This window comes from Streptomyces sp. NPDC048018 (assembly GCF_043202995.1).
GTDB lineage: Bacteria > Actinomycetota > Actinomycetes > Streptomycetales > Streptomycetaceae > Streptomyces.
This window is the reverse complement of record NZ_JBIDBK010000005.1, coordinates 1-55,532: the sequence shown is the minus strand read 5'-3', so window position 1 is coordinate 55,532 and position 55,532 is coordinate 1. Positions and strand designations below refer to the sequence as shown.

Genomic DNA, 55,532 nt, shown 5'->3' with positions numbered 1-55,532 from the left:
GTGGCGCTGTTCGCCTCGGTCGGTCTGGCGGCGAACAACTCGTTCCTCTTCTACGGCTCCTGGGCCGACCTGTTCGGCCAGGAGCAGGACATGGGCGTGGTGGTGGACCACTCGGCCGGCTCCGAGGACGTCAGGGTGGTGGGGACGCAGGCGGTCGACGTCCCGGGCGGCGGACGTCCTTCGATCGGCGGGCAGATACAGAAGGTCGTCATAGAGGGCGACCGGTCCGGGATCGACTCGCCCGCGTACGTGTACCTGCCGCCGGAGTACTTCCAGGGCCGGTACGCGAAGTCGACGTTTCCGGTCTCCGTGGTGCTGACCGGCTACCCGGGCACGGCGGAGAACCTGCTGAAGGGGCTGAAGTACCCGAAGACGGCCTACGAGCAGGCCAAGGACAAGAAGATGCAGCCGATGATCCTCGTGATGCTGCGTCCGACCGTGGCGCCGCCCCGGGACACCGAGTGCGTGGACGTCCCGGGCGGCCCGCAGACCGAGACCTTCTTCGCCGAGGACCTGCCGAAGGCCATCGCGCAGACCTACCGGGTGGGGACGAAGGCCCGGAACTGGGGCCTCATGGGGAACTCGACCGGCGGCTACTGCGCCCTGAAGATCGCGCTGCACCACCCCGACCGCTTCGCCGCGGCCGCGGGTTTCTCGGCGTACTACAAGGCGGCCGACGACGTGACCACCGGCGACCTGTTCCAGGGCGACAAGGCGGCGAAGAAGCGGGCCGACCTGCTGTGGAGCCTGGACCACCTGCCGCAGGGGCACTCGTCCTTCCTGGTCACGACGTCGAAGCACGGCGAGGGCAACCTCAGGGCGACGCAGGCCTTCGTCAGGAAGGTGAAGGCCCCGGCCACGGTCTCCTCGATCACGCTGGAGAGCGGCGGCCACAACTTCAACACCTGGAACCGGGAGATCCCGCCGGGCCTGGTGTGGATGAGCGGGAAGCTCAGCGCGAGCTGACGGCCTCGCCCGCGGAACTCCTCCCGTCGGCCGGGCCCCCTCCCTCCGTCCGGCCCGCCCCGTCGGACGCGGGCGTTCCCTGCGCCGGGGCCGCCCCGTCCCCGGGGCTCGTACGGCGCAGGGCGCGGTGGACGCCCGCCGTGGTGAGCGAGCCGAGCACGCGGTCCGGGTGGTCGGGCGCGTGCACGGCGACCCGGCCGGCGTCGTGCTGGAGCAGGGCGGCGAGGGCGTCCTTGAGGGAGGCGCCGAGGGGGACCGCGGGGACCGTGGTCCCGGCGGGTTCCTCCAGGTCGGCCTCGGTGACGGGGGTGACGGCGAGCCGCTTGAGGCCGCGGTCCGCCCCGACGAAGCCGGCGACGTACGGGGTGGCGGGGGCGCCGAGCACGGTGGCGGGGGTGTCGAACTGTTCGATGCGGCCCTGTCCGTAGACGGCGATCCGGTCGCCGAGCCGCACCGCCTCCTCCAGGTCGTGCGTGACGAGCAGCACCGTCTTGCGCACGGTGGCCTGCAGGTTCAGGAACTCCGTCTGGAGGCGCTCGCGCACGACGGGGTCGACCGCGCCGAAGGGCTCGTCCATGAGCAGCACCGGCGGGTCGGCGGCGAGCGCACGGGCCACGCCGACGCGCTGGCGCTGACCGCCGGAGAGCTGCTCGGGGTAGCGGTGGCCGTACCGGCCGGGGTCGAGGCCGACCAGGTCGAGGAGTTCCGCGGCGCGCTCCCGGGCCTTGGCCTTCTTCCAGCCGAGCAGGGACGGCACGGTGGCCGTGTTGTCGAGGACGGTGCGGTGCGGGAAGAGCCCGACCTGCTGGATCACGTAGCCGATGGTGCGGCGCAGCCGGACCGGGTCGACCGAGGCGACGTCCTCGCCGCCGAGCAGGATGCGGCCCTCGGTGGGTTCGACGAGCCGGTTCACCATCTTCATCGTGGTCGTCTTGCCGCAGCCGGACGGGCCGACGAGCGTGACCAGCTCCCCCTCGGCGACCTCGAAGGAGAGGTCGTCGACGGCGGTCGTGCCGTCCTCGTAGCGCTTGGTCACGTGCTCGAACCGGATCATGGTTCCCCATTCTGGCCCTTGGCGCCCCGACTTGTGTGAAGGAAGTATTGCCAGAGCGTGGCGGTCCCCCGCGATTGTCCGTGGCGGGCGTTAGGGTCACCAGACGGATGTTCGGAGACGCGTGGTGAAGGGGGTGCGCATGGCCGCGGCGAACTGCCTGGTGACGAACGACTGGATCTGCGGGGAGTATCTGCGCACCCGCACCCAGGAGTTGACCGACGCCACCCTCCAGCATGTGGGAATCACCGTGGTGTCGGTGCTCCTCGGCCTGGTCGTCGCCTTTCCGCTCGCCCTGCTCGTGCGGGCCAGGCCGCGCTTCGCCGGCCCGGTCCTCGGACTCACCACCCTGCTCTACACGGTCCCCTCGCTCGCGATGTTCTCGCTGCTGCTGCCCTTCCTGGGACTCTCCTCGGCGCTCGTCGTGACCGGCCTGGTGCTGTACTCGCTGACCATCCTCGTCCGCGGCGTCCTGGCCGGACTCGCCGCCGTGCCCGAGGACACCAAGGAGGCGGCGCGCGGCATGGGCTACGGCTCGGGCCGGATGCTCTGGGAGGTCGAACTCCCGCTCGCGATGCCCGCGCTGATGGCCGGCCTGCGGATGGCGACGGTCTCCACGATCGCGCTCACCACCGTCGGCTCCATCGTCGGCCGCGGCGGCCTCGGCAATCTGATCGAGGACGCGCTGCCCACCTTCTTCAAGGCCCAGGTGCTCGCCGCCGCCGTGCTGTGCGTGCTCCTCGCGGTCGTCGCCGACCTGCTGCTCCTCGGCCTCCAGCGGCTCCTGACGCCCTGGACCCGGACAGGCGCCGGACGGACGGGAGGAGCCTGACGTGAACGTCCTCACGGACGCCTGGTCCTGGCTGGCCACCGGCGCCAACTGGTCGGGCGAGAGCGGCGTCTGGCACCGGCTGGCCGAGCACCTGTACGTGAGCGGGGCCGCCCTGCTCCTCGCCTGCGCCCTCGCCCTGCCGCTCGGCCTGTGGCTCGGGCACCTGGGCAGGGGCGGCGCGCTCGCCGTCAACATCTCCAACGCGGGCCGGGCGATCCCCGTCTTCGCGGTCCTCGCCCTGTTCATGGTCTCGCCGCTGCGCAACGCCGGCTACGTGCCGACGGTGATCGCGCTCGTCCTCTTCGCGGTTCCGCCGCTGCTCACCCACGCGTACGTGGGCGTGCGGGAGGTGGACCGCGCGGTCGTCGAGGCGGCGCGCGGCATGGGGATGTCGGGCGGGCAGCTCTTCCGCGGGGTCGAACTGCCCCTCGCCCGGCCGATGCTGATGACGGGGCTGCGCTCGGCGGCCGTGCAGGTGGTCGCCACCGCGACGATCGCCGCCATGGTGGGCCAGGGCGGTCTCGGCCGGATCATCACCGCCGGGTTCAACACGTACAACACACCGCAGGTGGTCGCGGGCGCCGTGCTCGTGGCCCTGCTCGCCCTCCTCGTGGAGGCGCTCCTCGTGGCCGCGGACCGGCTCCTCGGCCGCGGGGTCCCGCGGTGACGGACGACGACTGAGATGGGTGATCTTGTGAGCAGGACCTCGCGCATCGCGAGTGCGGTAGTGGCCGTGGCGGCGCTGACGGTCTCGCTGGCCGCGTGCGGCGGCGACAGCCTGGAGAAGTCGAAGGACGGCGGCGCCGAGGGCGGCGCGGGAGGGAAGAAGGGCTCGGTCGTCGTCGGCGCCGCCGCGTTCACCGAGTCGAAGATCCTCGCCGAGCTCTACGCCCAGGTGCTGGACGACGCCGGATACGCGGCGAGCGTCACCACGGTGAAGAATCGCGAGCTGTACGAACCGTCCCTGGAGAAGGGCGAGATCGACGTCGTGCCGGAATACGCGGCGACGCTCGCGGAATTCCTCAACGCGAAGGTGAACGGGCCGAAGGCGCCCGAACAGAAGCCGGTCGCCTCCGGAGACCCGGCCGCCACCACGGAGGCGCTCAGGAAGCTCGCCGAGCCGCGCGGACTGAAGGTGCTCGCGGTCGGCTCGGCGGTGGACCAGAACGCGTTCGCGGTGAGCCGGGAATTCGCGGAGAAGAACAAGCTGACGACCCTTTCCGATCTCGGCCGGGCCAAGCTCAAGGTGAAGATCGCCGCCGGTGACGAATGCGAGATCAGGCCCTTCTGCGCGCCGGGTCTGAAGAAGGCCTACGGGATCGACGTGACGGGCGTCGACCCCAAGGGCGTCGGCACCCCGCAGGCCAAGCAGGCCGTCAAGGACGGGGTGGACCAGCTCGTCCTCACCACCACGACGGACGCCACCGTCGAGTCGTACGGACTGGTCTTCCTGGAGGACGACAAGAAGCTGCAGAACGCGGACAACGTGCTGCCCGTCGTCAATGCGGCCGACGCCGGATCGCCCGCGATAGCGGCCGCGCTCGACAGGATCACCAAGGTCCTGACGACGGCGGATCTCGCCGAACTCAACCGGAAGGTGGACGCCGAGCGGGCGAAGCCGGAGGACGTGGCGAAGGCCTATCTGCAGTCGAAGGGGCTGCTCAAGAAGTAGGCACCGGCCAAGGGCGGTCGGCCGGGCCCGCCCGCGGAATGGAGGCGGCCCGGTCGCCTACGGCGAGAACTCGCCAAGAGATTGCCGGGCCGACCCCCCATACGGCGCCTACGCACGGTAAATTTCAGGCCATGCCACGTGGACGCCACCGCCATTCCCCGCCTCTGCACAAGCTCCTGCCGCCCTCGGCGGTCGCCGGGGCGTCGGTCGTGTGCGCCGCGGCCGCCTGGCTGCTCGGTGATCCCCTGGCGCTGCGGCTGCTCGTCGCCGCCGCGGCGGCCTCGGCCGTCACCGGCGCCGTCCTCATGCGCAGTTGGGACCGGGGTGCCGGCCGGCAGGTGGCCGAGCTGACCCGGGCCCGCGCCGCCGACCAGTGGAAGACCGAGGAGCGGATCGCCGAGCTGGAGTCCGACCTCGAGGAGTCGCGCGAGCTGCGCGCCCGCCTCGACGCCAAGCTGCGCGCCAAGCGCGTCGAGCTGGCCGGCCTCCGCACCGAGCACGCCGACCTCCTGCGCCGCTACGCCACGGCGGAGACCGAGCGGGCGAGCGCCCTGGAGGGACGCCGGATGCTCGCCCTGGAGTCGGGCGCGACGCCCGAGGCCAAGGCGCTGCCGGCCGCCGGCTCCACGCCGACCCCGGAGGCCTACCGGCGGGCGGCGGAGGCGCTGCGGAACCTGGCGGCGGGGCCCGGGGAGAAGACGGAGCCGGAGGCCGGGGCGACGGCCGGCATCGAGCTCAGGCCCAGGGCCGAGGTCGAGTCCAGGACCACGACGGAGACCGAGCCCCCGACCGGGGCGGAGACCGCCGCGGGGCCCGGGAGCGCCGAGTCCGCCGGCGCGCAGGACGACACCGAGCACACCAAGGCCGCCGCCATGCGGCACGTGCCGGCCGCGGCCGCGATCGTCCCGTACGCCGCACGCCGGCCGGTCCCGCGCCCGTCGGGCGGCTTCGACTATTTCGGCACCCACGGCGCGCAGAGCGCGAAGAAGGCCGCCGCGATCGAGGCCGTGCAGGACGCGGACCTCGCCGACGTCGTCGGCGAGGAGGTCCTCGCGGACGTCGCCCGGCGTCCCGCCGAGCAGCGCGCGGTCGGTCAGGTCATCGACCTGACGGCGCACGACGAGACGGAGCAGCTCGACGTGGCGGAGCTCCGGGGCGCCGTCAACTCCTAGCGGGCCCCCGGGGGCCGGGAGCGCTAGGACGCGGCATCACCCGAGCGCGGCGTCACGAGGCGAGAAGCGACCGGCGCGGGGCACGGAGCACGAAGAGACCAGCACGAGGCGGCGAGCACGAAGCTCGGGGCACGAAGCGCGAGAAGCCGGAAGCCGGTGGACACGGTCCACCGGCTTCCGGCATTCCGGCGGCCGCCCGCCGGCCGACCACGCGCGCCGCTACTTGTCGATGTCGCCGACCACGAAGAACAGCGAGCCCAGGATCGCCACCATGTCGGCGACGAGCGTGCCCGGCAGCAGCTCGGTCAGGGCCTGGATGTTGTTGTACGACGCCGAGCGCAGCTTGAGCCGGTACGGCGTCTTCTCGCCCTTGGAGACCAGGTAGTAGCCGTTGATGCCCAGCGGGTTCTCGGTCCACGCGTACGTGTGGCCCTCCGGCGCCTTGAGGACCTTCGGCAGCCGCTGGTTGATCGGCCCCTGCGGCAGCGCGTCCAGCCGGTCCAGGCAGGCGTCCGCGAGGTCGAGGGAGTTGTGGGTCTGGTCGAGCAGGCACTCGAAGCGGGCCAGGCAGTCGCCCTCGGTCCGGGTGACCACGCGCAGGACGTCCTGGAGCTCCCCGTACGCGAGGTACGGCTCGTCGCGGCGCAGATCGAAGTCGACGCCCGAGCCGCGGGCGATCGGCCCCGACACGCCGTACGCGTGCACGGTCTCCGGGCGCAGCACCCCGACCCCGCGGGTCCGTCCCCGGAAGATCTCGTTGCCGAGCACCAGCCGGTCGTACACGTCCATGCGCGAGCGCACGTCCGCGACGGCCGCCCGCGCGCGCCCCAGCCAACCCGCGGGCAGGTCCTCCTTGAGGCCGCCCACCCGGTTGAACATGTAGTGCATCCGGCCGCCGGAGACCTCCTCCATCACGGCCTGGAGCTCCTCGCGCTCGCGGAAGGCGTGGAAGACCGGGGTGATCCCGCCCAGTTCGAGGGGGTACGAGCCGAGGAACATCAGGTGGTTGAGCACCCGGTTCAGCTCCGCGAGCAGCGTCCGCGTCCACACGGCCCGCTCCGGGACCTCCATGCCCAGCATCCGCTCGACGCCCATGACGACCCCGAGCTCGTTGGAGAAGGCGGAGAGCCAGTCGTGCCGGTTGGCCAGCATGATGATCTGCCGGTAGTCCCGGGCCTCGAAGAGCTTCTCGGCCCCCCGGTGCATGTACCCGATCACCGGCTCGGCCTCGCGCACCACCTCGCCGTCGAGCACGAGCCGCAGCCGGAGCACGCCGTGCGTGGAGGGATGCTGCGGCCCGATGTTCAGCACCATGTCGGTGCTCTCCGCCGCGCCGCCGATGCCGACCGTGGTCTCCGTCATGCCGGACAGTATCCCTCGGCCCCAGGCAGACCTCACGACCAGATGACCGCACGACCACCCGACCTCGGGCGGGGCGGCGGAGCGGGTCGTGCGGAGCCGGTCGTCCGGAGCCGATGGGCGGCCGGGGGCGGCCGGGAGACTGCCGCGGGGCGGCCGGGCGACGGCCGGGGTGGAGCGGCCGGCCGAAGCCCCACCCGGAGCAGGCCCTGACGGCACCGCACCTGCTCCGACCGTCAGGGCGTGGGCATGCCCACGCGCTGCGTCAGCCACAGGAAGTCGCCGAGCCCGCCCCGCGCCGTGAGCTCCGCGGCTTCGCCCGCCGCCGTGAGGGCACGGACGTAGCCCGCGGGGTCGGTGGAGGCGAGGGCGAGCGGCGGCCGGGTCCCGCTGACGCCGAGGCCGTGCAGGGCCTCCCGCTGCGTCACGATCCGGCCCCCGGCCGCCCCGAGCCCCGCCGTGAACCCGGCCGCCCCGGCCCCGGCCCCGGCCCCGGCTTCGGCTCCGGCCGTGCCTCCCGAGCCGGGCGAGAGGCCCGGCCGCACCCCGCCTGCCCCGCTCCCTCCCGTCCCGCCCCTCCCCGCCCCGGCCGCCGCGCACGCGTCCAGCGCCACGTGCGCCGTCAGGTCGCAGGAGCCGTCGGGGACGGGGGTGATCTCGCGGCCGTTCCGGTAGCCGGTGAGGGTGCCGAAGAGGGGGCGGGCGGGGTGGAGGTGGGCGTAGTCCACGGCCACCGCCGTGCCCGCCGCGAGGGACCCGACGGCCGCGGCCCAGGCCTCGTCGCGGGGGCGCCCGATCTCCGCGCGTGCGCCCGGCTCGCGCAGCGGCCACCAGCGGTCCAGCCACTCCGCGTCCGGGCCGGACACCTCGGCGCCCAGCCGTTCCGTGCCGTCGGCCCGTACCTCCACGAGACGGACCGTCCCCGACTCGTCGACCTGCGCGATGTCCACGGGCACGTTGTCGAGCCACTCGTTGGCGAACAGCAGGCCCCGCTCGCCCTCCGGCACGCGTCCGGTCCAGGTGACGCGCGGGTCCAGGTCGGCCGGCCGTGCCGCGCGCTCCACCGCGTACGGGCGGACCCGCAGGCCCTCGGGGGCCGCCGCGAGCACTCCGGTGAGGAGCTCGCCGCGCCCCGCGCCCACGTCCACGAGCGCGACCTCGTCGGTGCCGAGCTCCTCCGCGACCCGCACCAGGAGCCTGGTAGCCGCGCCCGCGAAGAGCGGGGAGGCGTGCACCGAGGTGCGGAAGTGGCCGGCCGGACCCTCGGGGCGCAGGAAGAAGCCCCCGGGGCCGTACAGGGCCCGCTCCATGGCCGCCCGCCACCCGAGCCACCCGTCCCACTGACACGTCTCATCCGTCACGCGCCCCAGTCTCCACCTTGGGGAGTACGGGCCTCACGGCAAGGATCGCTCCCACGGCTGACCCCGGCACCTGTCCGCCTTCCCTACGCTGGGTGACGTGCAGCGCCTCTACGACTTCATCCGCAGACACCCGACAGGCGTCGACTCCTTCTGGGCGGTCGTCCTGTTCGGGTTCTCCCTGCTGTGGGTGGGTTCGACCTACCCGGCGATCGACACACCCGTCGCGTACGGGGTCGTCGCCGCGCTGTTCTCCCTGGTCGTGGCCCTGCGCCGGCGCATGCCGGAGAGGATGCTGGTGCTCGCGGTCGGGCTCGGCCTGGCACAGCTCGCCTTCGGCCTCGTCCCCTTCATGGCCGACTTCGCGATGCTCGTGATCATCTACACGGTCGCCGCGCACGACGGCCCGCGCTGGGCCTCCCGGCTCGCGCTGGCCGGCGGGGTGAGCGCGGCGACGCTGTCCCAGCTCCGCTGGCCGCTGTCCGAGACGGAGTCCCCCGCCGCACGCGTCTTCTTCACGGTCATCATGACCGTGCCCTTCGTGCTCGCCTGGGTCCTCGGCGACTCCCTGCGCACCCGCCGGGCCTACTTCGCGCAGCTGGAGGAACGTGCCTCGCGCCTGGAGAAGGAGCGCGAGGCGCAGGCCAAGGTGGCCGTCGCGGCCGAGCGCGCCCGGATCGCCCGCGAGCTGCACGACGTCGTCGCGCACAACGTGTCCGTGATGGTGGTGCAGGCCGACGGCGCCGCCTACGTCATGGACTCCTCGCCCGAGACCGCCAAGCAGGCCCTGGAGACCATCGCCGGCACCGGCCGCCAGGCCCTCGCCGAGATGCGCCGGCTGCTCGGCATCCTGCGCACCGGCGAGCACGAGGAGGCGGGGGAGTACGTGCCCCAGCCCGACGTGCAGCAGATCGAGGACCTGGTGGAGCAGGTGCGCGGCGCCGGGCTCGCGGTCGACTTCAAGATCGAGGGCACCCCCCGTCCGCTGCCCAGCGGCGTCGAGCTCACCGCGTACCGGATCGTCCAGGAAGCCCTCACCAACAGCCGCAAGCACGGCGGCCCCGACGTCGGTGCCAGCGTGCGCCTGGTCTACTTCGACGACGGCCTGGGGCTGCTCGTCGAGGACGACGGCCGGGGCGCGCCGCAGGAGATGTACGAGGACGGGGGCGCCGACGGCCGCGGCCACGGCCTGATCGGCATGCGCGAGCGCGTCGGCATGGTCGGCGGCACCCTGGACGCCGGCCCCCGCGCGGGCGGCGGCTTCCGCATCAGTGCACTGCTCCCGCTCAAGCCCGCTCACTAGCTCCTCCGCTCCCTAGCTCCCTGGAAGGGGACCCCCTGACATGTCCATCCGTGTGATGCTCGTCGACGACCAGGTGCTGCTCCGAACCGGCTTCCGCATGGTGCTCGCCGCCCAGCCGGACATGGAGGTCGTGGCCGAGGCGGGCGACGGGGTGGAGGCCCTGGAGGTGCTGAGGGGGACGTCGGTGGACGTCGTGCTGATGGACGTGCGCATGCCCAAGCTGGACGGGGTGGAGACGACCCGTCGGATCTGCTCGCAGCCGGAGGCGCCGAAGGTGCTGATCCTGACCACGTTCGACCTCGACGAGTACGCGTTCTCCGGGCTCAAGGCGGGTGCCAGCGGCTTCATGCTGAAGGACGTGCCGCCGGCCGAACTGCTCGGCGCGATCCGCTCCGTGCACAGCGGCGACGCGGTCGTCGCCCCGTCCACCACCCGGCGTCTGCTGGACCGCTTCTCGCCGATGCTGCCGTCGTCGGGGCGGGAGCCGGAGCACAAGGAGCTGGACCGGCTCACCGAGCGGGAGCGCGAGGTGATGATGCTGGTCGCGCAGGGCCTGTCGAACGGGGAGATCGCCGCCCGTCTGGTGCTGTCCGAGGCGACCGTCAAGACGCACGTGGGCCGCATCCTCACCAAGCTGGGCCTGCGCGACCGGGTGCAGGTCGTCGTCCTCGCGTACGAGACGGGTCTGGTCCGCGCGGGCGGTCGCTGACGTGCTGCTCTGGATCAACGGCCCGTTCGGCGGCGGCAAGACCCAGACGGCGTACGAGCTGCGCCGGCGGCTGCCCGGCAGCGTCGTCTGCGATCCGGAGCACGTGGGCTTCGGGCTGCACCGCACCCTGCCGCCCGGGCTGCGGGAGGACTTCCAGGACCTCGCCGCCTGGCGGCAGGGCGTGTACGAGGTGCTCGACCTGGCGCTGCGGAGGCACGACGGGCCGGTGCTGGTGCCGATGACCCTCGTGCAGCCGGCCTACTTCGAGGAGATCGTCGGGCGGCTGCGGGCCGCCCACGGCGAGGAACGGGTCCGGCACTTCGCGCTGCTCGCCGACCGCGAGACGGTGCTCGGACGGCTCGCCGAGCGGGGGCTGGGGCGCGGGCTGCGACGCGAGAGTTTCGCCGTGCGCCGGCTGGACGACTGCCTGGAGGCCCTCGCCGGTCCGCGGTTCGCCCACCACGTCCGTACGGACGAACTCACCGTCCCGCAGGTCGCCGACCGCGTCGCGGAACTCGCGGGGCTGCGGATCACGCCGAACACCGACGGGGCTCTGCGGCACCGGCTGCGGCGGATCCGGGTGGGGCTCGCGCACATCCGCTTCGACTAGGCCGTCTCTCCCGGCTCTGCCCCCTGCCCTGGCCCTGGTCCCGCTCCCCCCCCGCTCCGTCAGCGGAGCACCGACTCCAGGAAGTCGCTGCCCAGGCGGGCCACGACGGAGGGGTTCAGCTGGTGGAGCACGTACCGGCCCCGGCGCTGGGTGATCAGGAGGCCCGCCTTCTTCAGGACGGAGAGGTGGCGGGAGACCTCCGGGGCGGTGATGCCGTACGCGTCGGCCAGCTCGCTCGTCGAGAACGGGCCGCGCGCCAGGCTGCGGCACAGCCGCATCCGCATCGGGTGGGCGATGGCCTCCAGGCGCAGCTTGACCGTCTCGACCGGCTCGGCGCCGCCGACCTCGCCGTTGTCGGCCGGGTACTGGATCACGGGCTGCCAGCCGGGCGCCGACAGGGCGAAGAGGTGCGGCCGGCCGAAGGCGGTCGGCACGAGCGTCACGGCTCCGCCGTGCGCCTCGGTCCGGCCGTGCACCAGCTTGTCCACCACGATCCGGGAACCGCGCTCGTCCTCCTCCAGGGAGAGTGCCGGTGAGGCGGCCGTCAGGGCGTCGGCCAGGCCCTTGCGGCGCAGCAGTTCGGTCTTGTGCCGGGCGTCGGCGGCGAGCTGGACGCGGACCCGTCGCCAGGTGTCGGCGAAGAACGCCTGGTCGCAGTCCTCCAGGAGGCGGCGGATCCAGGCTCGGGTGGCGGTCGGCTCGGCCAGCATCCGCTCCACGAACGCGGACTGGCGCGGGCCGCGGGCCGCGGCCAGGTCGAGGGCGCGGCGCCGGGCCCGCGCGTCGACGAGCGGGGAGGGGACGTCGGTGGCGAGGGTGCTGCACGAGATCTCCAGGGCCGCGCCGACGAACTTCTCGTCGTCCATGCGGTCGACATCGTCCAGTTCCTCGGCGAGGGTCTCCCGGGGTTGTGCCGGCAGCAGGAAGTCGGACCGGGTGGACCGCCACATGAAGTCGGCCTCGTGGAGCCGGTCGGCCAGCTCGGGCTTGAGCACGGCCGCCGTCGTGGTCGTCCAGGCGTGCAGCCGGGCGTGATGGCCCGGCTCGGCGAGGGCGTGCAGGGCGTTGCCGAGCTCGGCCAGCGGCGAGGGGCAGAAGGTGATCCGCTCGTGCGGCAGTCCGGTGATGTCGATGGTCACGCTCACGGACCCATGGTGAGGGGTGCGGTGGGGTGGCTGTCCCGCCGTTTGACGAGCCCCGTCAATCCGCGGGCCGTACGGCGCGGCCCGGGCGCACGGTGGGCCCGTGAACGCACTCCACCAGTACATGTTCGACACCTACCGGGCAGCCCGGCACGACGAGCCCCCGCCGCCCGTGCCCGGCGCCCTCGACGTCGCGACGCTGAAGGCGGTCCGCGACCACCGCCGCTTCGAGGCGGTCCTGACGGCCCGCCCGGCCAGGGGCCGCCTGCGCGCGGCGCTCATGCGCCGACTCCACGCGGGCCGTTGCCGGCACACGCCCTGACGACCGGCACCAGCGCCTGCCGTGGCGACCGGCGCCGGCGCGTGCTGTGGCGACCGGCACCAGGGCACGCCGTGGCGACCGGCACCAGGGCACGCCGTGGCAACCGGCACCAGCGCCTGCCGTGGCGACCGGCACCAGGGCACGCCGCAGCGGTCCGGGCCAGGACCCGCGGTGGCGAACCGCGAACCGGAACCGAACCCGCCGTTGCCACCCGGGCGACGCGGACGCCGTGGGCCGCCGGGACCAGGCCGCGCCCGCCCTCGCCACCCCGACCCGCGCACACCGCGGCCGTGGCCGCGGTGTGCGCCGGGCTGCGGGCCAGCCGCGCTCGGCCCCGCCCCGCCCGACGCCGGGGCCGGGACCGCCTACAGCCGCCCCAGGAAGTCCTTCGCCGCCTCCTTCACGTCCTGTGCCGTCCACTCCAGGCCCGGCGCGCCGATGGTCACCTCGGTCGCCCCCACGCCCGGCGGGGCGCCCGCGGGGCCGGGGAACCAGCGGCGGAACAGGACGGTGCCGGTGTCCTCCGTCAGGGACAGCGCGGCCGCGGTCAGCGCGTCGGGCTCGTGGGGCAGCCAGACCTGGAACTGGTGGGTGTACGGGACCTCCGGGTGCACCCGGTACCAGCCGAGCCCCGCCTCCGCGAAGGCTTCCCGCAGCGCGGCCGCGACCACGCGCGCGTGCACCACGTACGCGGGCAGCCGGGGCAGCTCGGTGTCCAGGCCGCGCAGCGCGGAGAGGGCCGCCGGGTACTGCTGGAAGACCTGGCCGCCGTAGCGGTGCCGCCACAGCCGCGCCTCCTCCACCAGCTCCTCGGGGCCCGCCAGCGCGGCGCCCGACATGCCGCCGAGGGACTTGTAGAACGACACGTAGACGCTGTCCGCGAGCCCCGCGATCTCCGGCAGCGGGCGGCCGAAGTGCGTCGGACAGTCCCACAGCCGCGCCCCGTCGAAGTGGACCACCGCGTCCCGCTCCCGGGCCGCCTCCACGACGTCGACGAGCTCGTCCCAGGTGGGCAGGACGAAGCCGGCGTCCCGGAGGGGCAGCTCCAGCATCAGCGCGCCGAAGGGCTCGGGGTGCTCGCGCACCTCCTCGGCCGTCGGCAGCCGGGGCTCGGTGGTCGGATGGGTGGTGCGCAGTCCGCTGACCCGTTCGAACGAGCGGTTCTCGTGCACCTCCGGATGGGCGAGGGGGTGCAGCGCGACCACCGGGTTCCCGGTCCGCCCGGCCCAGCAGCGCAGCGCGATCTGCTGGGCCATGGTGCCGGTCGGGAAGAACGCGGCCGCCGGAAGGCCCAGCTCCCGGGCGACCCGGCGCTCCAGCTCCTCGACGACCGTGTCGCCGTACGCGTCGACCGGGGTGTCCGCGTACGGCGAGCCGGCGGTCCACTCGGCCAGCTCGCGCAGCCGCGCCCCGACGCCGCCGTCCATCGGGGCGTCCCACAGTTTGCGCGGGGCGCCGCCCCACACCTTGGCCCGGTGTGCCCGGCCCGACTCCTCGGGTTCCTGTCCGGCCTCGGCCGTTCGCTGCTCTTCCGCGAGCTGATCGGATTCCATGACCCGATCATGGGCCATGGGGTCCTCGTTCCCGACGGTCTTCTCCACAGGGTGTGGGCGCCGGTCATACCGCCGCCCACACCCTGTGGACAGCCGTGAGGGGGGCGCGAAACGCTGGCGTAGCATGACCAGAAATCGTCCGGTACCCCCCGAGGACTGGAACGGAAGGCCGACCCGAACAGTGAACGCACCACCAGAACCCCGGCACCCGCAGGCGGACCGCGCCGAGGACCGCCCCGCCCGGCTCACCGTCGGCGTCGTGGGCGCGGGCCGCGTGGGCCCCGCCCTCGCCGCGGCCCTCCAGCTCGCGGGCCACCGCCCGGTCGCCGTCTCGGCGGTCTCCGAGGCCTCCCGGCGCCGCGCCGCGGCCCTGCTGCCCGACGTGCCGGTCGTGGAGCCCGCGCGCGTGCTCGCCCTCGCCGACCTGGTCCTGCTCACCGTCCCCGACGACGCCCTGCCGGGCCTGGTCGAGGGCCTCGCCGACACCGGTGCCGTACGGCCCGGCCAGCTCGTCGTGCACACCTCCGGGCGGTACGGGGTCCAGGTCCTCGACCCGGCCCGCCGGGCCGGCGCCCTGCCGCTGGCCCTGCACCCCGCCATGACGTTCACCGGCACCTCCGTGGACGTCCAGCGGCTCGCCGGCTGCTCCTTCGGGGTCACCGCCCCCGGGGAGCTGCGGCTCGCGGCCGAGGCGCTCGTCATCGAGATGGGCGGCGAGCCCGAGTGGATCGCCGAGGAGAACCGCCCGCTCTATCACGCGGCCCTCGCCCTGGGCGCGAACCACCTGGTCACCCTGGTCGCCCAGGCCATGGAGCTGCTCCGCACGGCGGGCGTCGCCGCCCCCGACCGGATGCTCGGTCCGCTGCTGGGCGCCGCCCTGGACAACGCGCTGCGGTCCGGCGACTCCGCGCTCACCGGGCCCGTCGCGCGCGGCGACGCCGGCACGGTCGCCGCCCACGTGGCCGAGCTGCACAAGCATGCGCCCGGCACCGTCGCCGGCTATCTCGCGATGGCCCGCGCGACGGCCGACCGGGCCCTCGCACACGGCCTGCTCAAGCCCGAGCTGGCCGAGGATCTGCTGGGCGTGCTCGCCGAGGGGGACGAACACCGATGACTCTCACGCCGGTCCGTACGGCCGCCGAGCTCCGCGCCCTGCCGGGCGCCGCGCGCCGCGCCGTCGTCATGACGATGGGCGCCCTCCACGAGGGCCACGCCACCCTGGTGCGGGCCGCCCGCGACCGGGTCGGCCCCGACGGCACCGTCGTCGTCACCGTCTTCGTCAACCCGCTGCAGTTCGGCGCCGGCGAGGACCTCGACCGCTACCCTCGCACGCTCGACGCCGACCTGCGGATCGCCGAGGCGGCCGGCGCCGACGCGGTGTTCGCCCCGGCCGTCGACGAGGTCTATCCCGGCGGCGAGCCGCAGGTGCGGATCACCGCCGGGCCCATCGGGGAGCGCCTGGAGGGCGCCTCCCGGCCCGGCCACTTCGACGGGATGCTCACCGTCGTCGCCAAGCTCCTCCACCTCACCGCGCCCGACCTGGCCTTCTTCGGCCAGAAGGACGCCCAGCAGCTGGCCCTGATCCGCCGCATGGTCCGGGACCTGAACTTCCCGGTCGAGATCGTCGGCGTGCCGACCGTACGCGAGGACGACGGCCTGGCCCTGTCCAGCCGCAACCGCTACCTGTCGGCCGAGGAGCGGGCCACCGCCCTCGCGCTGTCCCGCGCGCTGTTCGCCGCCCGCGACCGGCTCGCCGCCCAGGAGGCGCTGCGCGCCCGGGCCGCGGCCCTGCCGGGCGCCCAGGGGCGGGCCGAGGACCGCGCCGAGGCGCTGTCCCGGCTGGGCGAGGCCCGCGCGGCCGCGGACGCCCACGCGGTCGCCCAGGTGGTCGAGGGCGGGGGCGCCGAGGCCGTGCGGGCCGCCGCCCGCGTCGTCCTCGACGACGCGGCGAAGGCGCGGACGCCGCTCACCCTGGACTATCTGGCCCTGGTCGACCCGGACGACTTCACCGAGGTCGAGGACGACCACGACGGAGAGGCGATCCTCGCCGTCGCCGCGCGGGTGGGGAGCACGCGGCTCATCGACAACCTCCCCCTGACCTTCGGAGCCACGAAGTGACCGCAATACGGCTGCACGCGCCCGCCCCCGGCTGGTCCATCGACGCCGACGTCGTCGTGGTCGGCTCCGGTGTCGCGGGCCTGACCGCGGCGCTGCGCTGCACCGCCGAGGGGCTGCGCACCGTCGTCGTCACCAAGGCGCTCCTCGACGCCGGTTCCACCCGTTGGGCCCAGGGCGGCATCGCCGCGGCGCTCGGCGAGGGCGACACCCCCGAGCAGCACCTCGACGACACCCTCGTCGCCGGCGCGGGCCTGTGCGACGAGCGGGCCGTGCGCGCGCTCGTCACCGAGGGCCCGGACGCGGTGCGCCGGCTCATCGAGACGGGCGCCTCCTTCGACCTCACCGAAGAGGGCGCGATCGCGCTGACCCGCGAGGGCGGCCACCACCGTCGCCGGATCGCGCACGCCGGCGGCGACGCGACCGGCGCCGAGATCTCCCGGGCGCTCGTCGAGGCGATCCGCGCGCGGGGCGTGCGCACCATCGAGCACGCGCTCGTCCTCGACCTGCTCAAGGACGCCGAGGGCCGCACGGCGGGCGTGACCCTGCACGTGATGGGCGAGGGGCAGCACGACGGCGTCGGCGCCGTCCACGCCCCCGCCGTGGTCCTGGCCACCGGCGGCATGGGCCAGGTCTTCTCGGCCACCACCAACCCGGCCGTCTCCACCGGGGACGGCGTCGCGCTCGCGCTGCGCGCCGGGGCGGAGGTCTCCGACCTCGAGTTCGTCCAGTTCCACCCGACCGTGCTCTTCCTGGGCGCCGGCTCCGAGGGCCAGCAGCCGCTGGTCTCCGAGGCCGTCCGCGGCGAGGGCGCCCACCTGGTCGACGCCGACGGCGTGCGCTTCATGCTGGGGCAGCACGAGCTGGCCGAGCTGGCGCCGCGCGACATCGTCGCCAAGGCGATCACGCGCCGCATGCTGGAGCGCGGCGCCGAGCACATGTACCTCGACGCGCGTCACTTCGGCGCCGAGATGTGGGAGCAGCGCTTCCCCACGATCCTGGCCGCCTGCCGGGCGCACGGCATCGATCCGGTCACCGAGCCGATCCCGGTCGCCCCGGCGGCTCACTACGCCTCCGGCGGGGTGCGCACCGACCTGTACGGCCGGACGACCGTGCCGGGCCTGTACGCGTGCGGTGAGGTCGCCTGCACCGGCGTGCACGGCGCCAACCGGCTGGCCTCGAACTCTCTCCTGGAGGGCCTGGTCTTCGCCGAGCGGATCGTCGCCGACATCGTGGCGCACGGCCCGCACCGCCGGGGCCGGCCGGCCGTCGTCCCGTCCGGGGGCCTGGAGCTCTCGCTGCTCGTCCCGGAGGTCCGCCGGGAGATCCAGCGGATCATGACGGAGGGCGCGGGTGTGCTGCGCTCCGCCGAGAGCCTGGCCGTCGCGGCCGAGGCCATCGAGCGCCTGCGGCTCGACGCCGAAGAGGACCGCAAGGCGGCCGAGCCGGGCGTCGAGGCCTGGGAGACGGCCAACCTGCTGTGCGTCGCCCGGGTCCTCGTGGCCGCCGCCCGCGCGCGCGAGGAGACCCGCGGCTGCCACTGGCGCGAGGACCGTCCCGACCGGGACGACGCGGCCTGGCGCCGCCATCTGGTCGTCCGGCTGACGCCCGACCGACGCCTGGTGGTGCGGCGCACCGCCGGAGCAGACTTTCCGCCCGTAACCCCTGACGCACCCCTGGAGCCGCTGTCGTGAGCACGCCCGAGGAAGCACGTCCGCAGCCCGTGGACGTCCCCCTGATCCAGATCAACGCCGCCCCGGCCGAGTCCGCCGGCGGCTGCGGCGACGGCTGCGGCTGCGGCGAGGCCGACGAGTTCGAGTGCGGGCTCGACCCGGCGCTCGCCGGGCTGCTCGCCGACGCCGGGCTCGACCCGGTCCAGGTCGAGGACATCGCGCACCTGGCCATCGCCGAGGACCTCGACGGCGGCGTCGACGTGACGACCGTGGCGACCGTCCCCGAGGACGCCGTCGCGACCGCCGACTTCACCGCCCGCGAGGCCGGTGTGGTGGCCGGCCTGCGGGTCGCCGAGGCGGTCCTGTCGATCGTCTGCACCGACGAGTTCGAGGTCGAGCGGCACGTCGAGGACGGCGAGCGCGTCGAGGCCGGCGACAAGCTGCTCAGCGTCACCGCCCGGACCCGCGACCTGCTCACCGGCGAGCGCAGCGCCCTGAACATCCTGTGCCGCCTGTCCGGCATCGCGACGGCCACCCGCAAGTGGGCGGACGCGCTGGAGGGCACGAACGCGAAGGTCCGCGACACCCGCAAGACCACCCCGGGCCTGCGCGCGCTGGAGAAGTACGCGGTGCGCTGCGGCGGCGGCGTCAACCACCGCATGTCGCTGTCGGACGCCGCCCTGGTGAAGGACAACCACGTGGTCGCCGCCGGTGGCGTGGCCGAGGCCTTCAAGGCCGTGCGGGAGCTGTTCCCGGAGCTGCCGATCGAGGTCGAGGTCGACACGATGCACCAGGTCCGCGAGGTCCTGGACGCGGGCGCCGACCTGATCCTGCTGGACAACTTCACGCCGCTCGAGACCGAGGAGGCGGTCGCCCTGGTGGCCGGCCGCGCGGTCCTGGAGTCCTCCGGCCGGCTGACGCTGGAGAACGCGGCGGCGTACGCGGCGACCGGTGTGGACTACCTGGCGGTCGGCGGCCTCACCCACTCGTCCCCGATCCTCGACATCGGGCTCGACCTGCGCGAGGTGCGCTCCTGATGCTTCTCACGATCGACGTCGGCAACACGCAGACGGTACTCGGGCTCTTCGACGGCGACGAGATCGTCGAGCACTGGCGGATCTCCACCGACCCGAGCCGTACCGCCGACGAGTGGGCGGTCCTGTTGCAGGGTCTGATGGGCATGCACCCGCTGCTGGGCGCCGAGCTGGGCAACGGCATCGGGGGGATCGCGATCTGCGCGACGGTCCCCTCGGTCCTGCACGAGCTGCGCGAGGTGACCCGCCGCTACTACGGCGACGTCCCGGCGGTCCTGGTGGAGCCGGGCGTCAAGACGGGCGTGCCGGTCCTCACGGACAACCCCAAGGAGGTCGGCGCCGACCGCATCATCAACGCGGTCGCGGCGGTCGAGCTCTACGGCGGTCCGGCGATCTGCGTCGACTTCGGCACGGCGACGACGTACGACGCGATCACGGCCCGCGGCGAGTACGCGGGCGGCGCGATCGCCCCGGGCATCGAGATCTCGGTCGAGGCGCTGGGCGTCAAGGGCGCGATGCTCCGCAAGATCGAGCTGGCCCGCCCGCGCAGCGTGATCGGCAAGAACACGGTCGAGGCGATGCAGTCCGGCATCGTCTTCGGCTACGCGGGGCAGGTGGACGGGGTCGTCGCGCGGATGAAGCGCGAGCTGGTCGGCCCGGACGGGGACCCGTCGGACGTGACGGTGATCGCGACCGGGGGCCTGGCGCCGATGGTGCTCGCCGACTCCCGGGAGATCGACGCGCACGAGCCGTGGCTGACCCTGATCGGCCTGCGGATGGTCTACGAGCGGAACGTCTCCCGCATGTAGGGCCGGGACCGGGGCCGGCGCCGTCCGGCCCCGACCCGCCGGGAAGATCGATAAGCGGCAGATTTGTCCGATTAGCGCGTATCGTCGGTCCATGCCCACGCCCTACGGACCCCGTGGCGGCATGGCGTTCAGCGCGGACGAGCTGCGTGTGCTCCGACGCGCCCTCGCCACCGCTCTCAACCCTGCCCCCCTTCAGGACGACGACGTGCAGGACTGCCTGCGCCTGGCCGACTCCGTGGACGAGGCGGTGCGCGAGGCAGGCCGGGAGCGCGCCTTCCTCCTCGCCGACCTGGTCCGCTACCGTCAGGCCCTCCCAGGCTCCCTGACCGGCTATCTGGCGCTCCTCCAGGACGCCCTGGCCGCCGGTCACGACCCCACGGCCGACGATCTCGCGGCCCTGCGCGCCCTGCGCTCCCATCCCGCGGCGGCCGCGCTCCTGGCCCGCTGCCAGGTCCTGGCGGAACGATCCGTCCGTGCCCGGCTCGCCCGCGTCTCCCAGGCCCAGGCCCGTACGGCCCCGGTCCGTACGGCGCCCGCTGCGCGCACCCGGCTGCTCGCCCTGCCGGGCGGGCGCGCCGCGGACGAGGGCTCCAAGCCCTCCGGGCCCCCGAAACCCGCACCCAAGGCGCCCGCGCCCGGCGAGCGCCCGGTGCCCAAGCCGTCCGAGGTGTTCCCGCCGCGCCGGCGCCCCGTTCCGCCGCCCCCGCCCGAGGAACGCGCCGCCGGATAGCTACTCTGGACGGCATGGACTACGTATCCGCGCTCGTGCCCCCCGTCGTGATGGCCGCGTTCTTCATCGCCCTCGTCGTCGTGATCGTCAAGAGCCAGGGCGGACCGAACAAGGCCAAGGAGGACGCGGTCGTGGACGCCGCCCTGGCCCGCGCCGAGTCCGCCGGCCGGCAGGACGGCGCCACCGCCCCGTAACGGGCCCGCGAGTCCCGAGGACGTACGACCACGCACCCAGGCCGTACGTCCTTTTTGCTGTCTTCCGGGGCGTTTTCTCCAGGAAAAGACCTGTATGAGGTGAACTCGCACTAAGGTGGCGCTGTGCCCCGTCAATTGGGAGAGCTGGAGGACGCGGTGATGACCCGCGTCTGGCAATGGAACCGTCCGGTGACCGTCCGGGAAGTCCTGGAGGATCTCCAGCAGGAACGGTCCATCGCCTACACCACCGTCATGACCGTATTGGACAATCTCCATCAGAAGGGCTGGGTCCGCAGGGAAGTCGAAGGCCGCGCCTATCGATATACGGCGGTCTCCACCCGGGCCGCGTACTCGGCCGCGCTCATGAACGAGGCCTGGGCGCGGAGCGACAACCCCGCCGCGGCCCTCGTCGCCTTCTTCGGCATGATGTCGCCCGAACAGCGCGAGGCACTCAACGACGCCGTCCGTATCGTCCAGCGGGACACCCCGGAAGCCGCTCCCGCAAGCCCGGCGGCACCCGCGGAATCCACCGAGGGCGGCGAGGGCCCCGCAGGTCCCGGGCGATAACGTCCCCCCATGTCATCCCCTTCCGTCAATGCCGTCACCGTGCGCCGGGCCCGCACCTCCGATGTCGCCGCGCTGCGCCGTCTCGTCGACCCCTTCGTGCGCCGCGGCATCCTCCTCGACAAGGCGACGGTCACCCTTTACGAGAGCATCCAGGAGTTCTGGGTCGCCGAACGTGACGACGACGCCACGGTCGTCGGCTGCGGCGCTCTGCACGTGATGTGGGAAGACCTCGCCGAAGTGCGTACTCTCGCGGTCGATCCGGAGTTCAAGGGCGCCGGAGTGGGACATCAGGTGCTCGACAAGTTGCTGCGCACCGCCCGGTGGCTCGGGGTGCGCAAGGTTTTCTGCCTCACCTTCGAAGTCGACTTCTTCGCCAAGCACGGCTTCGTCGAGATCGGCGAGACTCCGGTCGACGGAGATGTCTACAGCGAGCTCCTGCGTTCCTATGACGAGGGCGTCGCGGAGTTCCTGGGTCTCGAACGAGTGAAGCCGAACACCTTGGGCAACAGCCGGATGCTTCTGCACCTGTGACGGGAGCGCGGATCGGCAGGGATCGGAGGTCCTATGTCCGAATCGCGCACGTTTCCCGCGTTGCCGGGGTTCTGAACCTCTGCCAGGGGTTTGTGTTTTCCCGGGAAAAGCGGTTTCCTTTCCGCGTACTGCATTTTCGATGAAAGGAAATCCGGTGGCACAGAAGGTTCAGGTCCTTCTTGTCGATGACCTCGACGGTGGCGAGGCGGACGAGACCGTGACATTCGCGCTCGACGGCAAGTCCTACGAGATCGACCTCACCACCGCCAATGCGGACAAGCTGCGTGACCTGCTCGAGCCGTACACCAAGAGTGGTCGTCGTACCGGTGGGCGCAGCGCCGGCGCCCGCGGCAAGGGCCGCGTCGCCGCTTCCGGCGGCAGCCCGGACACCGCGAAGATCCGCGCGTGGGCCAAGGAGAACGGCTACAACGTGAACGACCGCGGCCGCGTGCCCGCGGACATCAAGCAGGCCTACGAGGACGCGAACCGCTGAGCGGTCAGCTGCTGAGCGCCCGTCCCCGCCTCCGGCTCCGGCCGGCGGCCACGGGCAGCACTCAGCAGCCGTGCCCGATGGCACTCGGCGGCGGCGACGGACACCAGCCGCGCCAGACCGGGGGCGGCCCCCTCGGCCGCGGCACGCCCCCGCGGCGAGGGCCGCAGGGCCGGCAGCGAGGACTCGACCTCGCGTCCCGGCTCCGGGGCCCTCAGCCACACGGCGGCGCCGGGGGTGCCGGAACCGCTCCGGCCGGCCGGTCTCCAGCCAGGGGGCACGGGGGCGGTCATCCGGCCGTCGGTGCCCAGCATTCCCAGGTCCAGTGAGATCCCGCCCCACTCCAGCCAGTCCAGGAGCCCGGGCAGTTCCTCCGCGCTCCCCGCGGCCACGAGCAGCCGCATCCGCCGGCCCATGAGGGCCACCGGACCGACGGCGGGGCCCATCCGGCGCAGCACGCCCCGGCCGGCCGCCGCGGGCAGCTCCAGGACGTCGAAGCGCAGGCCCGTCACCAGCTGGACCGGGGGGCCGGGCACGGTGGCCCAGCCGAGCCCGTGCTCGTACCACCGCGCCAGCGCCCCGTCACTGTCGAGCGGCGAGCGGGGGAGCGGGACGGTGAGGGCCATACCGGGGGAACGCCCCCAGGGGCCCGCGGGTTACGCGCCCGGTGACACAGGGTCCTTGATCCGGAGCACCCGGTGTCCATGATGGGGGCGTACGGGTGCATTCGAGCGCGCAAGGTTGTTCGCCCGTAGCGGAGGGAACCGGGGTGTGCCGCATGGAGTGTCGGTCCTTACGGGTAAGACATTCCATGTGAGGAGGGGCGTCTCGCGGGCAGAAGCGTCTCACGTTCGCCATCGGCGTACTGGAGGTGCGGGTATCAGCTTGGCCTGCGGGAACATCGTCTCGCACCATCGAGTTGGAGCATTTGTCGGCTGTTCGGCAGCAGGTCTCCCCGAGAAGTAAGGGGGTGATCCGGACGGATGTCGGCAGTTGGAATGAGCGGTCCCCGCTTGCGGGACTAAGCTGCGGAAGGACAGGGAGGGGATCGACCCCTAACTGACTGACCGCTCTGAGGAGCGATTAACGATGTTCGAGAGGTTCACCGACCGCGCGCGGCGGGTTGTCGTCCTGGCTCAGGAAGAAGCCCGGATGCTCAACCACAACTACATCGGCACCGAGCACATCCTCCTGGGCCTTATCCACGAGGGTGAGGGTGTCGCCGCTAAGGCCCTGGAGAGCCTCGGGATTTCGCTCGAGGCGGTCCGCCAGCAGGTGGAGGAGATCATCGGCCAGGGCCAGCAGGCCCCGTCCGGGCACATCCCCTTCACCCCTCGTGCCAAGAAGGTCCTGGAGCTGTCGCTCCGCGAGGCCCTCCAGCTCGGCCACAACTACATCGGCACCGAGCACATCCTGCTCGGCCTGATCCGCGAGGGCGAGGGCGTCGCCGCCCAGGTCCTCGTGAAGCTGGGCGCCGATCTCAACCGGGTGCGGCAGCAGGTCATCCAGCTGCTCTCCGGCTACCAGGGCAAGGAAGCCGCCACCGCCGGCGGCCCTGCCGAGGGCACCCCCTCGACGTCCCTGGTCCTCGACCAGTTCGGCCGCAACCTCACCCAGGCGGCCCGCGAGTCCAAGCTCGACCCGGTCATCGGGCGCGAGAAGGAGATCGAGCGGGTCATGCAGGTGCTGTCCCGCCGCACGAAGAACAACCCGGTCCTCATCGGCGAGCCCGGCGTCGGCAAGACGGCGGTCGTCGAGGGCCTGGCCCAGGCCATCGTCAAGGGCGAGGTGCCCGAGACCCTCAAGGACAAGCACCTCTACACCCTCGACCTCGGTGCGCTGGTCGCCGGCTCCCGCTACCGCGGTGACTTCGAGGAGCGCCTGAAGAAGGTCCTCAAGGAGATCCGCACCCGCGGCGACATCATCCTGTTCATCGACGAGCTCCACACCCTGGTGGGTGCGGGCGCCGCCGAGGGCGCGATCGACGCCGCCAGCATCCTCAAGCCGATGCTGGCCCGCGGTGAGCTCCAGACCATCGGTGCCACCACGCTCGACGAGTACCGGAAGTACCTGGAGAAGGACGCCGCGCTGGAGCGCCGCTTCCAGCCCATCCAGGTCGCCGAGCCGTCGCTGCCGCACACGATCGAGATCCTCAAGGGACTGCGCGACCGCTACGAGGCCCACCACCGGGTCTCCATCACGGACGAGGCCCTCGTCCAGGCCGCGACCCTGGCCGACCGCTACATCTCGGACCGCTTCCTCCCGGACAAGGCGATCGACCTGATCGACGAGGCCGGCTCCCGGATGCGCATCCGCCGGATGACCGCGCCGCCGGACCTCCGCGAGTTCGACGAGAAGATCGCCGCCGTCCGCCGGGACAAGGAGTCCGCGATCGACTCGCAGGACTTCGAGAAGGCCGCCTCCCTGCGCGACAAGGAGAAGCAGCTCCTCGCCGCGAAGACCAAGCGGGAGAAGGAGTGGAAGGCCGGCGACATGGACGTCGTCGCCGAGGTCGACGGCGAGCTGATCGCCGAGGTCCTCGCGACCGCCACCGGCATCCCGGTCTTCAAGCTGACCGAGGAGGAGTCCTCGCGTCTGCTCCGCATGGAGGACGAGCTCCACAAGCGCGTCATCGGTCAGAAGGACGCCGTCATCGGCCTCTCGCGCGCCATCCGGCGTACGCGTGCCGGTCTGAAGGACCCGAAGCGCCCCGGCGGTTCGTTCATCTTCGCCGGCCCGTCCGGTGTCGGTAAGACCGAGCTGTCCAAGGCGCTCGCCGAATTCCTCTTCGGCGACGAGGACGCGATGATCTCCCTCGACATGTCGGAGTTCAGCGAGAAGCACACCGTCTCGCGTCTGTTCGGTTCTCCGCCCGGATACGTCGGCTACGAAGAGGGCGGCCAGCTCACCGAGAAGGTGCGCCGCAAGCCGTTCTCCGTGGTCCTGTTCGACGAGGTCGAGAAGGCCCACCCCGATATCTTCAATTCCCTTCTCCAGATCCTGGAGGACGGTCGTCTGACCGACTCCCAGGGCCGGGTCGTGGACTTCAAGAACACGGTCATCATCATGACCACCAACCTCGGGACCAGGGACATCTCGAAGGGCTTCAACCTCGGCTTCGCGGCCCAGGGCGACACGAAGTCCAACTACGAGCGGATGAAGGCGAAGGTCAGCGACGAGCTGAAGCAGCACTTCCGCCCGGAGTTCCTCAACCGTGTGGACGACATCATCGTCTTCCCGCAGCTGACCCAGGACGACATCCTCCAGATCGTCGACCTCATGATCAGCCGCGTCGACGAGCGCCTGAAGGACCGGGACATGGGCATCGAGCTCTCCCAGTCCGCGAAGGAGCTCCTCGCGAAGAAGGGCTACGACCCGGTCATGGGCGCCCGGCCGCTGCGCCGGACGATCCAGCGCGAGGTCGAGGACACCCTGTCCGAGAAGATCCTCTTCGGCGAGCTGCGCCCCGGCCACATCGTGGTCGTGGACACCGAGGGCGAGGGCGAGAACCGCAAGTTCACCTTCCGCGGCGAGGAGAAGTCGGCTCTGCCCGACGTCCCTCCGGTGGAGGCGGCGGGCGGGCCCGGGCCGAACCTGTCCAAGGACGCGTGACGCCGGCCTGAGCCGCTGAGCTGCTGCAAGGGGCGGCCCCGGAACCTGTGGGTTCCGGGGCCGCCCCTTTGCGTCCGCCGCGAGGACCGTTCCGCGAGGCCGGGTGCCGCCAGGCGGTGACGACCTCGCTGCCGACCGCCCCGCCGAGTTCCAGCCGCTCCGGAGCGGGACGGCTCCGCTCCAGCCGCCCGGCCTCCGGTTCGCCGGCGCACGCCCGCCGGACCGTCCGCACGCCTGCCAGGACGGCGTCCGCCGGGCCGGGCACCACGGGAGACGGTCTCCGCGCCGGCCGGGGTGCGCAGGGCCGGGAGGCCGGCGAGCGCGCGCCAGACGTCGGAGGAGTCCGCCAGCCCACACAGGCTCAGCGCGGTACGCGGGCCCGGCCGCGTACGGCCTCGGGGATCGCGTCGATGCCGTCGACGAGCACCAGGCCGCGCACGGCGGCCACGACCCGGTCGGCCCGGCCCTCGGGGGCGGTGAGGGGACGGCCGGCGGCGGAAGGGGAGCCGTCGGCGGCCGGGAGCCGCTCGCCTCCGCGGGCAGGCCGGCCTGGCCGCGGGCCTGCTCGACGAGCGTGCGGGCCACGACGGCGGACGCGCGCCTCTCGCCGCGGAAGGGCACGAGGCAGGAGAGCCGGACGGGGCGGGCCGAGCCGGGGAGGCCCGCCCCGGGGCCGTCGCCGACCAGCGGTTTCTTCGGCAGAGGGGTGACCGCGCTGCCCGCGAGGCGGGCGCCGATGAGTGCCGGATCCCCAGGTGTCCCCCCACCGGCTCCGCGTACGTCCCCGAAGGCGTCGGCGGAGTGCGGATCGCCTTTTCCCCGGCCCCGGTTGCGTGACCCAGGTCGCAATGGCAGGGGTGCCGTGGTGACAAGGCGCACAGGGGTTTCGAAGGGTACTAGGCGGAATAGTGGTGAGATTCGGTCGGGATCGGGACGTTTGGGGTGGAACCCTCGGGACTTCGGTCCCGGATGGGGGCGAAGGGGGCGCCGGCCTGCCTTTCGGGCGCTTCGGGGCCCTCGCGACATGGGGTTAAACAGGTCTACGCGGGTCGCTTTGTCCGATTTCGCCCGAGCTCGCGTGGGGCGTCAAGAGGCGGATTCCCTGGGAGATCGCTACGACGCGATGTCGTAGATGGGGTGTTTTGGCCGGGATGGGAGTCCGGGTTACCAAGGATGAGCAAGCCCGGCGCTCACCGCTCTGAACGCCGGGTCCCGTTCTCCCCGGAGGTTCTCCCCCGTATGTCGAAGCGCGTCATGAAGCCCAGCATCCGTACCACCGCCGTCGCTCTCGCCGCCGCGGGTCTGGGAGCGTCGCTGGTGGCCGGTGCCGGCTCCGCGTTCGCCGCCGAGGGCACGGCCGCCGTCGCGAACACGAAGACCGCGGCCGCCGCCCTGGCCAACCAGGCCACCGTCCAGGCCCAGGCCGCCGCCCAGGCCGCCGCCCACGCCAAGGCCGCTCAGGTGAAGGCCGCGGCCGCCAAGGCGCAGGCCAAGACCGTCGCCGCCAAGAAGGCCGCGTCCTGGGTCAAGCCCGTCAGCGCCTACGCCCTGAGCGCCAGCTTCAACCAGGGTGGTGCCATGTGGGCCCACAAGCACTCCGGCCAGGACTTCGCCGTTCCGGTCGGCACCCCGGTCAAGGCCGCCGCCACCGGCACCGTCGTGAAGGCCGGCCCGTACGGCGGCGGCGACGGTCCCGCGTACGGCAACGCCATCGTGATCAAGCACGCGAACGGCAAGTACTCGCAGTACGCCCACCTCTCGAAGATCAAGGTCAACATCGGCCAGAAGGTCTCCGCCGGCCAGCGGATCGCCCTCTCGGGCAACACCGGCAACTCCTCCGGCCCGCACCTGCACTTCGAGATCCGCACCACCCCGAACTACGGCTCCGCCCTGAACCCGGTCGCCTTCCTGGCGTCGCACGGCGTGCGCATCTGACCCTGACGGTCCCGCGGCCCCCGGTGGGGCCCGGCCGGTGTACGACCCCGACGGTCTAGTGCCCCTGGTGGGCCTGACCGATCAGATCGAGGGCGACCTCGAGGACGGCTTCCTGCTTCTCCTCGGGGTCGCCCTCGACGTGGTGCATGAAGAAGGCGCCGGCGTGCAGCGTGAAGATCGCGCTGACCGAGCGGACCTTGTCCGTCATGGCGAAGCCGGGGTCCTGGAGCAGGGCCGTCAGCGCGATCATGCGCTTCTTGAAGGTGAGGCCGATGCTCAGCTTGCCGACCGCTGCCTGGTTCTCCTGCATGAAGCGGAAGAGCGGGGACGCGGCGAGCAGTGCCTGCTGGTAGCGGCGGAGGATCTCCTGCCGGGTCTCCAGGGTGGCCGGCTGCTCGCCGGCCCACTCGATCAGCTCGTCCATGGGCCGGGTGAGGTCCTCGAAGATGCTGACGAGGATGTCTTCCTTGGTCTTGAAGTGGTAGTAGAGCGCGGCCTTGGTGACGTCGAGGCGTTCGGCGATCTCGCGCAGGGAGGTCGTCTCGTACCCCTGCTCGGCGAAGAGTTCGAGGGCAACGTCCTGGATGCGCTGACGGGTGTTGCCTCGGGCCTGGGCCATGGTCGCTCGCTTCCACCAAACTTACTTGACGACCGGCTAGTTACCGGTCTACTTTCCCCAGTGTAGTAACTAGCCGGGCGGCAAGTAAGGAAGTGACGGGGACGACATGGCGACGACCGGAAAAGACACCACAGCAGCAGAGGAGACGGTCGACCAGCCGCGCAGCGTCCGCGTCGTCCTCCTCGCCCTCATGATCGCGATGCTGCTCGCGATGCTGGACAACATGATCATCGGCACCGCGATGCCGACGATCGTCGGCGAGCTCGGCGGCCTGGAGCACCTCTCCTGGGTCGTCACCGCCTACACCCTGGCCACCGCCGCCTCCACCCCGATCTGGGGCAAGCTCGGCGACATGTTCGGCCGGAAGAGCGTCTTCCTGACCTCGATCGTGATCTTCCTGATCGGCTCGGCGCTCAGCGGCATGGCCCAGGACATGGGCCAGCTCATCGGGTTCCGTGCCGTGCAGGGCCTGGGCGCCGGCGGACTGATGGTCGGCGTCATGGCGATCATCGGCGACCTGATCCCGCCCCGGGACCGCGGCAAGTACCAGGGCATGATGGCCGGCATCATGGCGCTCGCCATGATCGGCGGACCGCTGGTCGGCGGCACCATCACCGACCACTGGGGCTGGCGCTGGTCCTTCTACATCAACCTGCCGCTCGGCGCCGTCGCCCTCGGGATGCTCGCCACCGTGCTGCACCTGCCGCGCAAGGAGCGGGCCGCCGGCACCCGGATCGACTTCCTGGGCGCCGCCCTGCTGACCCTCGGCATCACCGCGATCGTCCTGGTCACCACCTGGGGCGGCAGCGAGTACGCCTGGGACTCGGCCACCATCCTCGGCCTCGGGATCGGCGGCGTCGCGGCCCTCGCGGCCTTCCTCTTCGTCGAGACCCGCGCGAGCGACCCGATCATGCCGCTGCACATCTTCCGCAGCCGCAACTTCACCCTGATGTCCGTGATCGGCTTCCTCACCGGCTTCGTGATGTTCGGTGCGGTGCTCTTCCTGCCGCTGTTCCAGCAGTCCGTGCAGGGCGCCTCCGCGACCAACTCCGGCCTGCTGCTCCTGCCGATGCTGATGTCGATGATGGTCGTCTCGATGATCGCCGGCCGCGTCACCACCACCAGCGGCAGGTACAAGATCTTCCCGATCATGGGTGGCGCGTTCATGGTCGTCGGCCTGTACCTGCTCTCCACGATGGACACCGACACCACGCGGTTCGTCTCGGGCGTCTACATGGCGCTGCTCGGCGCCGGCATGGGCTTCCTGATGCAGATCACGATGCTCGTCGCGCAGAACAGCGTCGACATGAAGGACATGGGCGTCGCCTCCTCGTCGACCACCCTGTTCCGGACCCTCGGCTCCTCCTTCGGCGTCGCGATCATGGGTGCGCTGTTCAACCATCAGGTCCAGAGCGAGATGGCCTCCCGTGGCGGCGGCGCCGCGACCGCCCGCTCGGCGCAGCTCGACGCCGCGAGCCTCGCCAAGCTCCCGGCCGCGCTCCGCGAGGCCTACCAGCACGCGGTCGCCTCCGGCACCCACTCGGCCTTCCTGGTCGGCTCGGTCGTCGCCGTCCTCGGCTTCGTCCTCGCCTTCTTCGTGAAGGAGGTGGCGCTGCGCGGGACCGGTCTGCCGAAGAAGGAGGCCGACGACACCGACGGCGCCGTGAAGGTCGCCGAGACCGTCTGACCTCGCCTGCCGATCGGCCCGCGGCCCCGCCGTCCCTGTGGACGGCGGGGCCGCGGTCGTACGGCGGGCCGGTCTACGTACGGACGGCGGCCCGCCGTCCCCGCGCGGCGTTCGTCCGGGGAGACCGGCGTCCCCGCGGGTGCGCGGGCGGCCCCGGGCGGCCGACGGATCAGTCCGGCAGGCGCAGCAGCGGGAAGCTGCCCGTGTTGGTCGGGGCGTGGTCCGGCAGCCACAGCACCGCGATGGCGCCGCCGGCGCCGTGCGGGGTGCCCTCGGGGGACGCGTTGCGGAAGGTGAGGCGGGCGCCGAGGACCCGGGCCTGACCGGTCGCGATGGTCAGGCCCAGGCCGTGGCCCTGGCCCGCGCGGTCGCTGCTGCCGGTACGGAAACGGCTCGGGCCCTCCTTCAGGAGCGCCTCGGGGAAGCCGGGGCCGTGGTCCCTGACCCGGACCACCCGGCCCTCGACGGTGACCTCGACCGGGCCCTTGCCGTGCTTGGCCGCGTTGGCCAGCAGATTGCCCAGGATGCGCTCCAGGCGGCGGGGATCGGTGTTGACCCACGACTCGTGGACGACCCGGACGACCGTCTCGGGGTCGAGCACCCGCACCCGGCGCGCGACGAACTCGCCCAGGGCGATCTCCTGGAGTTCGGCCCGCTCCGACGCGCTGTCGAGCCGGGCCACCTCCAGGACGTCCTCGACCAGGGTCCGCATGGCCTGCGCCCGGTCGCGGACCAGCTCGGTGGGGCGGCCGGGCGGCAGCAGTTCGGCCGCCGTGAGCAGCCCGGTGACCGGGGTGCGCAGCTCGTGCGCGATGTCCGCGGTGACCCGCCGTTCGGCCTCGATGCGCTCCTGCAGGGCGTCGGTGAGTCCGTCGATGGCGCGGGCCAGTTCGTCGGTCTCGTCGCGTACGACTCCGCCGACGGCGTCCCGGACCCGGACGTCGGTGTTGCCCTGCGCGACGCGGCCGGCCGCCGCGGCGGCCTTGCGGAGCCGGCGGGAGAGCTGGCCGCCGATGAGCACGCCGAGGGCGCAGCCGCCGAAGACCACCGACACCGAGCCGATGATCAGCGCCCGGTCGAGGTCCTTCATGATCGTGGCGCTGCGGTCGGCGAAGGGCACGTGCAGCGACAGCACGTCGCCGTTGGCGAGCGGCACGGCGGCCCACACGTCCGGCGGGCCGCTGTGGTGCTCCTGCACATAGGTGCCGCGGCGCCCGTCGCGCATCAGCTGGTCGAGCTGGCGCGGCAGGGCGGGGTCGTTGACCTTGGTGCCGAAGCGCGGTTCCTTCGGCTTGGACGTCTCGTACACGCGCTGGGCGAACACCAGCCGCCACATCTGCACGTCGCGCGCGTTGTCCAGCATGGAGACGCGGGCCGCGTTGTGGACGACGAGGCTGAGCGTCACCGCGATGAGCGCGCCGACCGCCGCGATGGCGACGGCGATCTTCCAGCGGACCCCCGTACGGAGGGCGAGACCCCTCATCCCTTGAGCTTGTAGCCGAAGCCGCGGACCGTCTCGATCCGGTCCTGGCCGATCTTGGCGCGCAGGCGCTGCACATGGACGTCGACCACCCGGGTGTCGCCTCCCCAGCCGTAGTCCCAGACCCGCTCCAGGAGCTTGTCGCGGGACAGCACGGTGCCCGGTGCCGAGGAGAACTCCAGCAGCAGGCGCATCTCGGTCGGGGTGAGCGCCACGGTCGCCCCGCCCCTGCGGACCTCCATGCCCTCGGTGTCGACCTCGAGCTCGCCGAAGACGAGCACCCCTCCGGTGACCTCCTCCTCGTCGCCGTTGCCGGTGCCGACGTCCCCCGCGTGGTCGAAGCGGCGCAGCACGGCGCGGATCCGGGCCATGAGCACGGAGCCGTCGAAGGGCTTCGTCACGTAGTCGTCCGCCCCGGCCTCCAGGCCGAGGACGACGTCGATGGAGTCGGCCCGCGCCGACAGCATGATCACCGGAACGGTCGACTCGTCGCGGATGCGCCGGCACAGGCTGACGCCGTCCATGCCCGGCAGCATGACGTCGAGGAGCGCGATGTCGGGCCGGTCCGCCCGGAAGGCGTCGAGGCCGGAGAGCCCGTCGGGCATGGCGGTCACCGTGAAGCCGTCCCGCTCCAGGGCGAGCTGGGTGGCCTCACGGATGACGTCGTCGTCCTCGACGAACAGGACATGGGTCTCGGCCATGGTGCGGGAGCCTTCCGGGTACTTCGGGTCGGGGTCAGTTCGAGGGGGACTCGCTCGGCGCGGGCACGGAGCCGTCGATGCCGCCGTCGCCCACCGCCTTGCTGTAGTCGTTGTGCACCCAGTCGTGCTGGACGAACTTGTTCCCGGTCCAGCGGTAGGTGATCACGTCCTCGCCCGACGGGTACGCGACCGGGTCGCCCTTCGCGTACACCTGCTTGGTGACGATCAGGTCCCCCCGGTCGATCGTCGCGTACACGGCGGCGTCCTCGGCCGTGAAGACGCTGGTGTACCGGTTGTTCTGCTCGCGGAACACGTACGTGCCGATGCCGACCGAGTCCCCGCAGGTCATCAGGTTGACCACGACGTCGGGCGCGGTGGAGTTCGTGAGGTTCCCGTACGAGGTGTCGACCGGGTAGGCGTCCGCCGCGCAGGGCTTCAGGTCGGCCTTGACCCGCTCGCCGATCTTCGGATCGCCCTTGAGCAGGGCGATCGGGTCCACCTTCTTGAGGGCCGTCCCGCCGTCGGGGGACAGCGATGCCGAGGGGGTGGGGGTGACCGGGGCCGTCGAGGCGGCCTCGTCGGACCGGGCCGCGCCCTCGTCGCGCGAGCCGGTGCCTCCGGTCGAGCAGCCCGCCACGAGCACGCCGACGGCGGCGAGCCCGGCCACCGCCGCGCCGCCCGCCGCCCGCTCCCTGGCACTCCAAGCCGGTGGTCTCAGGCCGCGCACCGCTCCTGCTTCCGCTCGTCGCCTCGTACGGTCGTGCGCTCCAGGACACCCGCCTCCAGAGCCCGGGTGTCGCCGTCGGCGGCCCGGGTCTCCAGTTCCTGACGCAGTCGGGCCAGGGCGCGGTGGAGCGTGCTCTTCACCGTACCGGTCGACATGCCGAGCGCGGCGGCGGTCTCCTCGGTGCTCATCTGCTCCCAGTGCCGCAGCACGACGACGCTGCGCTGCTTGGGCGCGAGCACCTTGAGGATGTCCATGAGCAGGGCGCGGTCGGCGTGCTGCTCGGTGGCGTCCTCGACGCGTGCGTCGGGCAGCTGCTCGGTGGGGACCTCTTCGAGCTTGCGGGCCCGCCACCACTCGGTCCGGGTGTTGATCATGACCCGGCGGAGGTAGGCGTCGGCCAGCGACTTGTCGGCGATGCCGTCCCAGCGGCCGTACGTGCGGACCAGCGCGGTCTGCAGCAGGTCCTGCGCGTCCACCGGGTCGGGAACGAGACGGCGGGCGCTGCGCAGCAGCGCGTCCTGCCGCGTGCGTACGTACTCCTCGAAATCGAGCACCTCGCCGTGCGCCATCCCGAACCGCCTCCGATCCCCGTGACCAGCTCTGTTCTGCTTACGTCGACGACGCTACGGAGCAGTTGTCACGGGGTTGTGCGGGGCAGCCCTCGGCGGGCGCACGGCTACCCATCGGTTGTGTAACAGCGGATCCAAAGGTTCCGGATCCTTCGGATCGAAGGCGGTACGGGCTCAGGCCAGCGGAAGCCGGTAGCGGCCGCCGTCCAGGGGCTCGACCAGACCGTCGGCGACCAGCCCGTCCAGGGCGCGGGCACGCTGCACCGGCTCGTCCCAGACCGCGTCCAGGACCGCCTGCTCCACGGGGTCGGCGGACTCCCGCAGCACGGCGAGCAGCTTGCCCCGCACCTGCCGGTCCGTGCCCGCGTACGTCTGGCCGCGGCGCGCGGGTCCGTCGTGGGCGGGCTTCCCGGCGAGCCGCCACGCGCACCGGTCGGCCAGCGGACAGCGCGAGCAGTCCTCGTTCCTGGCCGTGCACACCAGCGCACCCAGCTCCATGGAGGCCGCGGCCCAGCGGGCCGCCGTCGCCTCCTCCTCGGGCAGCAGCGCCCGGGCCAGCCGGCGTTCGGCGGCGGTCGTGGCGTTCGGCGGGTACTGCACTCCGGTCGCCGCGCGGGCGAAGACCCGGCGCACGTTCGTGTCGAGGACCGCGTGCCGCTGCCCGTACGCGAAGGAGGCCACCGCGGCCGCCGTGTACTCCCCGATCCCCGGCAGGGCGAGCAGCTGTCCGTGGTCGCTCGGTACGTCGCCGCCGTGCCGCTCCGTTATGGCCACGGCCGCCGCGTGCAGCCGCAGCGCGCGGCGCGGATAGCCGAGCCGACCCCAGGCGCGGACCGCCTCGCCGGGCGCCTCGCCGGCCAGGTCGGCGGGGCGCGGCCAGCGCGCCAGCCACTGCTCGTAGACGGGCAGCACCCGCACCACCGGGGTCTGCTGGAGCATGAACTCGCTGACCATCACGCCCCACGCCCCGGCCTCGGGGCGACGCCACGGCAGATCGCGGGCGTGCCGGTCGAACCAGGCGAGGACGGGCCCGTGCAGCTCGCCGGGGGGCACGGGGACGGCGGGGGTCTCGGAGGACTCGGGAGATGCTGAGGAAGGGGTAGTCATGGCACCCCCGATCCTGGCACGTTCCCCCGACGATCAGCACGCGCCGTGGCGCACGCCCTCGGGGCGCGCGGGGGCGTGCGGAGGGAGTGGAGGGGCGTGTCCTCGTGCCGGGACCGGCGGGCGGGGGCCCGGCACCCGCGTCCTCCGCGGCCTCGTCGTCAGTCGCGGACGCTCGGGGCCGACGGCTTCCTCCGGCCCGCGGCCGCGTGCGCCGGACCCTGCCCGGCGGTCCGCCCCGGCCCGGCCGACGCGCCCTCGCGCCCCACGCACCACACGACCGCGCCGCTCCCGCTCGAACGGGCCGTCTCCACGAGCGCGCGGACGGGGCGCCGCGCCGCCCTGACCACGACGAAGGCGACCAGGCCGCCGGCCAGCAGGCCGACCGTCACGTCGTGCGGGTAGTGGACGCCGACGAAGACCCGGGAGAAGGCCATCAGCAGAGCCATGGGCACGGTCAGCCAGACGATTCCGCGCCAGGACAGCGCGAGCGCGATGGCGGCCGCGCCCGCGATCGCCGAGTGGTTGCTGGGGAAGGACCAGTCGCCGTGCGGCGGGCACGCGACGAGCGACACCGGCGCCCCGGCCACCGCCCGGCACGGACGCTCCTCGTCGACCAGCGACTTCAGCGCCTCGCTCATCACGTAACCGAACGCCGTCGCCAGCGGGGCGAGCAGCGCGAGCGCCATCGCGTCCGGCGAACCCCGGCGCATCCGCCACCACCCGGCCACGAACAGCACCCCGAAGAGCAGCAGCCCGAGTTCGGTCCACACCTCGGCGAGCTGCTGGAACCAGTGCGGGGTGGAGTGGGCGAACGTCGAGATGTCGCGGTACAGGCCGTCGGAGAGACGTGGGAGGTTGTCCATGGTCAACGACGGTAACCGGCGCCCGGAGCCGTCCGCTCAGGCCGGAGGACGACATCCGTATCCGACCGCAGTAGGGGGTGCGCCGGAAGTTCCCGGTCCCGGCGGATGTGATCATCGGCAAAACTTGGTGCCTGAGGCGGCATGTGGGGCGGGAGTTGGCCCCGTTCTCTCGTAAGGTTCGTGGCGTGGGATCTCTGCGCAATCCGGTCGGGCCGCTTCCCTCCTCCATCTACTGGCGTCGGAGGGCGGTCGCGCTGTGCCTGATCGGCCTGCTCGCGCTGCTCGCCGTGTGGGCCGTGGCCTCGGGCGGTGACGGTGGGGGCAGGAAGCCGAACGACTCCGCCAACGGCTCCTCTCCCGCGCCCTCGATCACGCCCGGCCCGTCCGGCACCGGCCCGGCGATCAGCCAACAGCCGGGCGGACGCGACGAGTCCGGCTCCGGTGGCGACACCGAGGGCGGCGACGGCACCGGCGACGGAGGGACGGGCGCGGGCGCGGACGCCGGGGTCTCCGGCGGCGGCAAGAACGGCGACACGGACGGCGCGGGCGGCGACGGCGGAGCCGGCACCGGAGCGGCACAGCAGGTTCCGGCCGATTCTCCGCTGCCGAACTGCGCCCCCGCCGCACTGCAGTTGATCTTCCGCAGCACCAAGGTCGCCTATGAGCCCGGTGAGAAGCCCCGCTTCCAGCTGGTCCTGAAGAACGCGTCGGCCGGCGACTGCAAGGCCGATCTCGGCCCGAAGAACGCGGTGTTGACGGTCCGTGACACCAAGGGCGTGCTGTGGTCCTCGAAGGACTGCCCGCGCGTGGCGCCCCCGCTGTTCCTGAAGGTCCCGGCCGGCGTCACGATCACGCACACCGTGGAGTGGGACCGCCGGCGCAGCGCCGCCGGGTGCGCGACCGCCCCGGCGGGCGAGGCCGGACCCGGCAGTTACCTGGCGGAGGCGGCGGTGCCGGGCCTGACGGTGTCGCCGGTGTCCTTCCGGCTGGACAAGGACTGATCGCCGGGAGCCAGGAGCGGAGCGGAGCCCGGGGCCCCGCTCCGCTCCTCTCGTCCGTGGGCGTACCGCCGGACGGCAGGGCCTAGACGTACCGCTCCAGGATCGAGGACTCCGCGAGCCGCGACAGGCCCTCGCGGACGCTGCGCGCCCGGGCCTCGCCGACCCCGTCCACCGTCTGCAGGTCGTCCACGCTCGCCGCGAGCAGCTTCTGCAGCCCGCCGAAGTGCTCCACGAGGCGCTCGATGATCGCGCCGGGCAGGCGCGGCACCTTGGCGAGCAGCCGGTATCCGCGCGGGGAGACCGCCGAGTCCAGGGTCTCGGGGGAGCCGCTGTAGCCGAGCGCCCGTGCCACTATCGGCAGTTCGAGCAGCTCGGCGTGGGTCAGCGCGTCCAGTTCGGTCAGCGCCTCGGGGACCGTGCGGGAGCGCTTGGCGGTCGGCTCCGGCACGTAGTCGCGGATGACCAGCTCGCGCTCCGGCTCCACGCCCGCGATCAGCTCGTCGAGCTGCAGCGAGAGCAGCCGGCCGTCGGTGCCGAGCTCGACCACGTACTCCGCGATCTCGGTGGCGATCCGGCGCACCATCTCCAGGCGCTGCGCGACGGCGGTGACGTCGCGGACGGTCACCAGGTCCTCGATCTCCAGGGCGGAGAGCGTGCCGGCCACCTCGTCCAGGCGGAGCTTGTACCGCTCCAGGGTCGCGAGGGCCTGGTTGGCGCGGGACAGGATCGCCCCGGACTCCTCCAGGACCCGGCGCTCGCCGTTGACGTACAGGGCGATCAGCCGCATCGACTGCGAGACCGACACGACCGGGAAGCCGCACTGCTTGGAGACCCGGTCCGCCGTACGGTGCCGGGTGCCGGTCTCCTCGGTCGGGATGGACGCGTCCGGCACGAGCTGCACGCCGGCCCGCAGGATCTTGCTGATGTCCTTGTCGAGGACGATCGCCCCGTCGAGCTTGCACAGCTCGCGCAGCCGGGTCGCGGTGAACTCGACGTCGATCACGAAACCGCCGGTGCACATCGCCTCGACGGACTTGTCCATGCCCAGCACGATCAGGCCGCCCGTGTTGCCCCGGAGGATGCGTTCGAGCCCGTCGCGGAGGGCGGTGCCGGGGGCGACGGCACTGAGCGACGCACGCATCAGTGCCTCGTTGTCCTTGGCTGCCACTGCACTCCTCCGGCTCGTACGGATGGGCGAGACCAGGGCAAAGTCTAGCGACACCGCCCCGCGGCCCTCCGCCGCGCGCCGGGAGCCCGCCCGGCGACCGGGCGGGCCACGCTCCTCTCCCTACCCCTCCGCCTCCTGCGGCGCACGCGTCCGGCGGCTGAGCGGCAGCACCCGCAGGGCGTCGCCCATGTCGGCCACCTCGGTGACCTTCATGCCCGGCGGCACCTTGCCGGGATCGCCGGGGACCAGCGCGTGCGTGAAGCCGAGCCGGTGTGCCTCGGCGAGCCGGCGCTGCACGCCGGTCACCCGGCGGACCTCGCCGGCGAGCCCGACCTCGCCGATCGCCACGAGGTTCTTCGGCAGCGGCGTGTCGCTGGCGGCGGAGGCGAGCGCGAGCGCGATGGCCAGGTCGGCGGCGGGCTCGGACAGCTTCACGCCGCCGACCGTCGCACTGTAGATGTCCCGCTTGCCGAGCGCGCTGATCCGGCCGCGCTGCTCCAGGACGGCCAGCATCATCGAGACCCGGGAGGTCTCCAGACCGGAGGTGGTGCGGCGCGGCGAGGGGATCTGCGAGTCCACCGTGAGCGCCTGCACCTCGGCCACCAGCGGCCGGCGGCCCTCCAGGGTGACCGTCAGACAGGTGCCGGGCACGGCCACGTCGCGGCGGGTGAGGAACAGGCCGGAGGGGTCGGTCAGCCCGGTGATGCCCTCGTCGTGCAGCTCGAAGCAGCCGACCTCGTCCGTCGCCCCGTACCGGTTCTTCACACCGCGGACCAGGCGGAGCCGGGCGTGCCGGTCGCCCTCGAAGTGCAGCACCACGTCGACCAGGTGCTCCAGGAGCCGGGGGCCGGCGATGGCGCCGTCCTTGGTCACATGGCCGACGAGCAGGGTCGACATGCCCCGCTCCTTGGAGGCGCGGATCAGGGCGCCGGCGACCTCGCGGACCTGCGCCATGCCGCCGGGGGCGCCGTCGATCTCGGGCGAGGCGACGGTCTGCACCGAGTCGAGGACCAGCAGCGAGGGCTTGACCTCGTCCAGGTGCGCGAGGACGGCGGACAGGTCGGTCTCGGCCGCCAGGTAGAGGTGGTCGCTGAGGGCGTCGATCCGGTCGGCGCGCAGCCGGACCTGGCTCGCGGACTCCTCGCCCGTCACGTACAGCGTGCGGTGCGCGTCGCTGGCCGCCTTGGCCGCCACGTCGAGCAGCAGCGTGGACTTGCCGACGCCCGGCTCGCCCGCGATCAGCACGACCGCGCCCGGCACCAGTCCGCCGCCGAGCACCCGGTCGAGCTCGGCGACCCCGGTGCTGCGGGCGGTCGCCTGCCGCCCGTCGACCTGCCCGATCGGCACCGCGGCGCTGGAGACCCGCCCGGCGGCGGTGGTCCGCACGGCGGGCGTGCCGTACTCCTCGACCGTCCCCCAGGCCTGGCACTCCGGGCAACGTCCGAGCCATTTGGCGGTCTGCCAGCCGCACTCGGTGCAGCGGTAGGACGGCCGGTCCTTGGCGGTTTTGGTACGAGCAGCCATGGGCGACACCGTAGCCCCCGCCACCGACAACGCCGTCCCGCCGAGGGCGGAACGGTGGAGGAACAGGGCGGAAGGGCGCGAGAACCGGACGGAGGTCCGGGTTCCTGTCCCCCTTCGTGTGGCGCCTTCACCCGTACGGGTTAAAAGTGTGCAAGCGGTGCGAAGACCCCCCTCGCCCCCGCCTACGGTCGCCCAGTGACGAGCAGCAGGCTGGAACAACCGACCCGAAGCACCGGAGGCCCCCGCACCCCCGGCCAGCGGCCCCCCGCCCGGTACGAGGAGTACCTGGACGGCCTCTTCACCTACTGCCTCTCGGTGCTCTGCGACCACGACACGGCCACCGCCGTCCTCGGCGACGTCCTCGCCGTGGCCGAGCGCCACCAGGGCCGCTGCCCCGCCGACGCCTCCGGCCGCCGCGCCTGGCTCTACGCCCTGGCCCGCTGGGCCTGTCTGCGCAGCCTCGGCGAGCAGCGCCGCAGGCGGCAGGGCGCCCACACCGGCCGCTCCGCGGCCGCGGAGCCCGCCCCGCCCCGCGTCTCGCCCGAGGCCGCGGAGCGCCGCCGTGCCGAACTCGCCGCGCTCGCCTGGCCCGAGGCCGCCGGCACCACGCCCGAGCAGCGCGAGGCCCTGGAGCTCGCCGTCCGGCACGGCCTGGGCCAGCGCGAGGTCGCCGCCGTGCTCTCCCTCGACCCGCTCGCCGCCCGCGAGCTGCTCTCCTCCGCCGGCTGCGAGGTCGAACGCACCCGCGCCGCCCTCGCCGTCGTCGAGACCGGCGACTGCCCCACCGTCGCCCGGCTCACCGGCGACCACCAGGTGCTGCTCTCCGCCACGCTGCGCGCCGAGCTCGTCCGGCACGTCGACGACTGTCCGCGCTGCCGCCGCGCCGCCGAACGGGCCGGCGCGGGCAGCTGGCCCGGTGCCGCAGCCGCGCCCGCCGGCCGGCTCCCGATCGTCGAGGCGCCGCGGGCCGCCGCCTACGTGGCGATGATGCACGTCCCGCGCTCCCGGGCCGGCGCACCCCGCTTCGGCCCGACCGGCTTCCCGATGGACCCCAAGGACCACGCGGCCCGCCGCGACCGCATGCGGGCCCGCGCCGTCACCACCACCGTGGTGGCCGCGGTCGTCGCCGCCCCGGTCCTCGCCCTGTGGGCCTCGTACCGCGGCGCGCCGGTCGAGGGGGAGGGCCAGGACGGGTCCCGGATCAGCGCGCGGGAGGCGGACGAACCGGGCGGCTCGCGCGGCGGCCCCGACGGACGCCCCGGCGGCCGCTACGAGAACGCGGGCAACGCCCGCACCACCCCCGACCCCCGCTTCACCCGCGGCAGCCGCTCCCCGGACGTCTCCGTCGAGGTCATCAGCCCCGGCGCCCCCGCGACCCCGTCCGAGCCGGGCCGGCCCGCACCCGCCCGGATCACCGTCAGCGCGCGCGGCAGCGGCTCGACGACCCTGCTCACCCTCACCAACGAGGGCGGCGCGCCCGCCGACTGGACGCTCTGGTCCGACGCGCCCTGGCTCTACGTGAGCCAGGCCTCCGGCACCCTGCGGCCCGGCGAGTCTGTCACCGTCCGGATCTTCGTCGACCGCTCCCGCGAGCCGGCCGGCGCCTGGAGCGCCCGCGTCGGCGTCGAGCCCTCGGGCGCCGTCGTACGGATCGGCGGTTACGGGGAGACGCCGCCGCCCACGACGACCGAGCCGACCACCCCGCCGGCCACCGGGGAACCGACGACCACCCCGCCGACCAGCGAGCCGCCGACCACCCCGCCGCCGACGACCGAGCCGACGACCGAGCCCCCGACCACGGAGCCGACCACCGAGCCGACGACCCCCGCGCCGACGGACTCGCCGACCGACTCCCCGAGCACGGACCCCGCGCCGACGACCCCCTGAGGCCCCGGCGGACCGGCACCGGGCGAGGACGCACGCCACGGCGCCGGGCGCGGCGGGGCGGTCTCCCTGCGGCGCGGGGTGCGGCGGGGGTGGTGTCGCTACGGCGCCGGGTGCCGCGGGGCGGTCTCCCTGTGGTGCCGGATGCGGCGGGGCGGTGTCGTTACGGCGCCGGGTCGGCCGGGTGCGGGGCGACCAGCGGCAGCTGCGCGGCGAGCCGCGCCTCGCACAGCCCCACCAGCACGTCGTAGGCCGCCTTGCCCATCATCTCGACGAGCTCGGGCCGGTAGGACACGTACACCGGCTCCCCGCCGACGTGCGCCGAGCTCGCCGTCGTGCAGTACCAGTGCAGGTCGTGGCCGCCCGGGCCCCAGCCGCGCCGGTCGTACTCGCCGATCGACACCTGGAGCACCCGGGTGTCGTCCGGCCGGTCGATCCAGTCGTAGGTCCGCCGCACCGGCAGCTGCCAGCACACGTCGGGCTTGGTCTCCAGCGGCTCCCGGCCCTCCCGCACGGCCAGGATGTGCAGGGAGCAGCCCGCGCCGCCCGCGAAGCCCGGGCGGTTCTGGAAGATGCAGGAGCCCTCCCAGCGGCGGGTCTGCCGGTCGCCGTCCTCGTCGACCTGCACCCAGCCCGACTCGGTGCCGACGCCGTGGAACTGCCACAGCTCCGGCGTGAGCCGCGCCACGTGACCGGCGACCCGCTTCTCGTCGTCCTCGTCGGAGAAGTGCGCGCCGAGCGTGCAGCAGCCGTCGTCGGCCCGCCCCTCCTGGATGCCCTGGCAGCCGTTCCCGAAGATGCACGTCCAGCGGGAGGTGAGCCAGGTCAGGTCACAGCGGTAGACCTGCTCCTCGTCCTCGGGGTCGGCGAACTCGACCCAGGCGCGCGGGAAGTCCAGACCCTTCTCGTCGGGCTCCTCGCCCTGGGCCCGCTTCTTCCCGACCTTCACCGCCTTGGCCGCGTGCGCGGCCCTCGCGGCGCTCTCGTCGGTACTGCCTTTGCCCGGCTTCGCCTTCTTCGTCTTTGGCACAAGTCCAAGCGTATGCGGGCGGGCGCAGTAGCGTTCCGTCCATGAGACTCGGAGTCCTCGACGTCGGTTCGAACACAGTGCACCTGCTGGTGGTGGACGCCCACCCCGGCGCCCGTCCGCTGCCCGCCCACTCCCACAAGGCGGAGCTGCGCCTCGCCGAGCTCCTCGACGAGCGCGGGGCCATCGCCGACGCGGGGGTCGAGCGGCTCGTCGCCACCGTCCTCGACGCGCTCACGGCCGCCGAGGACAAGGGCTGCGAGGAGGTGCTGCCGTTCGCGACCTCCGCCGTGCGCGAGGCGAGCAACGCCGACGAGGTCCTCGCCCGCGTCTACGAGGAGACCGGGATCGCGCTCCAGGTGCTCAGCGGCGAGGAGGAGGCCCGGCTCACCTTCCTGGCCGCCCGGCGCTGGTTCGGCTGGTCCGCGGGCAAGCTGTTCCTGCTGGACATCGGCGGCGGCTCGCTCGAGGTCGCGTCCGGCAACGACGAGGAGCCCGACACGGCCGTCTCGCTGCCGCTCGGCGCCGGCCGGCTCACCTCGGGCTGGCTGCCCGGGGACCCGGCGGACCCGGAGGACGTGAAGGCGCTGCGCCGTCACGTCCGCGCGCAGATCGCCCGGACGGTCGGCGAGTTCAACCGCTTCGGGCGTCCCGACCACGTCGTGGCCACCTCGAAGACCTTCAAGCAGCTCGCGCGCATCGCCGGCGCCCCCGGCTCCGGATTCGGCCTCTACGTCCAGCGCAACCTCAGCCGCAAGTCCCTGGAGGAGTGGGTCCCGCGGCTCGCCGCCATGACCGTCGCCGAGCGCGCCGCGCTCCCCGGGGTCTCCGAGGGCCGGGCCGGCCAGCTCCTGGCGGGCGCCCTCGTCGCGGAGGGCGCGATGGACCTGTTCGGCATCGACGAGCTGGAGATCTGTCCCTGGGCGCTCCGGGAGGGCGTGATCCTGCGCCGTCTGGACCACCTGCCGTAGCCGCGGCCGCGGGCCTGCGCCGTCTGGACCACCTGCCGTGGCCGCGGCCGCGGGCTGCGCCGTGTGGAGGACCCGCCGTGCCCCCCTCGCGGTGCACCGCCGGCCGTGGCCCCGGCCGCGGCAGGCGGGGCCCGGGCGGGGTGACCGGAACCACGCCCCGGTCCTCCGGCCCGCCCCGTACGCTGTCTCCGTGGCAGAACCAGCGGTGCGCATCCCGGATGCGAAGGTCGCGCTGTCGACGGCCTCGGTCTATCCGGAGTCGACGGCGACGGCCTTCGAGGTCGCCGCGCGCCTCGGTTACGACGGGGTCGAGGTCATGGTGTGGACCGATCCGGTCAGCCAGGACATCGAGGCCCTGCGCCGCCTGTCGGACTACCACCAGGTGCCGATCCTCGCCGTGCACGCCCCCTGCCTGCTGATCACCCAGCGGGTCTGGTCCACCGACCCGTGGGTCAAGCTCCAGCGTGCCCGGGCGGCGGCCGAGAAGCTGGGCGCCTCGACGGTCGTCGTGCACCCCCCGTTCCGCTGGCAGCGCCAGTACGCGCGGGACTTCGTCAGCGGCATCTGGCGGATGGCCGACGAGACGGACGTGCGGTTCGCGGTGGAGAACATGTACCCGTGGCGGTACAAGGACCGCGAGGTGCTCGCGTACGCCCCCGAGTGGGACGTCACGAAGGACGACTACCGGCACTTCACCATCGACCTCTCGCACACCGCGACCGCCCGCACCGACACCCTGGCGATGGTCGACCGGATGGGCGACCGCCTCGGCCACGTCCACCTCGCCGACGGGCGCGGCTCCGCCAAGGACGAGCACCTGGTGCCCGGCCGCGGCAACCAGCCGTGCGCCGAGCTCCTGGAGCGACTGGCCCGCAGCGGCTACGACGGGCACGTCGTCATCGAGGTCAACACCCGCCGGGCGATGTCCTCCGCCGAACGCGAGGCCGACCTCGCCGAGGCCCTCGCCTTCACCCGGCTCCACCTCGCGGCCCCGGGTGCCCCGGCGGTGCCGCCCCGGGTGCCCGGCGCATGACCGACGCGTCCCCCCGGCGGCGCGGCCGCCCCTCCCGTACCGCCGCGGAGGACAGCGGACCCGGCGCGCGGGAGCGGATCCTGGAGGCGGCGCGGGCGCAGTTCGCCGAGCGCGGCTACGACAAGACCTCGGTGCGCGGCATCGCCAAGGCCGCCGGGGTCGACCCGGCACTCGTGCACCACTACTTCGGCACCAAGGACGAGGTCTTCGGGGCGGCGATCGAGGTCTCGTTCGAGCCCGCGACCGTCGTGCCGGCCATCGTGAGCGGCCCGCGCGACGCGATCGGCGAGCGCCTCGCCCGCTTCTTCATCTCCGTGTGGGAGAACCCGGCGACCCGCGCCCCGCTGCTCGCGATCATCCGCTCCGCGCTGACCCACGAGGCCGCGGCCAAGGTGCTGCGCGGGTTCGTGCTGCGCCGGCTACTGGAGCGGATCGCCGCCGAGCTCGACGTACCGGAGCCGAAGTTCCGGGCCGAGCTGGCCGCCTCGCACATGATCGGGATCGCGATCCTGCGTTACGTGATCCAGGTCGAGCCGCTGGCCTCGGCGGACCCGGAGGAGATCGTGGCCCAGGTGTCGCCGACCCTCCAGCGCTACCTGACCGAAGGCTGAACATCCGTCCCGCATCGCGGACGGCATGTCCAGATCCTGGAGTGGGAGCGTACGCTCGACTTCAGGCACATCCATCACTGAGGAGCGAGCGACGATGCCCGAGCTGAGGTCCCGCACTGTCACCCACGGCCGCAATATGGCGGGCGCCCGCGCCCTTATGCGCGCCTCCGGTGTACCGGGCGCGGACATCGGACGGAAGCCGATCATCGCGGTGGCGAACTCGTTCACCGAGTTCGTCCCCGGCCACACCCACCTGCAGCCGGTGGGCCGGATCGTCTCCGAGGCCATCACGGCCGCCGGCGGCATCGCCCGCGAGTTCAACACGATCGCGGTCGACGACGGCATCGCCATGGGCCACGGCGGCATGCTCTACAGCCTGCCCTCCCGCGACCTGATCGCGGACAGCGTGGAGTACATGGTCGAGGCGCACTGCGCCGACGCCCTGATCTGCATCTCCAACTGCGACAAGATCACCCCCGGCATGCTGATGGCCGCCCTGCGCCTCAACATCCCGACGGTCTTCGTCTCCGGCGGCCCGATGGAGTCCGGCCGCGCCACGCTCGTCGACGGCACCGTCCGCACCCTCGACCTGGTCGACGCGATCTCCGAGGCCGTCAACGACAAGGTCTCCGACGAGGACATCCTCCGCATCGAGGAGAACGCCTGTCCGACCTGCGGGTCCTGTTCCGGCATGTTCACCGCCAACTCGATGAACTGCCTGACCGAGGCCATCGGCCTCTCCCTGCCCGGCAACGGCTCCGTCCTCGCCACCCACACCGCCCGCCGCGCGCTGTACGAGAACGCCGCCCGCACGGTCGTCGACATCACCCGTCGCTACTACGACGAGGACGACGCCTCCGTCCTGCCGCGGAACATCGCCACCCGCGCGGCCTTCGAGAACGCCATGGCGCTCGACATCGCCATGGGCGGCTCGACGAACACGATCCTGCACCTGCTCGCCGCCGCCCAGGAGGCCGAGCTGGACTACGGCCTGAGCGACATGAACGAGGTCTCGCGCCGCGTCCCCTGCCTGGCCAAGGTCGCCCCGAACGTCGCCCCCCGCGGCACGTACTACATGGAGGACGTGCACCGGGCCGGCGGCATCCCCGCCATCCTCGGCGAGCTGCACCGCGCGGGCCTGCTCAACGAGGACGTCCACGCCGTCCACAGCCCCACCCTCGGCGACTGGCTGAAGAACTGGGACGTGCGCGGCGGCTCCCCCTCCGAGGAGGCCGTCGAGCTGTGGCACGCGGCCCCCGGCTGCGTCCGCTCCTCCGAGGCCTTCTCCCAGTCCGAGCGCTGGGACACCCTCGACCTGGACGCCGAGGGCGGCTGCATCCGCGACGCGGCGAACGCCTACTCCAAGGACGGCGGCCTCGCCGTGCTCCGCGGCAACCTCGCCGTCGACGGCTGCGTGGTGAAGACCGCCGGCGTCGACGAGTCGATCTGGACCTTCGAGGGCCCGGCGGTCGTCTGCGAGTCGCAGGAGGAGGCCGTCGAGAAGATCCTCAACAAGCAGGTCAAGGACGGCGACGTGGTCGTCATCCGCTACGAGGGCCCCAAGGGCGGCCCCGGCATGCAGGAGATGCTCTACCCGACCTCCTTCCTCAAGGGGCGCGGCCTGGGCAAGACCTGCGCCCTGGTCACCGACGGGCGCTTCTCCGGCGGCACCTCGGGCCTCTCCATCGGCCACGCCTCCCCGGAGGCCGCGTCCGGCGGCACCATCGCCCTCGTCGAGGACGGCGACCGCATCCGCATCGACATCCCGTCCCGCTCGATCGAGCTGCTGGTCGATGACGCCACCCTGGCCGCCCGCCGCGAGGCGCTGAACGGCGTCTACGCCCCGAAGAACCGCCGGCGCAAGGTGTCGGCGGCGCTGCGGGCCTACGCGGCGATGGCGACGAGCGCCGACAAGGGCGCGGTGCGCGACGTGTCGAAGCTCGGCTGACGCCGGTAAGGGACCGACGCGCGGACCGACGCGAACGGCGGTGCGGGAACCCCCCGGGGCTTCCCGCACCGCCGTTCGCGCGTCCTGCCGGCCGGGCGGGGCGCCCCGCTCACCAGTTCCCGGGGTGCCGCCCGTCCACCGCGAAGACCGAGCCGTCCGGGGCCGTTCCGAAGACCCGGTTCCCGGCCGCCACGGGCGCCGGCACGGACGGGACGTAGCCCAGCCGCCCGCCGCCCAGCCGCGGCCGGGTCTGGCCGGCGAGGACACCGCGGGCCGTGTCGATCGCGAGCAGGCGTCCGTCGGAGGCGGACACGTACAGCCGGTCGCCGTCGGCGGCGGTGGGCGCCGAGACGTTGCCGCTGCCGGTCTCCAGCTCCCAGCGGATTCGCTGCCCGTCGAGGTCGACGGCGGTCAGGCGGCCGAGCCCGGTCAGCAGGTACACGGAGGAGCCGTGCACGGTGACCGAGGGGTTGTCGAGGCGGTACGGCAGAGCGAAGCGGCGTGTCTCCCCGCGCGCGGGGTCGAGGCGGACCAGGGCCTCCGTCTTCGTGCCCCGGTAGGCGTCGGAGAGCACCAGCGCGCCGCCCGTGCCGTAGCCGACCGGGGTCAGGTCCCCCTTGAGGCGGTGGGACCAGGCGACCTCGCCGGAGGCCGGCCGGATCGCGGAGACCACCGTGTGCGCCCCGTCGGCGGCCGACTCGAAGACGGTCAGCAGCCCGGTCGCCGGGTCGTAGGGGCCCGGCTGCGGGACGCCGTGGCCGGGCAGCGCGTGCCGCCACACCTGCCTGCCGGTGCGGCTGTCGACGGCACGCAGCTGCCTTGTGTTGCCGCAGAGGACGACGACGGGACCGGCCGCTCGGGCGGACTCGGGCGCGGCCGGGCGGGTGCGCCAGCCGGGCGCGCCGCCCCGGGCGGCGTGGCTGCGCAGGCCGCCGGTGGTGGCGACGGCCACCGTGTCGCCGGACAGCGCCAGGGGGGCGGCCGGAGCCGCGGGGGCGGGGTCCTCGGCCGGCTGCGACCAGACGACCCGGCCGGTCGCCGCGTCGAGCCGGGCGACGCCGATGCCGAGGCCCGAGCAGTAGAGGGCGCCTTCGGCGAGGGCGCAGGCGGGGGCGGCGGTCCCGCCGCCCTTCACGAGGGGGGTCTGCCAGCCGGCGAAGGACTCGGCGGCCTCCGCCGGGCGGGCCGGGGCGGCCGGCTTCGCGCCGTCCCGGGCGCCGAGCAGGGCGACGGCGCCGCCGGCCGCCAGGGCGAGGACGACACCGAGGGCGATCGGCAGCCGGCGGTCGCGGCGCTTGCGCGGGGCCGCGGCCCGTAGGGGCGTGTCGGCGTCCCAGGCCCCGGAGGGCACGGCGGGGGAGGACACGGCCGTGGGACCCGGGGCACGGCGCTGGGCGGGTATGAAGGCGTTCGCCTCGTACGAGGGGGGCAGCAGCGCCGCCATGATCTCGGCGGGCGTGGGGCGCTCGGCGGGGTCCTTGGCCAGGCAGCGGGCCACGAGCGGCGCCAGCTCGTCCGGCACGCCGGTCAGGTCGGGCTCGTCGTGGACGACCTGGTACGCCACGATGTAGGGGCTGTCGGAGTCGAAGGGGCCGTGGCCGGTGGCCGCGTGCACGAGGACCGAGCCGAGGGCGAACACGTCGGCGGCGGGCCCCACCTCGCGGGGCCGCTGGAACTGCTCGGGCGCCATGAAGGGCGGCGAGCCGATCAGCTTTCCCGTCTCCGTGTGGAGGTCGCTGTCGACCGGCCGGGAGATCCCGAAGTCGATGACCTTCGGCCCGGAGTCGGTGAGCAGCACGTTGCTGGGCTTCAGGTCCCGGTGGACCACGCCCGCCCGGTGGATGTCCCGCAGCGCCTCCGCGAGACCCGCGGTGAGCCGGCGCAGCTCGGCGCGGGACAGCGCACCGCTCCGCCTGACCTGGTCGGCGAGGGTGGGGCCGGGCACGTAGAGGGTCGCCATCCAGGGGCGTTCGGCGTCGGGGTCGGCGTCCACGACGGGGGCGGTGAAGGCGCCGCTCACCCGGCGCGCGGCGGCGACCTCCTGGCGGAAGCGGGCCCGGAACTCGGGGTCCTCCGCGTACTGCGCGTGCACCACCTTGACCGCGAGGCGCAGCCCCGAGGGGGAGGAGGCGAGGTGGACGACGCCCATGCCGCCGGACCCGAGACAGGCCTGGAGCCGGTACTCGCCCGCGTAGTCGGGCCCTTCCGCGCCCCGGTCGGCACCGGTACTGCGCAACGGCGGCATCGCCAACCCCCGTGTGGTTCCCCGTCGAGTCCGCGCGCGTGCGCGACGCACGGAGCCTAGTCGATGGTGCTGCCGATGTCGGTGGGGCTTGCTAGCCTGCGCGTCGCGCAGAGTGAAATTCACCGGAGCGTTTCCGAGGAAGCGCTTCCGCGTCGGACGGGGGAGTGGAATGAGTACGGAGAACGAGGCACTGGGGTCCGTGGCGACCGCGGCGGAGGCCGCGTCCTACCCGGTGGCCCCCGGCTACCGGGTGAACGTGCGCTCGGGGCCGGGCACCGCGTACCCGGTCGTGCGCACGCTGGCGGCGGGCTCCTGGGTGTCGATCCTCTGCCAGACGCCGGGCGAGTGGGTCAGCGGCCCCTACGGCACCACCAACATCTGGGACAACATCGGCAACGCCCAGTTCGTCTCCGACGCCTACGTGAACACGGGTCGCGACGGCTATGTGACCCACCGCTGCGGCTGACGACGGGTCCGTCGCCGCCCGGGGATAATCGATCCCGTGAGCGATGACAAGCCCGTGAGCGGCGAGCAGCAGAGCAAGGCCGGCACCCCCGCCGGGCCGCAGCCCGAGGAGCTCCGCTTCTTCGGCACGACCTGGGTGGACCACAGCGGCGCCTACGGGCTGCGCCGCCTGGGGGTGGCCGTCGGCTCGCTCGCCGCCGCGGTCGCGAGCTGCCTCGTGCTGCGTTTCGCCTACGAGGGCCTGGCGATCGCGAACGTCGGCGGTTTCGTCAACGCCCTCGTGGTCGTGATGTTCGCGGTCTGCAGCGCGATCGCCTTCCGCAGGACCTGGGACGGCTTCGTCCGCCGTCCCGCAGACCCGGCCCGCGAGGAGGCCCTGCGGAGCCTGAAGGCCATCGGCTTCATCGGCTCGCTCCTCGCCTACTTCGTCCGCAGCCTCACCGAGGCGCCCGGCGAGAGGCTCCTGCGGGCCGAGTACGAGGAGGCCGTCACGCGCTGGGAGAAGCGCCGCTCCGGCCGTCCCTCCACCCGCAAGAAGCCCAAGCGCCGGTAGCGCCCGCCGCTTCACGGTTCGCTTTCCGAGGACCCCCGGACGTCGTCCGGGGGTTCTTGACGTGTGCCACCCCCGGGCCCATTATTCATCGCATGATGAATAAAACCGGTGAGGCCGGCTCCGCCGCCCCCGAGGCCACCGGCGCGGCCGTCACCGCGACCGCCCTCACCGTCGTACGCGGCGACCGCACCGTCCTGCGCGGCCTCGACTTCACCGTCCCCCGCGGCCGCATCACCGGCCTCCTCGGCCCCTCCGGCTGCGGCAAGACCACCCTCATGCGCGCGATCGTCGGCACCCAGGCCAAGGTCACCGGCACCCTCGACATCCTCGGCCGGCCCGCCGGGGACCCCGCCCTGCGCTCCCGCATCGGCTACGTCACCCAGGCGCCCTCCGTCTACGACGACCTCACCGTGCGGCAGAACCTCGACTACTTCGCCGCCGTGCTCCTCCCCGGCCGCGCCCACCGCGCCGAGCGGCACGCCGCCGTCGACCGGGCCATCGCCGACGTCGACCTCACCTCCCACGCCGGAGCGCTCGCCGGGCGCCTCTCCGGCGGCCAGCGCAGCCGCGTCTCGCTCGCCGTCGCCCTCCTCGGCACCCCCGAACTCCTCGTCCTCGACGAACCGACCGTCGGCCTCGACCCGGTCCTCCGCCGCGACCTGTGGGACCTGTTCCACCACATCGCCGCCGACCGCGGCACCACGCTCCTGATCTCCTCCCACGTCATGGACGAGGCCGAACGCTGCCACCGACTGCTCCTGCTGCGCGAGGGCGAACTCCTCGCCGAGGACACCCCGGAAGCCCTCCGCCACCGCAACGACACCGCCACCGTCGAGGACGCCTTCCTCCAGCTCGTCGACGCCGCCGCGGCCCGCGCCACCACCCCCAAGGAGCAGCCGTGAACCCGGACCGCACCCTCGCCACCGCCGCCCGCGTCCTGCGCCAGCTCCGCCACGACCCGCGGTCGATCGCCCTGATGCTCGTCGTGCCCTGCCTGATGCTCTTCCTGCTCCGCTACGTCTTCGACGGCAGCCCGGAACCCCAGACCTTCAGCGGCATCGGCGCCTCGCTCCTCGGCATCTTCCCGCTCATCACCATGTTCCTGGTGACGTCCATCGCGACCCTGCGCGAACGCACCTCCGGCACCCTCGAACGCCTCCTGGCCCTGCCTCTCGGCAAGGGCGACCTGATCGCCGGCTACGCCCTCGCCTTCGGCCTGGTCGCCGTCGTCCAGTCCGTCCTCGCCACCGGCCTCGCCGTCGGGTTCCTCGGCCTCGACGTCGTCGGCTCCCCCTGGCTGCTCCTCCTCGTCGCCCTCCTCGACGCCCTGCTCGGCACCGCCCTCGGCCTCTTCGTCTCGGCCTTCGCCGCCTCGGAGTTCCAGGCCGTCCAGTTCATGCCGGCCGTGATCTTCCCCCAGCTCCTGCTCTGCGGCCTGTTCACCCCGCGCGACCGGATGGCCCCCGCCCTGGAGGCGATCTCGGACGTCCTGCCCATGTCGTACGCCGTCGACGGCATGAACCAGGTCCTGCACCACACCGACGTCACGGCCGACTTCGTCCGCGACGCCCTGGTCGTGGCCGGCTGCGCCGTCCTCGTCCTCGCCCTCGGCGCGGCCACCCTCCGCCGCCGCACCGCGTGACCGCCCCTCGGACACCCGCACCACGGCACGCGCCCCGGTGCGAGGATGGCGACACGTAACCCCTTCGGCGAGGTGAACAGAGCCATGACCCAGACCGTCGCAGTCCTCGGCACCGGCAAGATCGGTGAAGCGCTCCTCAGCGGCATGATCCGCGCCGGCTGGCGCCCCGCCAACCTCCTGGTCACGGCCCGCCGCACCGAACGCGCCGAGGAACTCCACGCCCGCTACGGGGTCGAGGCCGTCACCAACGCCGACGCCGCCAAGCGCGCCGACATCCTCATCCTCGCGGTGAAGCCCCAGGACATGGGCCGCCTCCTCGACGAGCTCGCCCCCCACGTCGCCGCCGACCGCCTCGTCATCAGCGCCGCCGCCGGCATCCCGACCGCCTTCATCGAGGAGCGCCTGACCGCGGGCACCCCGGTCGTCCGCGTCATGCCCAACACCCCCGTCCTCGTCGACGAGGGCATGTCCGTGATCTCCGCGGGCAGCCACGCCACCCCCGAACACCTCGTCCACACCGAGGAGATCTTCGGCGGCGTCGGCAAGACCCTGCGCGTCCCCGAGTCCCAGCAGGACGCCGCCACCGCACTCTCCGGCTCCGGACCGGCGTACTTCTACTACCTCGTCGAGGCCATGACCGACGCCGGCATCCTCCTCGGCCTGCCCCGCGCCCAGGCCCACGACCTGATCGTCCAGGCCGCCATCGGCGCCGCCGTCATGCTCCGCGACAGCGGCGAGCACCCGGTCAAGCTCCGCGAGGCCGTCACCTCCCCCGCCGGCACCACCATCTCCGCCATCCGCGAGCTGGAGAACCACGGCGTCCGGGCCGCCCTCATCGCCGCCCTGGAGGCCGCCCGCGACCGCAGCCGCGAGCTCGCCTCCGGCAACGGCTGACCACCCGGCCTAGTACGCGGCCGCCCCCTTCAGCACGTCCTGCGTGGACACCACCCGGGCGAACGCCCCGCCGTGCAGCGACACCGCCGTCGCCCGGGTCAGCTCCTCCGCGCTGCGCTCCCACCCGAACGGCCCGGCCAGGTCGAACGTGTGCATCGCGTCGATCGGGAACACCACGTCGTAACCGAGGTTCCCGGCCATCCGCGCGGTCGTCTCGTTGCACATGTTGGTCTGGATCCCGACGATCACGATCTGCCCCCGCCGACCGTCCGCGGCCCCGCCGCGGGCCGCCTCCCGCAGCCAGGCGTCCAGGTCCGGCTCCCCGTAGAACGCCGAGTTCACGCTCTTCGTCACCAGCAGCTCCGGCCCCGTCCCCTTCCCCCGCCGCTCCTCCACGACGTCCTTGAACGCGTTCCCCGCGCTCCCCGTCCGCAGCGGCGACCCCTCACGCGAGGAGTCGTGCCGCACGAACACCACCGGCCGCCCCGTCTCCTGCCACCTGTCGATCAGCGCCGCGATGTTCTCCTCGGCCGCCGGATTGTCCCGCCGCCCCCAGAACCCCTCGTCGTCGAACCCCTTCTGTACGTCGATGACCACCAGCGCCGCGTTCTCGTCGATCTCCGTGATGTCCATGCCCACGATCCTGCCGCCGGCCCCGCACCCACCCCAGAGGAAGAAAAGTCGGCGATCGATGGGTTACTGCCACCATGACGCCCCACCGCGAGACACCCCAGCGCATCGCCCTCCTCGCCTTCCCCGGCGTCCGCGCCTTCGACGTCTCCGTGATCACCGAGGTCTGGGGCAGCGACCGCAGCGCCCGGGGCGTCCCGCCCTTCGACCTCCGCCGCGTCGCCGCCGACCCGGCCACACCGGTCCCGCTCCGGGGCGGCCTCAGCCTCACCCCCGACCGCCCCCTCGACTGGCTCGGCGCACTCACCGCCACCGACCTCGTCCTCGTCCCCGGCATCGAGGATCCCGACGCCGACGTCCCCGCACCCGTCCTCGACGCCCTGCGCCGCGCCCACACCGCCGGCATCCCCGTCGCCTCCCTCTGCGCGGGCGCCTTCGTCCTCGCGCGCGCCGGCCTGCTCGACCACCGCCGCGCCGTCACCCACTGGCACCTGGCCGGGACCCTCGCCGACCGCTACCCGCAGGTCAGCGTCGAACCCGAGGCGCTCTTCGTCGAGGACACCGGCATCTGGACCTCCGCCGGCACCGCCGCCGGCATCGACCTGTGCCTCCACCTCGTCCGGACCGCCCACGGTGCCGAGGTCGCCGCCACCATCGCCCGCTCCATGGTCACCGCCCCCTTCCGCACCGGCACCCAGGCCCAGTTCATCGAACGCCCCACCCCGCGCGCCGACCGCGACGCGGACGCCCTCGCCGCCGTCCGCGCCCACGCCCTCACGACCATCGACCAGCCCCACACCGTCGCGAGCCTCGCCGCCCACGCCGGCATGTCCCCCCGCTCCTTCGCCCGCCACTTCCAGGCCACCACCGGCACGACCCCCCTCCACTGGCTCATCACCCAGCGCGTCGCCGCCGCCCAGAAACTCCTCGAACGCACGGATCACCCCCTCCCCGAAGTGGCCCGCCGCGCAGGCTTCGGCAGCGAGGTCACGATGCGCCAGCACTTCGCCTCGCACCTCGCCACCAGCCCGCGCGACTACCGCAACGCCTTCCGTCAGACGGCCGGCAACAGCCCGATCGCCCGATAGGCCGAGTCGACCAGCGGCCGCGCCATCCCGCGCGCCCGCTCGGCCCCCTCCCGCAGCACCCTGTCCACCTGCCCGGGATCCGCCGCGAGCTCGGCATGCCGCTCACGCACCGGCCGCAGCAGCTCCACCACCGCCTCCGCCGTGTCCTTCTTCAACGAGCCGTACGACGTGTACTCCCCGGCCAGCCCGACCGGGTCCCCGCCCGTCGCGGCCGCCAGCAGATCCAACAGGTTCGCGACCCCGGGAGCGGCCTCCCGGTCGTGGACGACCTCCCGCCCGCTGTCCGTCACCGCCCGCATGACCTTCCGCCGCACGGTGTCCGCGTCGTCGAGGAGATAGACGATCCCGGACCCGTTCTCGTGCGACTTCCCCATCTTCGAAGTCGGGTCCTGCAGATCCATCACCCGGGCCGCCACCGCCGGACTCGTCGCCTTCGGGACCGTGAACACCCGCCCGTACCGATGGTTGAACCGCACCGCCAGATCCCGTGCCAGCTCCACGTGCTGCGTCTGGTCCTCACCCACCGGTACCTCGTCGGTCCCGTAAGCGAGGATGTCCGCCGCCATCAGCGCCGGATACGTCAGCAGCGACAACCGCACGCTCTGCCCGGCGTCCCGGGCCCGGACGCTCTTCTCCTTGTACTGGATCATCCGGCGCATCTCGCCGTCCGTGGCCACGCACTCCATCAGGTACGAGAGCCGCGTGTGCTCGTCCACATGGCTCTGTACGAACACCGTGCACCGCTCCGGATCCAGTCCCGCGGCGAGCAGCAGCGTCGCCGCCTGCCGGCTCAGCCGGCGCACCCGCGCCGGATCGTGCTCCACCGTCAGCGCGTGCAGGTCCACGACGCTGAACAGCGCGTCCGCCTGGTGCTGGTCCACCTCGACCCACCGGCGTACGGCCCCGAGGTAATTGCCCAGCGTCAGGTGCCCGGTCGGCTTGACCCCACTGAAGATCCGCTTCATCGCGCTCGTTCTCCCTCTCTCCTGGCTCTCTCTGCCTGAGCGCCGCCGGCCCGTCGGCCGACCTCCCGGAGGGGGAGACACGAACGGCCGCCGAGGCGGCGGCCGTGTCTGCACGCGTGCGTACGGGCCGCCGTCAGGCGGCCCACCACTGGGTGGTGTGCGCACGCGTAGTCATGCGCAGAGGGTACGCCCCAGGCCCAGGGTTGACACGGGATTTCCCGGTCCGTAGTGTTCTCCGAGTTGTCCGACGTGAGCACCGACTCCGGTCGGCCCCGGACAGCGATTCCGCAAGAACTATCGACGCCTGACAGCACGCTCTTTTGTCGTGCCGTCCTGCGTTTCCGTGCGTTTTTGCGAAATGAGGAATCCGCGTTCGAAGGTGTGAACGTGC

The 55,532-nt window shown here is 73.2% G+C and carries 53 protein-coding genes (1 of these 53 running past the window's edge); 34 read left to right on the top strand and 19 right to left on the bottom strand.

From position 1 onward, the window contains the following. On the top strand, positions 1-966 hold the 3' portion of the coding sequence (locus ACGF1Z_RS20110) for an alpha/beta hydrolase (protein WP_393005793.1). 147 nt of this gene lie to the left of the window's left edge; 966 of the gene's 1,113 nt are visible here — the last part of the coding sequence; the start codon falls outside the window, past its left edge; its stop codon occupies positions 964-966. Here the strand turns inward: ACGF1Z_RS20110 and ACGF1Z_RS20105 are convergent. Next, complete coding sequence (locus ACGF1Z_RS20105) at positions 953-2,020, bottom strand: ABC transporter ATP-binding protein (RefSeq protein WP_393005791.1); 1,068 nt, start codon at positions 2,018-2,020, stop codon at positions 953-955. The genes ACGF1Z_RS20110 and ACGF1Z_RS20105 overlap by 14 nt on opposite strands. Before the next feature lie 139 nt (positions 2,021-2,159). Here ACGF1Z_RS20105 and ACGF1Z_RS20100 point away from each other — a divergent pair, with 139 nt between their 5' ends. From ACGF1Z_RS20100 to ACGF1Z_RS20085, 4 genes are all read left to right on the top strand, one after another. After that, positions 2,160-2,849 carry an ABC transporter permease gene (locus ACGF1Z_RS20100; RefSeq protein ID WP_393005789.1) on the top strand — a complete coding sequence of 230 codons (690 nt, stop codon included), beginning with the start codon at positions 2,160-2,162 and terminating at the stop codon, positions 2,847-2,849. A gap of 1 nt (position 2,850) precedes the next feature. Then, positions 2,851-3,516, top strand: a complete 666-nt coding sequence (locus tag ACGF1Z_RS20095) for an ABC transporter permease (protein ID WP_393005787.1) — start codon at positions 2,851-2,853, stop codon at positions 3,514-3,516. Positions 3,517-3,531: 15 nt separating this feature from the next. Next, positions 3,532-4,521, top strand: a complete 990-nt coding sequence (locus tag ACGF1Z_RS20090; RefSeq protein ID WP_393005785.1) for an ABC transporter substrate-binding protein — start codon at positions 3,532-3,534, stop codon at positions 4,519-4,521. 131 nt (positions 4,522-4,652) lie between these two features. After that, entirely contained in the window at positions 4,653-5,693 is a 1,041-nt protein-coding gene (locus tag ACGF1Z_RS20085) for a hypothetical protein (protein ID WP_393005783.1), read from the top strand. A gap of 219 nt (positions 5,694-5,912) precedes the next feature. Here the strand turns inward: ACGF1Z_RS20085 and ACGF1Z_RS20080 are convergent, their stop codons facing one another. Further along, entirely contained in the window at positions 5,913-7,055 is a 1,143-nt protein-coding gene (locus ACGF1Z_RS20080; protein WP_393005781.1) for an NADH-quinone oxidoreductase subunit D, read from the bottom strand. Positions 7,056-7,288: 233 nt separating this feature from the next. Continuing rightward, positions 7,289-8,362: an SAM-dependent methyltransferase gene (locus ACGF1Z_RS20075; RefSeq protein WP_393006891.1), complete on the bottom strand. Its 1,074-nt coding sequence runs from the start codon at positions 8,360-8,362 to the stop codon at positions 7,289-7,291. Positions 8,363-8,510: 148 nt separating this feature from the next. On the opposite strand from ACGF1Z_RS20075, the gene ACGF1Z_RS20070 reads away from it, so the two are divergent. From ACGF1Z_RS20070 to ACGF1Z_RS20060, 3 genes are read left to right on the top strand one after another with little or no spacing between them, the layout of a single operon-like run. Continuing rightward, positions 8,511-9,713, top strand: coding sequence for a histidine kinase (locus ACGF1Z_RS20070; RefSeq protein WP_393005779.1), 1,203 nt, complete (start codon positions 8,511-8,513; stop codon positions 9,711-9,713). Between the two features lie 40 nt (positions 9,714-9,753). Then, positions 9,754-10,422, top strand: coding sequence for a response regulator (locus ACGF1Z_RS20065; protein ID WP_376626573.1), 669 nt, complete (start codon positions 9,754-9,756; stop codon positions 10,420-10,422). A 1-nt stretch (position 10,423) separates the two neighbouring features. After that, complete coding sequence (locus ACGF1Z_RS20060; RefSeq protein WP_393005776.1) at positions 10,424-11,032, top strand: AAA family ATPase; 609 nt, start codon at positions 10,424-10,426, stop codon at positions 11,030-11,032. Between the two features lie 59 nt (positions 11,033-11,091). Here ACGF1Z_RS20060 and ACGF1Z_RS20055 read toward each other — a convergent pair whose 3' ends face one another. Then, complete coding sequence (locus ACGF1Z_RS20055) at positions 11,092-12,177, bottom strand: DUF5937 family protein (RefSeq protein WP_393005774.1); 1,086 nt, start codon at positions 12,175-12,177, stop codon at positions 11,092-11,094. 100 nt (positions 12,178-12,277) lie between these two features. On the opposite strand from ACGF1Z_RS20055, the gene ACGF1Z_RS20050 reads away from it, so the two are divergent. Continuing rightward, positions 12,278-12,496 (top strand): hypothetical protein, encoded by a 219-nt coding sequence (locus ACGF1Z_RS20050; protein WP_393005772.1) that lies wholly within the window; start codon positions 12,278-12,280, stop codon positions 12,494-12,496. A gap of 365 nt (positions 12,497-12,861) precedes the next feature. On the opposite strand, the gene ACGF1Z_RS20045 is transcribed toward ACGF1Z_RS20050, so the two are convergent. Continuing rightward, positions 12,862-14,049, bottom strand: coding sequence for a threonine aldolase family protein (locus ACGF1Z_RS20045; protein ID WP_393005770.1), 1,188 nt, complete (start codon positions 14,047-14,049; stop codon positions 12,862-12,864). A 181-nt stretch (positions 14,050-14,230) separates the two neighbouring features. Between ACGF1Z_RS20045 and ACGF1Z_RS20040 the strand changes: the two genes are divergently transcribed. The 10 genes from ACGF1Z_RS20040 (at position 14,231) to ACGF1Z_RS19995 (ending at position 22,195) form a co-directional block, all read left to right on the top strand. Further along, on the top strand, positions 14,231-15,163 hold the full coding sequence (locus tag ACGF1Z_RS20040) for a Rossmann-like and DUF2520 domain-containing protein (protein WP_393005768.1): 933 nt from the start codon (positions 14,231-14,233) through the stop codon (positions 15,161-15,163). Then, entirely contained in the window at positions 15,160-16,167 is a 1,008-nt protein-coding gene (panC, locus tag ACGF1Z_RS20035; RefSeq protein WP_393005766.1) for a pantoate--beta-alanine ligase, read from the top strand. The genes ACGF1Z_RS20040 and panC overlap by 4 nt, the downstream gene beginning before the upstream one ends. Then, on the top strand, positions 16,164-17,858 hold the full coding sequence (locus tag ACGF1Z_RS20030; RefSeq protein WP_393005764.1) for an L-aspartate oxidase: 1,695 nt from the start codon (positions 16,164-16,166) through the stop codon (positions 17,856-17,858). The genes panC and ACGF1Z_RS20030 overlap by 4 nt, the downstream gene beginning before the upstream one ends. Then, positions 17,855-18,874: a carboxylating nicotinate-nucleotide diphosphorylase gene (nadC, locus tag ACGF1Z_RS20025; RefSeq protein ID WP_393005762.1), complete on the top strand. Its 1,020-nt coding sequence runs from the start codon at positions 17,855-17,857 to the stop codon at positions 18,872-18,874. Before ACGF1Z_RS20030 ends, nadC begins: the two co-directional genes overlap by 4 nt. Next, positions 18,874-19,680, top strand: coding sequence for a type III pantothenate kinase (locus ACGF1Z_RS20020; RefSeq protein ID WP_393005760.1), 807 nt, complete (start codon positions 18,874-18,876; stop codon positions 19,678-19,680). The genes nadC and ACGF1Z_RS20020 overlap by 1 nt, the downstream gene beginning before the upstream one ends. 121 nt (positions 19,681-19,801) lie before the next feature. After that, on the top strand, positions 19,802-20,410 hold the full coding sequence (locus ACGF1Z_RS20015; RefSeq protein WP_393006889.1) for a hypothetical protein: 609 nt from the start codon (positions 19,802-19,804) through the stop codon (positions 20,408-20,410). A 14-nt stretch (positions 20,411-20,424) separates the two neighbouring features. Continuing rightward, positions 20,425-20,604 (top strand): hypothetical protein, encoded by a 180-nt coding sequence (locus ACGF1Z_RS20010; RefSeq protein ID WP_393005758.1) that lies wholly within the window; start codon positions 20,425-20,427, stop codon positions 20,602-20,604. Between the two features lie 123 nt (positions 20,605-20,727). After that, complete coding sequence (locus tag ACGF1Z_RS20005; protein WP_393005756.1) at positions 20,728-21,171, top strand: BlaI/MecI/CopY family transcriptional regulator; 444 nt, start codon at positions 20,728-20,730, stop codon at positions 21,169-21,171. Between the two features lie 9 nt (positions 21,172-21,180). After that, a complete protein-coding gene (locus tag ACGF1Z_RS20000; protein WP_393005754.1) occupies positions 21,181-21,702 on the top strand; it encodes an amino-acid N-acetyltransferase in 522 nt (173 codons plus the stop codon). 154 nt (positions 21,703-21,856) lie between these two features. Continuing rightward, positions 21,857-22,195, top strand: coding sequence for an Lsr2 family protein (locus tag ACGF1Z_RS19995; RefSeq protein WP_393005752.1), 339 nt, complete (start codon positions 21,857-21,859; stop codon positions 22,193-22,195). Here the strand turns inward: ACGF1Z_RS19995 and ACGF1Z_RS19990 are convergent. Continuing rightward, complete coding sequence (locus ACGF1Z_RS19990) at positions 22,174-22,818, bottom strand: SCO3374 family protein (RefSeq protein WP_393005750.1); 645 nt, start codon at positions 22,816-22,818, stop codon at positions 22,174-22,176. The genes ACGF1Z_RS19995 and ACGF1Z_RS19990 overlap by 22 nt on opposite strands. A 463-nt stretch (positions 22,819-23,281) precedes the next feature. Between ACGF1Z_RS19990 and ACGF1Z_RS19985 the strand changes: the two genes are divergently transcribed. Then, positions 23,282-25,804: an ATP-dependent Clp protease ATP-binding subunit gene (locus ACGF1Z_RS19985; RefSeq protein WP_393005747.1), complete on the top strand. Its 2,523-nt coding sequence runs from the start codon at positions 23,282-23,284 to the stop codon at positions 25,802-25,804. Positions 25,805-27,043: 1,239 nt separating this feature from the next. Next, complete coding sequence (locus ACGF1Z_RS19980; protein WP_393005745.1) at positions 27,044-27,739, top strand: M23 family metallopeptidase; 696 nt, start codon at positions 27,044-27,046, stop codon at positions 27,737-27,739. Positions 27,740-27,794: 55 nt separating this feature from the next. On the opposite strand, the gene ACGF1Z_RS19975 is transcribed toward ACGF1Z_RS19980, so the two are convergent. Continuing rightward, positions 27,795-28,358, bottom strand: coding sequence for a TetR/AcrR family transcriptional regulator (locus tag ACGF1Z_RS19975; protein WP_393005743.1), 564 nt, complete (start codon positions 28,356-28,358; stop codon positions 27,795-27,797). Positions 28,359-28,464: 106 nt separating this feature from the next. Between ACGF1Z_RS19975 and ACGF1Z_RS19970 the strand changes: the two genes are divergently transcribed. Next, on the top strand, positions 28,465-30,045 hold the full coding sequence (locus ACGF1Z_RS19970) for an MDR family MFS transporter (RefSeq protein WP_393005741.1): 1,581 nt from the start codon (positions 28,465-28,467) through the stop codon (positions 30,043-30,045). Between the two features lie 169 nt (positions 30,046-30,214). Here ACGF1Z_RS19970 and cseC read toward each other — a convergent pair whose 3' ends face one another. From cseC to ACGF1Z_RS19940, 6 genes are all read right to left on the bottom strand, one after another. Further along, positions 30,215-31,528 (bottom strand): two-component system sensor histidine kinase CseC, encoded by a 1,314-nt coding sequence (gene cseC / locus ACGF1Z_RS19965; protein WP_393005739.1) that lies wholly within the window; start codon positions 31,526-31,528, stop codon positions 30,215-30,217. Further along, positions 31,525-32,226, bottom strand: a complete 702-nt coding sequence (gene cseB / locus ACGF1Z_RS19960) for a two-component system response regulator CseB (RefSeq protein ID WP_393005737.1) — start codon at positions 32,224-32,226, stop codon at positions 31,525-31,527. The genes cseC and cseB overlap by 4 nt, the downstream gene beginning before the upstream one ends. A gap of 34 nt (positions 32,227-32,260) precedes the next feature. Further along, complete coding sequence (locus tag ACGF1Z_RS19955) at positions 32,261-32,953, bottom strand: hypothetical protein (protein ID WP_393005735.1); 693 nt, start codon at positions 32,951-32,953, stop codon at positions 32,261-32,263. Then, entirely contained in the window at positions 32,941-33,522 is a 582-nt protein-coding gene (locus ACGF1Z_RS19950) for a SigE family RNA polymerase sigma factor (protein WP_393005733.1), read from the bottom strand. The genes ACGF1Z_RS19955 and ACGF1Z_RS19950 overlap by 13 nt, the downstream gene beginning before the upstream one ends. Before the next feature lie 174 nt (positions 33,523-33,696). Continuing rightward, positions 33,697-34,629 carry an A/G-specific adenine glycosylase gene (locus ACGF1Z_RS19945; RefSeq protein ID WP_393005731.1) on the bottom strand — a complete coding sequence of 311 codons (933 nt, stop codon included), beginning with the start codon at positions 34,627-34,629 and terminating at the stop codon, positions 33,697-33,699. 158 nt (positions 34,630-34,787) lie between these two features. Beyond that, the gene (locus ACGF1Z_RS19940; RefSeq protein ID WP_393005729.1) at positions 34,788-35,492 is read right to left on the bottom strand and encodes a phosphatase PAP2 family protein; all 705 of its coding nucleotides are present in this window, start codon (positions 35,490-35,492) and stop codon (positions 34,788-34,790) included. Positions 35,493-35,677: 185 nt separating this feature from the next. Between ACGF1Z_RS19940 and ACGF1Z_RS19935 the strand changes: the two genes are divergently transcribed. After that, complete coding sequence (locus ACGF1Z_RS19935; RefSeq protein ID WP_393005727.1) at positions 35,678-36,493, top strand: hypothetical protein; 816 nt, start codon at positions 35,678-35,680, stop codon at positions 36,491-36,493. Positions 36,494-36,575: 82 nt separating this feature from the next. Here ACGF1Z_RS19935 and disA read toward each other — a convergent pair whose 3' ends face one another. Continuing rightward, positions 36,576-37,634: a DNA integrity scanning diadenylate cyclase DisA gene (disA, locus tag ACGF1Z_RS19930; RefSeq protein ID WP_393006887.1), complete on the bottom strand. Its 1,059-nt coding sequence runs from the start codon at positions 37,632-37,634 to the stop codon at positions 36,576-36,578. A 147-nt stretch (positions 37,635-37,781) separates the two neighbouring features. Then, a complete protein-coding gene (gene radA, locus ACGF1Z_RS19925; protein WP_393005725.1) occupies positions 37,782-39,185 on the bottom strand; it encodes a DNA repair protein RadA in 1,404 nt (467 codons plus the stop codon). Between the two features lie 195 nt (positions 39,186-39,380). Here radA and ACGF1Z_RS19920 point away from each other — a divergent pair, with 195 nt between their 5' ends. Then, a complete protein-coding gene (locus tag ACGF1Z_RS19920) occupies positions 39,381-41,072 on the top strand; it encodes a hypothetical protein (RefSeq protein ID WP_393005723.1) in 1,692 nt (563 codons plus the stop codon). A 160-nt stretch (positions 41,073-41,232) separates the two neighbouring features. Here ACGF1Z_RS19920 and ACGF1Z_RS19915 read toward each other — a convergent pair whose 3' ends face one another. Next, a complete protein-coding gene (locus ACGF1Z_RS19915) occupies positions 41,233-42,018 on the bottom strand; it encodes a hypothetical protein (RefSeq protein WP_393006885.1) in 786 nt (261 codons plus the stop codon). Between the two features lie 122 nt (positions 42,019-42,140). On the opposite strand from ACGF1Z_RS19915, the gene ACGF1Z_RS19910 reads away from it, so the two are divergent. The 4 genes from ACGF1Z_RS19910 (at position 42,141) to ilvD (ending at position 46,659) form a co-directional block, all read left to right on the top strand. Further along, the gene (locus ACGF1Z_RS19910; protein ID WP_393005721.1) at positions 42,141-43,067 is read left to right on the top strand and encodes a Ppx/GppA family phosphatase; all 927 of its coding nucleotides are present in this window, start codon (positions 42,141-42,143) and stop codon (positions 43,065-43,067) included. 190 nt (positions 43,068-43,257) lie between these two features. After that, positions 43,258-44,100: a sugar phosphate isomerase/epimerase family protein gene (locus ACGF1Z_RS19905; protein WP_393005719.1), complete on the top strand. Its 843-nt coding sequence runs from the start codon at positions 43,258-43,260 to the stop codon at positions 44,098-44,100. Then, positions 44,097-44,711, top strand: coding sequence for a TetR family transcriptional regulator (locus ACGF1Z_RS19900; protein ID WP_393005717.1), 615 nt, complete (start codon positions 44,097-44,099; stop codon positions 44,709-44,711). The genes ACGF1Z_RS19905 and ACGF1Z_RS19900 overlap by 4 nt, the downstream gene beginning before the upstream one ends. A gap of 94 nt (positions 44,712-44,805) precedes the next feature. Beyond that, positions 44,806-46,659, top strand: coding sequence for a dihydroxy-acid dehydratase (gene ilvD, locus ACGF1Z_RS19895; protein WP_393005715.1), 1,854 nt, complete (start codon positions 44,806-44,808; stop codon positions 46,657-46,659). A 109-nt stretch (positions 46,660-46,768) separates the two neighbouring features. On the opposite strand, the gene ACGF1Z_RS19890 is transcribed toward ilvD, so the two are convergent. Beyond that, a complete protein-coding gene (locus tag ACGF1Z_RS19890; protein WP_393005713.1) occupies positions 46,769-48,904 on the bottom strand; it encodes a protein kinase in 2,136 nt (711 codons plus the stop codon). 169 nt (positions 48,905-49,073) lie between these two features. Between ACGF1Z_RS19890 and ACGF1Z_RS19885 the strand changes: the two genes are divergently transcribed. The 5 genes from ACGF1Z_RS19885 (at position 49,074) to proC (ending at position 52,458) form a co-directional block, all read left to right on the top strand. Continuing rightward, complete coding sequence (locus tag ACGF1Z_RS19885; protein WP_393005711.1) at positions 49,074-49,370, top strand: SH3 domain-containing protein; 297 nt, start codon at positions 49,074-49,076, stop codon at positions 49,368-49,370. A 36-nt stretch (positions 49,371-49,406) separates the two neighbouring features. After that, positions 49,407-49,922 carry a hypothetical protein gene (locus ACGF1Z_RS19880; protein ID WP_393005709.1) on the top strand — a complete coding sequence of 172 codons (516 nt, stop codon included), beginning with the start codon at positions 49,407-49,409 and terminating at the stop codon, positions 49,920-49,922. A gap of 92 nt (positions 49,923-50,014) precedes the next feature. Further along, complete coding sequence (locus ACGF1Z_RS19875) at positions 50,015-50,824, top strand: ABC transporter ATP-binding protein (protein ID WP_393005707.1); 810 nt, start codon at positions 50,015-50,017, stop codon at positions 50,822-50,824. After that, positions 50,821-51,564: an ABC transporter permease gene (locus ACGF1Z_RS19870; RefSeq protein WP_393005705.1), complete on the top strand. Its 744-nt coding sequence runs from the start codon at positions 50,821-50,823 to the stop codon at positions 51,562-51,564. The genes ACGF1Z_RS19875 and ACGF1Z_RS19870 overlap by 4 nt, the downstream gene beginning before the upstream one ends. A gap of 84 nt (positions 51,565-51,648) precedes the next feature. Continuing rightward, positions 51,649-52,458: a pyrroline-5-carboxylate reductase gene (gene proC / locus ACGF1Z_RS19865; RefSeq protein WP_393005703.1), complete on the top strand. Its 810-nt coding sequence runs from the start codon at positions 51,649-51,651 to the stop codon at positions 52,456-52,458. Positions 52,459-52,467: 9 nt separating this feature from the next. On the opposite strand, the gene ACGF1Z_RS19860 is transcribed toward proC, so the two are convergent. After that, on the bottom strand, positions 52,468-53,091 hold the full coding sequence (locus ACGF1Z_RS19860; protein WP_393005701.1) for a cysteine hydrolase family protein: 624 nt from the start codon (positions 53,089-53,091) through the stop codon (positions 52,468-52,470). Between the two features lie 74 nt (positions 53,092-53,165). Between ACGF1Z_RS19860 and ACGF1Z_RS19855 the strand changes: the two genes are divergently transcribed. Continuing rightward, positions 53,166-54,176, top strand: a complete 1,011-nt coding sequence (locus ACGF1Z_RS19855) for a GlxA family transcriptional regulator (protein ID WP_393005699.1) — start codon at positions 53,166-53,168, stop codon at positions 54,174-54,176. Here ACGF1Z_RS19855 and trpS read toward each other — a convergent pair. Beyond that, the gene (trpS, locus tag ACGF1Z_RS19850) at positions 54,143-55,141 is read right to left on the bottom strand and encodes a tryptophan--tRNA ligase (protein WP_393005697.1); all 999 of its coding nucleotides are present in this window, start codon (positions 55,139-55,141) and stop codon (positions 54,143-54,145) included. The genes ACGF1Z_RS19855 and trpS overlap by 34 nt on opposite strands. Between the last annotated feature and the right edge of the window lie 391 nt (positions 55,142-55,532).

Excerpts from the sequence above, each read along its gene's own strand:
- ACGF1Z_RS19855 (WP_393005699.1), top strand. The coding sequence starts at position 53,166 with ATGACGCCCCACCGCGAGACACCCCAGCGCATCGCCCTCCTCGCCTTC.
- ACGF1Z_RS20010 (WP_393005758.1), top strand. The coding sequence starts at position 20,425 with ATGGACTACGTATCCGCGCTCGTGCCCCCCGTCGTGATGGCCGCGTTC.
- ACGF1Z_RS19875 (WP_393005707.1), top strand. The coding sequence starts at position 50,015 with ATGATGAATAAAACCGGTGAGGCCGGCTCCGCCGCCCCCGAGGCCACC.
- ACGF1Z_RS19990 (WP_393005750.1), bottom strand. The coding sequence starts at position 22,818 with ATGGCCCTCACCGTCCCGCTCCCCCGCTCGCCGCTCGACAGTGACGGG.
- ACGF1Z_RS19985 (WP_393005747.1), top strand. The coding sequence starts at position 23,282 with ATGTTCGAGAGGTTCACCGACCGCGCGCGGCGGGTTGTCGTCCTGGCT.
- ACGF1Z_RS20105 (WP_393005791.1), bottom strand. The coding sequence starts at position 2,020 with ATGATCCGGTTCGAGCACGTGACCAAGCGCTACGAGGACGGCACGACC.
- proC (WP_393005703.1), top strand. The coding sequence starts at position 51,649 with ATGACCCAGACCGTCGCAGTCCTCGGCACCGGCAAGATCGGTGAAGCG.
- cseC (WP_393005739.1), bottom strand. The coding sequence starts at position 31,528 with ATGAGGGGTCTCGCCCTCCGTACGGGGGTCCGCTGGAAGATCGCCGTC.
- cseB (WP_393005737.1), bottom strand. The coding sequence starts at position 32,226 with ATGGCCGAGACCCATGTCCTGTTCGTCGAGGACGACGACGTCATCCGT.
- ilvD (WP_393005715.1), top strand. The coding sequence starts at position 44,806 with ATGCCCGAGCTGAGGTCCCGCACTGTCACCCACGGCCGCAATATGGCG.
- disA (WP_393006887.1), bottom strand. The coding sequence starts at position 37,634 with ATGCGTGCGTCGCTCAGTGCCGTCGCCCCCGGCACCGCCCTCCGCGAC.
- ACGF1Z_RS20100 (WP_393005789.1), top strand. The coding sequence starts at position 2,160 with ATGGCCGCGGCGAACTGCCTGGTGACGAACGACTGGATCTGCGGGGAG.
- ACGF1Z_RS19970 (WP_393005741.1), top strand. The coding sequence starts at position 28,465 with ATGGCGACGACCGGAAAAGACACCACAGCAGCAGAGGAGACGGTCGAC.
- ACGF1Z_RS19950 (WP_393005733.1), bottom strand. The coding sequence starts at position 33,522 with ATGGCGCACGGCGAGGTGCTCGATTTCGAGGAGTACGTACGCACGCGG.
- ACGF1Z_RS20075 (WP_393006891.1), bottom strand. The coding sequence starts at position 8,362 with ATGGAGCGGGCCCTGTACGGCCCCGGGGGCTTCTTCCTGCGCCCCGAG.
- ACGF1Z_RS20000 (WP_393005754.1), top strand. The coding sequence starts at position 21,181 with ATGTCATCCCCTTCCGTCAATGCCGTCACCGTGCGCCGGGCCCGCACC.
- trpS (WP_393005697.1), bottom strand. The coding sequence starts at position 55,141 with ATGAAGCGGATCTTCAGTGGGGTCAAGCCGACCGGGCACCTGACGCTG.
- ACGF1Z_RS19910 (WP_393005721.1), top strand. The coding sequence starts at position 42,141 with ATGAGACTCGGAGTCCTCGACGTCGGTTCGAACACAGTGCACCTGCTG.
- ACGF1Z_RS19885 (WP_393005711.1), top strand. The coding sequence starts at position 49,074 with ATGAGTACGGAGAACGAGGCACTGGGGTCCGTGGCGACCGCGGCGGAG.
- panC (WP_393005766.1), top strand. The coding sequence starts at position 15,160 with ATGACTCTCACGCCGGTCCGTACGGCCGCCGAGCTCCGCGCCCTGCCG.
- ACGF1Z_RS19975 (WP_393005743.1), bottom strand. The coding sequence starts at position 28,358 with ATGGCCCAGGCCCGAGGCAACACCCGTCAGCGCATCCAGGACGTTGCC.
- ACGF1Z_RS20020 (WP_393005760.1), top strand. The coding sequence starts at position 18,874 with ATGCTTCTCACGATCGACGTCGGCAACACGCAGACGGTACTCGGGCTC.
- ACGF1Z_RS20090 (WP_393005785.1), top strand. The coding sequence starts at position 3,532 with ATGGGTGATCTTGTGAGCAGGACCTCGCGCATCGCGAGTGCGGTAGTG.
- ACGF1Z_RS19940 (WP_393005729.1), bottom strand. The coding sequence starts at position 35,492 with ATGGACAACCTCCCACGTCTCTCCGACGGCCTGTACCGCGACATCTCG.
- ACGF1Z_RS20015 (WP_393006889.1), top strand. The coding sequence starts at position 19,802 with ATGGCGTTCAGCGCGGACGAGCTGCGTGTGCTCCGACGCGCCCTCGCC.
- ACGF1Z_RS19860 (WP_393005701.1), bottom strand. The coding sequence starts at position 53,091 with ATGGACATCACGGAGATCGACGAGAACGCGGCGCTGGTGGTCATCGAC.
- ACGF1Z_RS19900 (WP_393005717.1), top strand. The coding sequence starts at position 44,097 with ATGACCGACGCGTCCCCCCGGCGGCGCGGCCGCCCCTCCCGTACCGCC.
- ACGF1Z_RS20045 (WP_393005770.1), bottom strand. The coding sequence starts at position 14,049 with ATGGAATCCGATCAGCTCGCGGAAGAGCAGCGAACGGCCGAGGCCGGA.
- ACGF1Z_RS19980 (WP_393005745.1), top strand. The coding sequence starts at position 27,044 with ATGTCGAAGCGCGTCATGAAGCCCAGCATCCGTACCACCGCCGTCGCT.
- radA (WP_393005725.1), bottom strand. The coding sequence starts at position 39,185 with ATGGCTGCTCGTACCAAAACCGCCAAGGACCGGCCGTCCTACCGCTGC.
- ACGF1Z_RS19890 (WP_393005713.1), bottom strand. The coding sequence starts at position 48,904 with ATGCCGCCGTTGCGCAGTACCGGTGCCGACCGGGGCGCGGAAGGGCCC.
- ACGF1Z_RS20065 (WP_376626573.1), top strand. The coding sequence starts at position 9,754 with ATGTCCATCCGTGTGATGCTCGTCGACGACCAGGTGCTGCTCCGAACC.
- ACGF1Z_RS20085 (WP_393005783.1), top strand. The coding sequence starts at position 4,653 with ATGCCACGTGGACGCCACCGCCATTCCCCGCCTCTGCACAAGCTCCTG.
- ACGF1Z_RS20080 (WP_393005781.1), bottom strand. The coding sequence starts at position 7,055 with ATGACGGAGACCACGGTCGGCATCGGCGGCGCGGCGGAGAGCACCGAC.
- ACGF1Z_RS19945 (WP_393005731.1), bottom strand. The coding sequence starts at position 34,629 with ATGACTACCCCTTCCTCAGCATCTCCCGAGTCCTCCGAGACCCCCGCC.